Here is a 43,143-nt window from a genome sequence, read left to right on the forward strand (position 1 = left end):
CATCGGCAGTACTCAGCATTGCACCATCAATGCACCTGCAGAACAAGCCAATCTGGTAGTCAATTCCGATATCTGCATGGATGTGACAACACAACTCGATGGCTCATTAACGGAGCTAATTGCTCAGGGTATCGCTACCGTTAATCCGCCCATCACGCTGGCGACTAAATCTACTTTCTCCAGTCAGTCCGTCGCAGACTGCTTCAGCACGGCTGCTGACACCATCCACGACGCGTTTACTAATGAGGTATGGATCAAGCAGAATGGCACTTTTGTCAAAGTCAGCAATTAATTAGCAATTGATCAGCGTCAAATCAGCAAACGATATAGAAAGCTATCGGAATAAAGATAGCTTTCTATCCTAACCTTTTGCTGTAAGCTGCTACCTTTAGCCAATTCTCCTTAAGGTCCACAAAGGAGGATGTGTCAATGTTGAACGTGTTCCCAGCAATCCAGCGATGGTCACCCCTATCACACCGATCAGAATGCCGGCTAACCAAATCCAGGGGGTAAAAGTATAAGAAACATGCAAAGCATATTTGGCAATCACATGACCCAGCACGGTTGCGCCTGCAGAGGCAAATATCCCTACCAGGCCACCCAGTATGGCAAATTCAGCCGCCCAGGCACGAATCAGTTGCCTGCGTTTGGCACCCAGCGTGCGGAAAATCGCAGCCTCGTAAATGCGTTCATCTTGAGTAGCCGTAATGGCGGCATACAACACGATGAAACCAGCCAGCAAGGTAAATACGAATACGAATTCGATCGCGCTGGATACTTGCGCGATCATTTTCTGCACCTGTTCGATCACAGCCGCCACATCGATTACCAGCAAATTGGGGAAATTTCTGACCAACTCGTGCATGATACCGGTTTGTGAGGGTGGTAAGTAAAAACTGGTCACATAGTTAATCGGATAGGCTTCAAGCTGCCCAGGGCGCACCACCACAAAGAAATTGACCCGGAAGGTATCCCAGTCAACTTTGCGCAGACTGGTAATCGTTGCTGAAAACAGACTGCCAGCAATATCAAACGTTACCTGATCGCCCAGCTTGACTCCAATTGTTTCAGCAATTTCCTCCTCGATAGATAATTCATTCGCCAGCGCATCTTCACTCTGCCACCAACGCCCTGCCACAATCTCATTATCCGCTTGTAATTCATCCGCCCAGGATAAATTGAATTCACGGTTCAGCAACTGCTTCTTGCGTGTCTCAGTATCATCACTGATACGCACCGGTTGCTCATTGATAGCCACTAAACGGCCACGCACCATGGGATTCAAATCAGGTTGCCTCATGTCACGCTGGGCGAAAAACTCTGCCAGAGACTGCAACTGATCTGGCTGAATGTTAATCAGAAAACGGTTAGGCGTATTGGGTGGCAAGCTGGTCCGCCAATCTTTCAGTAAATCACCCTGAATCAGGGTAAGCACCAGCATGGCCATTAAACCTAACCCCAATGCAATTGCCTGCACCAGACTGGCGATCGTGCGCCGCCGGATATTGGCCAACCCATAACGCCAGGCATTGGCACCTTGCTGCCGCATGAGCAGCAATAGCTTGATCACCACCCAGCCAAGCAGTGCAAAAACCGCTACCGCTGCCAGAAATCCGAGCATCACCATAACGCCCAAACGTAGCTCACCCGCTTCCCATATGAATAAAAGAGATAATGCCAGCAGGCCAAACGCATAGCCCGCCAAACCATGGAGATTGGTCATGCCGCTATCGCGGCGTAACACCCGTAACGCCGGGACACGTCGTAAATTGAGCAGGGGGGGCAGGGAAAAGCCAAGCAGTAGCACCATTCCACTCAGCAACCCATGCACAGCAGGCAATCCACTTGGCAAAGGTAATGACGTTTCTACTATCCCTGCCAGCCAGCGCGATAAGAATTCTTGCGCGACAAAGCCCAGCAGGCAGCCGAGTCCACTGGCCAACAATCCCAAGGTGGCAAAGTGATATAGATAGAGACGTAATATCGTCGACTGGCTGGCTCCTAGGCAGCGCATGATTGCGCAGCCATCCAGATGGCGCTGGATAAAGCGGCGCACAGCCAGTGCCACGGCAGCGGCAGCGACCACCACACTCGCCAGCGCTGCCAGACTCAGAAATTTTTCTGCGCGCTCCAGCGCCGAACGAATTTCCGGGCGCGCATCGCGAATACCCTCGATGCGCTGGCCAGGAACAAGCTGTGTTTGTGCCCAGCTGCGAAATTCAGCAATCCGCTCTTCTTCCCCTGCAAGTAACAATTGATAAGTCACACGACTGCCCGGTTGAATCAGATCCGTTGCAGCCAGATCGGCTGCATTCATCAATAGTCTTGGTCCCAAATTGATAAAACCGACAGAGTAATCGGGTTCACGGGTAACCAATGCAGCGACAGTCATTTGCGTGGCGCCCACTGCCAGTTCCTCGCCAGGCATGATATCGAGTCCAGCCATCAATTTCTCATCGATCCATACCGTACCGGGGGAAGGAATACCCTGCGCTCCACGCGTTACCGGTTCCGTGATCGTTTCACTGGCATCATCAGCCAGACGTAATTCACCCCGCAGCGGATAACCAGGTGATACCGCTCTGATCTCAGCCAGTAGATTGTTTTCTTCCTTACTCGTCATACTCGGGAATTTGATCAAGGTAGCGGTCATTAACTCGAGTTGTTCAGCTTTATCCGCATAGTGTGCTGGCAAGGGACGATCGCCGATGATCAACAGATCGGCTCCCAGTAATCGGTTACTCTCTCTGGAAAGGGCAAGTTGCACCCGGTCAGCAAAAAAACCGACCGTGGTAATGCTGCTCACCGCAATCATCAGTGCCAGCACAAGAATGCGCAATTCACCCGCACGCCAGTCACGACGCAGCATACGTAAGGAGAGTCGAGAAAGATACATAAAGATCACTCCATCAAAAATTCTCTGCGTTATACCCAGGTTTTTTTTCCGGGCATCTCAGGAAGTCAGCATGCCAGATTGCTCGTTGATTTGAATTGGACCGCTTCCTGAAAATCGGTCGAGATAAAGGTAAATCACCGGTGTAATAAAAAGCGTAATCACTTGGGAAAATAATAAGCCACCGACTACTGCCAACCCCAACGGCTGCCGCAACTCCGCACCAGCGCCAAGACCCAAGGCAAGCGGCAGCGCACCCATCATGGCAGCCAGTGTCGTCATCATGATCGGGCGGAAACGCAGCAGGCAGGCAGTACGAATCGCTTGATAAGGTGGCAGTTGCTGCTCGCGCTGAGCGGCCAGCGCAAAATCGATCATCATGATGGCATTTTTTTTGACGATACCGATGAGCATTAAAATACCGATCATCGCAATGATGGAAAGCTCAATTTCGAATAACCACAAGATACCCAGTGCACCAGCGGCTGCAGAAGGAAGGCCGGAAAGAATGGTAATGGGATGAATGTAGCTTTCGTATAACGCCCCCAGTAATACGTAAATTACCAGCAATGCAGCCGCAATCAATGTCAGCTGGCTTGTTTGAGAAGACTGAAAAGCAGCCGCATCACCTGCAAACTGGGTCAAAATCGTGTCCGGCAGATTCATTTCCTGCTCAAATCGCTCGATCAGTTTAGCGGCATCCCCCAGCGCAGCGCCCGACGCAAGATTGAACGAGATCGTCAATGACTCAAGCTGTCCCACATGATTGATCGCCAGCGGCCCCATTTCACGCACTACTGTAGCCACACTCGATAACGGCACCAGCGCGCCATTTTTCGCACGCACATGAATATTGTCAAAAGCACTTTCATCAGTACGGTATTCCTCGTCAACTTGCAGAATAACCCGGTAACTGTCACTCGAAGTAAAAATGGTTGAAACCTGCCGCTCGCCAAAAGCGCTATAAAGTGCCGACCGGATCGCTGCGATTTCTACACCGAGTAAATTGGCTTTATCACGATCGAGCACGAGCCGCGCCTGCAGTCCTTTCAGTTTCAAGTCACTGGTCACATCCCGAAAAACCGTATGCTGCTGCATCCGTGACATCATGGCATCGGCAGTCACATAGAGATCCTCAGCGCGTACACTGCGCATCACGTACTGATAGCGGCTCTTGCTGGGCATACTGCCAAGCCTCAGATTTTGTGTGGGGACCATGAATATCTTAACACCCGGAATATCACGCACCGCCTGGCGCAGTATTTCCAGTGCTTTATTCATCGGGGGACGTTCACTATGCGGTTTAAGACCGATAAACATCCGGGCGTTATTGGCACCTTCTGTGAAAGTAATGCTGTTTTCGACAATGGGATTAGCTTCGATGATCTCGCTCGTTTGCTTTACCAGCCGGATCAAAGCTGAAAAAGAAATATCTTCTGCTGCTTCAATGGCAATCATGATGCGGCCCGTATCTTCTTCAGGAAAGAATCCTTTGGGCAGCACCATGAAAAGGATACCTGCAGCAAAAAAGGTGCTGATGGCAATAACCAACACGGTGCGCCGGTAACGCAAGGCCCAGTCGAGCAAATACGTGTAGGCTGCTAGTAAGCGATTGAATCCGCTTTCAAACCATTGTGTCAATTTCATGCTCCAACTTGCCGATGAATGCTGTGTCAAATAACGGCTTGCCATCATAGGAATGAGCGTCAGCGAAACAACCGCGGACATGAGCACTGCAATGCTGACGACCGCAGCAAATTCATGGAACAACATGCCGATCACACCCGGCATAAAAAAAAGTGGTATGAAAACTGCCACCAGTGAGATCGAGATCGATACAATGGTAAAGGTAATTTCTTTTGAGCCACGTAATGCAGCCTGCAACGGAGATAAACCCTGGTCGATATAGCGCACGATGTTCTCCAGCATCACAATGGCATCGTCTACCACCAATCCTACCGCAAGGGTAATGGCGAGCAATGAAATATTGTCGAGCGTATAGTCAAAAACGCGCATGAACGCCACCGTGCTCAGTAATGAGATAGGCAGTGATAGCGCCGGAATAAGCGTAACAGTGGGTTTACGCAAGAACAGAAACATGACCAGAATGACGAGCACCACTGTTAAACCGAACGTCATTTGCACATCAGAAATCGCATCCCGGATTGACTGGGAACGATCGAGATAAAACGCCAGTTGAACGGAAGCAGGTAATTGCGCGTTGATTGCAGGCAAGGCCGCCTTGACTGCATCAACAGTTGCCACGACATTTGCCCCGGGTTGTGCATAAACCAGCAGAATGATAGATGCTTGGCCATTTGTCCAGCTTGCGGTCTTGACTGACTCCACACTATCTTCAACCGTCGCTACCTCTGACAGTCTGACCGGATGACCGTTGGGCGTGGTAGCAATAATCAGTTCCGCAAAGGCATCAGCGTTAGCAAGCTGGCGATTGGCCTGAATGATTAGTGTTTGCCGGGGTCCGTCCAGCGTTCCTACGGGTGAATTGTCATTGGCTGTCCGCAATGCAGCTGCAATATCATCCACCGTTAAGTTACGTGCCGCTAACGCAAGTGGATTGACTTGCACTCGGACGGCATACTTTTTCTGACCATTGACACGTACTTCACCTATACCCGGCAACGTGGACAAGGTTGGCACAATCAGCTTATCAGCAAAGTTATTTAACTCCGGAAATGGTATCGTGTCAGATGCCAGCGAAAGGATTGTAATTGAAGTATCGGCTGGATTAACTTTCCGATAGGAAGGCATCGCTGTCATTTCGACCGGCAATGATTGTTGTGCCCGCAACAATGCCGCTTGCACATCCACAGCAGCACTATCCATATCACGATCCTGATTAAACTCCAGCGTGACGATGGTATTTCCTTGTGTACTGGTTGAGTTGATGACTGACAAACCAGCAATCGCTGAAAATTGACGCTCCAGCGGGGTGGCTACTGCCGATGCCATGGTATCTGGGCTCGCGCCCGGCAGTAAGGCATTAACAGTAATGGTCGGCGTATCAAAGCGAGGTAATGCTGCAATCGGAACACTGCCATAGGCAAGAAGGCCTGCAATAACGGCGGACAATGACAATAATATTGTCATCACAGGACGGCGTATACACAGTTCGGCCAGATTCATCATTCATTGCCTAAAGGAATTGAGAACTTCTCTTCTGCGAGCCAGATTTCAACCTGGCCTGAGTGGAATTGGACATTTGCCCGCAAGTATTTTCTGCGTTTACTCTACTACCGGCACGAAGATGCTGAGCGCCTTCAATCACCACGCACTGACCCAATTCTATTCCTTCTACCACAGCGATGCCCTCCTGGATCAACCTGACATTGACCGGCTGCGGCATCGCTTTATGATGTTCCTCAACCACAAAAAGAAATTGACCATCTGGTCCGGATTGCAGGGCCTGGACGGGAACAGTCAATACATCAGGCAATATAGTGGATATCAATGTGACGCTGGCAAACATGCCGGGCCAGAATTTCCCATCGGCATTAGCAAATTCTGCCTTCACCTGGATCGTGCCACTGGCAGTATCAACTGCACTATCGATGAAGACCACACGTCCTTCACGTTCTTGCTGATCGGCTAAGTTAAGCTGGGCACTCACTCTCACTTCCCCCTTGGCAAGGGCCTGCTTCAAGCTATCCAGTTCGCGCTCAGGCAGCACAAAGCTGATATAAATCGGGTCAATCTGCGTGATACTCACCAGCATGGTGGCTTCAGGTCGTACCAGACTGCCCGGATAAACCTGGATCGCACCGGTACGACCCGCAATCGGCGCAATAATCTCCCCATAGTCACGGGCAACACGATCTGCCTGGACTGCAGCCTGATCGAAACTCAGTTGATTCTGCAGCAAATCAACTTGATTTTCTGCCACATCGAGCGCTGCCTGAGAGATAAATTTTTTGTAAAATAATTCACGCTGACGATTGAACTGACGCTGCGCATTCTGTAATTCGACGCGTGTTTTAGCGAGCTGGGCAATCGATTTGGCCAGATTGGCTTCTTGCGCACGTGTATCCAGGGTGAACAAACGCTCGCCTTTCTTCACGAACTGGCCTTCCTTGATATGCACTGCTTTAATCGTAGCGGCGACCTGCGGGCGTACCTCAACTGTTTGCACGGCAGAGACTGTGCCTTTAGTTTTAAATTTAACTGGAACATCATGTTGCGCTACGGCAGCAGTCACTACAGGAATTGCATTGACCTCAGTTCGGGAGCGAGTTGCAGCAGGATCGGGCGTACGCAACAACCAGAAACCAGCTATCAGCCCAACAAGCACAAAACTGAAGACCAGCTTCAACCGTTTTCTGCCGGCCGCCGCTTTGGGAGAAATCGTCACTTCCAATGCCTTATTCCATCATTGCGCTATTAAAAAAGAATGAAATAGCCCGTCAGTCAACTATCCTGCCACTGGCCATGCGTATTCGCCGAGAGCAGCGGTTGGACAATGCCTCATCGTGGGTCACGAGCAGCAATGTTGTCCCTCGTTCACGATTCAACTCAAACATGAGCTCAATGATTTGGGCACCGGTAGCAAAATCGAGATTACCGGTCGGCTCATCAGCAAATAACATTTTGGGCTGAGTGACAAAAGCACGTGCAATCGCAACCCGTTGCTGCTCGCCCCCCGAAAGTTGCCTGGGATAGTGTTTTAACCGCATCCCTAGTCCGACGCGTTCAAGCAACGCCTGGGCAGATCGCCTGGCATCGTTTACGCCAGCAAGCTCCAATGGCAGCATCACATTCTCGATTGCCGTCAATGCGGGCAATAATTGAAATGATTGAAACATAAAACCAAGCAGTCTGCTACGTAAAGCTGCCCGCTCATCCTCATCCAACAGGAAAATATCCTCACCGTCCAAATAAACATGGCCACTGGTCGGAACATCCAGCCCTGCCAGCAGTCCTAGTAAGGTAGATTTGCCTGAACCAGAAGCACCTACGATAGCGATTGATTCACCTGCATTTACTTCCAGGTTGATATCCTGCAAAATCGTTAGTTGATTATCGCCAGTATTAACTTGTTTGGTCAGGGCGTTTGCTCGTACGATATGGTATGCCTGTTGCACGGCACGGTTAGTCATCATGAAAAATTTTTTAATCATTCTTTTTTTACTACTATTCAATATTGCTTCCTTACTGGCCGGACCTGTTTACGGGATGACAGTAATGATTCTTGGAGATAGTTTATCAACCGGTTACGGCTTGCCAGCAGAAGCTGGTTGGGTGAATCTGCTCAAGCAGCGGCTGCAAGCACTCTCCCCTCACTATCAAGTTATCAACGTCAGTATCAGCGGTGAAACAACTCTGGGTGGACGTAACCGTATCGAACAGGCACTTAAAACACATCAGCCGGATATCGTCATCATTGGACTGGGTGGCAACGATGGATTACGCGGCGCATCCATTCAATCCATCCACGATAACCTGGAAGCCATCATTCAAGCTTGTCAACGAAACAATGTCACGCCTTTGCTGGCTGGCATGCAATTACCGCCCAATTATGGCATAGCCTACACCCAAAAGTTCCGCAATATTTATCCCCAGCTCGCTGAACGCTATCAATTAAAACTGATCCCTTTTCTGCTAGCTGGATTTGGTGACAAGCGCGAATTTTTCCTGGCAGACGGTATTCATCCTGATATCCAAGCGCAAAAATTGATTACTGAAAATGTTTGGGAAGTGTTATATCCCGTACTGCAATCAAGCTACTCTTCCGCGCAGAAAAAAATACCAGCAGAACCTGCTGTCAATAACTGATCATAACAGAGGATGATTGCCATCCTCTGTCGGTATTGTGTCCTCATCCAGCCTGTGCAGGAAAACTGTCAGATCATCGCTCAGCGGCGCCTCCAGATGAATGTACTTACCTGTAGCTGGATGGATCAGATCGAAACTGCTCGCATGCAGAAACATACGTTTTAGGCTAAATCCCTGTTCGCCTTTCATCAACTGTTTATTCAGCGCAAAGTCACCGTATTTATTATCTCCTGCGATCGGAAACCCTAAATGCGCCAAATGAACCCGGATTTGATGAGTGCGACCGGTTTTCAATTCTGCTTCCAGCAAACTAAAATTTTGCCAATTTTTTTTCAAAATAAACACGGTATGGGAAGATAACTCTTTCCTATCCTCCCTTTTCCCTGAAACAACCGTCACACGCCGCTCGCCATCAGCAGTCACATATTTGTTAAGCGATAATTTCACGCTTTGCTTGGTGTTGCACCATTTACCCCTGACCAAAACACAATAGCGCTTCTGCACGCTTCCTTCTCGAATCTGCCGATGCACCTCGACCAGGGCGCTACGTTTTTTAGCAAGCAGCAACACGCCGGAGGTTTCCCGATCCAGGCGGTGCACCAGCTCCAGAAACTTCCAGTTCGGATAGCATATGCGTAATTGCTCAATCACACCATGACTTATGCCACTTCCACCATGCACGGCGATACCGGATGGCTTATTGATTGCCAGCAACCATTCATCTTCAAACAACACTTCGAAAGTGATAGGATGAGGCTTCGCCATCTTTCTAATATCTTGCACAGAGCAGCTCTGGGATATTCTGATCGGCGGAATACGTACTTTATCATTCTGCTGCAAACGGTAATCCGCATTGATACGCTTACTGTTGACGCGCACCTGACCGCTACGTAGAAGTTGATAGATATGGCTTTTAGGCACCCCTTTAAAACGCTTGAAGAAAAAATTGTCGATGCGCTGTCCATCGCTTTTTTCATCGATATTTTCTACACTGATCATATCTGGCATAATATTTTTGCCTAGCGTTTTAATTTTACCTATACTTTTCAATTGGAATTCCCATATATACCCACATATACTACACATCTCGTGTAGCCGATTACATGATGAACATGATTCCACTGGGTAATTATTAGCTCACTTGATAGTTTTGAAGTGTTGAAAAAATCAGCACTGATTTGGTTAATGTCGCTCACCACTCAAAGTAGCGATAGTAATAGATTTGCGCGCTCAAAGCACATATGAATTTTAGTTTCTGGTTTCGTAGTGCCCGTTGACGGGATAAACTTTGTCGAAACCCTGTATTAATTTAATTTCGTTCCTGTGTTCACTGAATGGAATACAGGAACCAAGATACAAGCTGGAAATTGGCCAATCTTCAAGGATAGGAAAAATTAAAAAGGTCTGAATAAGTGAATAAGAGAGACAAAGTGGGAAGTGTATGGCCCATTGGATCGGAGAAAACGAGCGAAGCGAGTTTCGTTAAAATGAGCAAAGCCAGTTTTCTTAAAACAAGCCAAACAAATTTTGGCACAACCCCGTATCAGCGAGTAGGTACATCAAAAGACAACACCCTGCAATGCGGCAATGCGCCATACCACGATAGCCACTCCACCCAGACTTTTCTTAATACCATGACCCAATTATCTGAACAATGAATTCTATTATGCATAAACGATAGGAAGCTACGCTGACGATATGCAGCGATCTGCCCGTGAATTGAGCGCGGGAGGCATAAAATGAAACGCATGTTATTCAATGCAACACAGCCAGAAGAGCTGCGTGTTGCGATTGTGGATGGACAAAAACTGATTGATCTCGATATTGAGACAGTTGGTAAAGAACAACGTAAAAGTAATATCTATAAAGCAGTTATTACCCGATTAGAACCCGGACTGGAAGCCGCCTTTGTTGATTATGGCGGAGATCGTCACGGTTTTTTGCCCTATAAGGAAATTGCTCCCACCTGCTTCGGCGAGAATGCAGACTTTCCGAGTCATCGTATACAAGGTTTACTCCGGGAAGGCCAGGAGTTAATCGTTCAGGTCGATAAAGACGAGCGCGGCACTAAAGGTGCCGCATTAACTACCTATATCTCCCTGGCAGGACGTTATCTCGTGTTGATGCCCAACAATCCGAATAGTGGCGGAATTTCCCGTCGTATCAGCGCAGAAGAACGGACAGAGCTGCGTGATGTTATCTCACACCTGCAGATCCCGCCTGGTATGAGCATTATTGCACGCACTGCCGGAATTGGCCGCAATGAAGAAGAATTACAGTGGGATTTAAACTATCTGACACAACTTTGGCGCGCGATTGAAGAAGCTGCCAAGAATCAAAGCGGTGTCTTTTTGATATATCAGGAAAGCAGTCTGGTCATCCGTGCCATTCGCGATTATTTCCATCACGAGATTGGTGAAATTCTGATCGATAATCCTGAGATTTATGAACAAGCATGCCAATTTATGGCTCACGTCATGCCAGATAACGTTGACCGGCTCAAACTGTATCAGGATGATGTACCATTATTTTCCCGTTTCCAAATCGAACATCAGATAGAAACAGCCTACTCTCGACAAGTCTCTCTGCCTTCAGGCGGGGCAATCGTTATCGACCATACCGAAGCGCTTGTATCCATTGACGTCAATTCGGCCCGTGCCATTCGCGGCACTGATATTGAAAATACTGCGCTCAATACTAATCTAGAAGCTGCGGACGAAGTTGCCCGGCAACTCCGTTTACGAGATCTAGGCGGGCTGGTTGTTATTGATTTCATTGACATGGAAATCGCTCGCAATCAGCGGGAAGTAGAATCGCGTTTACATGAAGCACTGCATCTTGATCGCGCACGCGTTCAGGTAGGAAAAATCTCACGTTTTGGCCTATTGGAGTTATCGCGGCAACGCCTGCGCCCCTCTCTGGGAGAAAGCAACTATATCACCTGCCCACGTTGTCATGGAACAGGACATATACGCGGTACCGATTCATCTGCCCTGCATATTCTCAGAATTATCCAGGAAGAAGCCATGAAAGAACATACCAGTGCACTGCATGTGCAACTGCCTGTCGATGTAGCTACTTTCCTGCTAAACGAAAAACGTTCTGATATTCATAATATCGAAGCGCGCCTAAAAGTTAGTATTATCCTTATTCCCAATATCTATCTGGAAACGCCAAATTACAAAATTAGCCGGCTGCGCCATGAGGATATCAAATCAACTGAAATGCAGGCAAGTTATGAGATGGTGGAAAAAGTTGCGGAGGAAATTATGCTCCCCTCGACAACCCAGGAAGCCAAACCAACACGTCCCCAGGCAGCAGTCAAAGGAATCACGCCTATGCAACCTGCCCCCGTACGTGAAGAAAAACCTCGCGAACAAGCCTCATTTCTGGATAAATTCTTCGGCTGGTTCAGACCAACCAATCATGAACACACGCAAGAAGAACATATAGCAGGCAATCATAAAGAAAGATCCCAACGTCACGAGCGAGGTCGGGGACGGCGTGATCGCAGCCGAAGCGGGCGCAGTAAAGAAATGTTGGCGCATGAACAACGCAAACGTCATGATCTTAATGAACCGTTACATGAGTCACTCCATGAAATAACTGGCGCTCTGCTTCAGGAACAAATTACCCCTGGGCACAATGGAGAACATGTCCAGAAAAACCGTGACAGCCAATCTGCTCGAAGAAAACAGGCTCGTCCATCGCGTGAAGAAAAAATACTCCTCACTGAAACAGAATTACCAACAGAAGAAGTGATTCCGGCAATTGAAGCACCTCATGCACAAGTAGAAGAGCGGGTACGTTCCCGCCGGCGGCGTGGCGGACGTCAACGTGACCGCACAGAACGCTCTCGTGCTAATAGCGTGACTGAAACTGAAGATATCGCCTCCTTCGTACAAGCTGAGCCTGAATCCCATTTTTATGCGCAAGCAGAAACTCAGAAACTTCTGACTTTTAAGGCAGAAAATACAGCATCAGAGATGAGCGAAGCCAGTCAACAAACTGAATCAGCAGATCATGCGCCTGATCTTTTACCAGCATCCTCTACTGCCCCGTTTGACTTATCATTAGAACGCGCCCCGGCTCCAGCAGAACATGAACCACCTGCCTCCTCGCCCACTCCACCTCAACCATCTGAACCACGCGCGGTTATCGAATTACCGGATTTAACCAAAAGTGGCTTAGTCATGATCGAGACTGCTCCAGATAAAGTTTCTGAAATAGTAGAAGAATTCAATCCTCCCAGGAGACCACGACACAGGCCAGTGGCTTTAAAAACGATTGAATCTGAGCCTATGATACAGATAGAGACCAAAGATTAATTTATTGTAGAAGAAAGGGATGAGCAATAATCCCTTTCTTTCAAAGAAATCAGAACACGTTGTCAAAGGGTGGTAATGTAATCATCTCGAACTTTCACCGAACTTTCACATGAGTGGTAACAAATTTGACTGTCTAATGAATCCAATTTCTGTTGTCATTTTAGAATCGGTGATTACGTGTCGGTTTTGTGGCCATAAAGAAGCAGAAACAATGACAACAACTGCATGCCGGTGGTTTTACGACTGCAAGGTTTGTGGCGCGTTGCTCCAGCCGAAGCCAGGTGACTGCTGTGTATTCTGTTCATACGGCTCTGTGCCGTGCCCGTCGATTCAAGAAGAGAAACATTCATGCTGCTTCTCGCGATCAGACTAACTTGCGTATCGCTCTGGCGCCATCACCTTGAGGTAGGAAAGCAGCATTTCTTCCAGAAATAGTCTGGCGTTAAGCGGATGGCGCGATAATTGCTGGGTGGTGATCAAGTTGCGCCAGAATCGGGCAAGCTGTACCGGATCAACCGTTGCCACAAGTTTCTTTATGATTTTTTCCTGCTGCAGATGGTAGCGAATTTTTCCTGTCATGCGATAACTCATCAGATCATAGCACCACTTTTGCAGCCAGCTGACAATATCCGGCAAATCCAGCTTATGTAGCTTACCAGCCAGAGAAATAGGATCAAAGCTATCCGGCAAGCTGACTTGCCGGATAAAATCGGTGTACAAGGCAAAATAATCATCACGGCTGAACACTACTGCCTGCAATGGTGAGGCGCTTGCCAAAGCCAGGCACAGATCGGGATGTTTAACTCCCTGCTGCGTTAGCCAGTTGCGCACAGCAGCAACATCAGGGACAGGTAGGGTAATTTGCCGGCAACGACTGCGAACCGTTGGCAGCAGCTCCTGTGATCGATGCGCCACCAGTATGAACAGAACATTGGGTGGCGGTTCTTCAAGTTTTTTTAACAACGCATTGGCTGCTGCTATATTCATAGCTTCTGCCGGATGAATCAGAACCACCTTGATGCTATCCTGATGACCAGAAAGATAGACAAAATCATCCAGCGTCCGCACCTGTTCGATAGTAATGTACTGACTGGGCTTCTTCCGGGATCTGGCAGTGTCTGTATCCTGATTGTCTGTGCTGCTGCGCCCAGGATTCGCTTCGCCCGATGGCTCGATACATGCTGCTGGCACCATTAAGTAAAAATTAGGATGTATTTCCTGTTCGAACCATCTGCAGCTTGTACACAGTCCACACGCTGCCTGTTCTGCCGTTACCCGCTGACACAATAAAGACTTGGCAAGATAACGTGCAAAAGCAAGTTTGCCTATTCCTTTTCTGCCTTTCAGCAGCAAAGCATGTGTATTCGAAGCAGCCGTGCTTCTGATTTGTTGCCAGATGGCATGTTGCCAAGGGTAGAGTTCGTTCATTTCCTGATACGCTATGATGCTCAATTAAACAATACTTCCTGCACGATGCATTCCAATGCAGCTGCTACAACATGCAACGGCTGGCTTGCATCGATCAAATGAATTCTTTCGGGAAATTGCTGAGCCCGCTGTAAATAGGCTGCACGTACCTGCCGAAAAAACTCATCCTGCTCCTGCTCAAAACGGTCGGCTGCTTTAACCAATTGGACACGCTGTCTAGCCGTTTCTATGGGCACATCGAAATACAGCGTCAGGTCAGGCTGGAATGAACCCTGTACCCATTGTTCCAGTATCTGCAATTTATCAGAAGAAACGCCTCTGCCACCGCCCTGATAAGCAAAACTCGCATCGGTGAAGCGATCCGAAATGACCCAATCCCCTCTATTGAGTGAAGGCAAGATGATTTTATCCAAATGCTCCCGTCGTGCAGCAAACATCAACAATGTTTCCGTTTCGGCATGCATGCGCTGACGAGGATCCAACAACAAAGCACGCAGCTGTTCCCCAAAAGCAGTACCGCCCGGCTCACGCGTTGTCACGACATCGATTCCCTTGCTGTTCAAAAAATTCTCCAGCCAGGTCAAATGGGTGCTTTTGCCTGCACCGTCAATCCCTTCCAAAGTGATAAATTTTCCCTGTTGCATGCGTGACCCTGCTTAACTATCATTCATGAATAAACGCAACTGAACTAGCTTTGCATTATTATATCTGCCCACCCGCTTAAATATCGCCACCAGAATAAAACGAGTATATGAAGATCAATGCTGCCGGCTACCTTGAGAATGCGCGTTTCATTCCTTCACCTAACTATGATGAGCGTCCGCCAACATGCGCCATCAGTCTACTGGTAATCCACAATATCAGCCTGCCGCCGGATGAGTTTGGCGGCAATGGTGTGATCGAGTTATTCACCAACCAGCTTGATCCAGCAACGCATGCCTACTATCAACCATTGCGCGGTCTCAAAGTTTCCGCCCATTTTTTCATCCGCCGTAACGGAGAAATCATCCAGTTTGTCCCTTGCACGCTGCGCGCCTGGCATGCTGGTATCTCCTGCTGGCAAGGCAGAAACCGTTGCAATGATTACTCCATCGGAATCGAACTTGAAGGCAGCGATATGCTGCCCTTTGAACTCATCCAGTACGACAAGCTCATTGCGCTTACATCAGCTTTACTCACAGCCTATCCTATTCGCGATATTGTAGGGCACGCTGATATTGCTCCCAACCGCAAAACAGACCCGGGCCCTTATTTCGATTGGAAACGCTATCGCCAGGGATTCTCTAGCGATGATATTCGCCAGAACGCTCAGGTTGATAGGTGACTTCCACGATGCGTACGCGTAATACCCCCCCGCCTGGCTTTGGCCACTCGATTTCATCCCCTTGAGAAAGACCAAGCAGCGCACTACCAACAGGTGCAAGGATTGAAATCTTGCTTCCGCTAGCGTCGATGTCTCTAGGATAGACCAATGTTAATTCAAATTCTTCAGACGAAGATTCCACTCTAAACCTTACCGTCGAATTCATGGTCACCACGGTAGGTGGAACATCCATAGGATCGACTACTTCTGCTCGCATCAGTTCAGCCTCTAATTCATCCTTACCCGGAAAAGCATTGCTGGGTAATGAATCAACAAGCCTCTCCAGTCTCTCCGCATCGAGCGTTGAGATGATAATTTTTGGTCTGGTTTTCATTTTCACTCTCTTAAATTTTGATCAATACAGCTTATCCCAACAATGAAAGAAGATAGGGGGGAAGAAGCGCAAAACAAGCGTATCCCCCTATCGGAACATGCAGCAGATTTCTGATAAAACGGCGTTTTATCGAAACTTTGTTTTAACGAAACTTCCTTTTCACAGATTTTCAGTACGATAATTGGCAATCAGTCTAAATTCACTGCCCGGTTGTATCGTGACGCTATCCGTTGCTGCATTGGTGGTTTCAACGCACAGCAGGCGCAAATAATCGTCATCCTGCAAATCGCCCATCTCTGCTGAGATTTTTGCCCATGGATTCCACACTACTGCCGTCTGACTGCCTTGGGAAGTGATTCGAATCTGGCGTTTCAAGGCGGCATCATAAATCACAAGATCATTCAACACATCCAAATAAATACGATCTACTTCCGCATTGACAGTCACAGCGCCTGATTGTGTTTTCTGCTGCCCCCCGTCGACTTTGTCGATGTATCGCCTCCCCTCCAGTCCCGAAATACGAATTTGATGAATATCGCCCACACTGAAATAGGTATGGAAAGCTTGCGTGATGATCAATGCCTGATCGCCGGTATTGCGCGTTACCAGCGCCAGATTCAGCGTCTCACCCACAGTAATTTCCAGTCGCAGGATAAAGGCATGCGGCCACATGGCCCGTGTCTCTGGCGTGTCCGTCAACCCTAATACTACTTGGATATCACCATTGGCAGCCACGGCCGTTTCGATCACATCCCACATGCGGTTACGCACAAAACCATGTGCCGGACGATCTTTTCCTTCGGGATCAGGACCAAACCATGGCCAGCAAATCGGCACCCCTCCTTTGATCGCCTTTCCTGCCTGATAATAGGCTTTCTCGCTGAGAAACAGCAGATCATCCGTTTTACCCGCAGAGCAAAAAGAAAGTACCTGACCTGCGTAGACCGAAATCAGTGCATGAGCTTTGGCATGATTGACGCGAATAAATGGAAAACCACCTTGCCCTTCAATAAACTCAACTCGACCGGCAATGCCATGATCTCTGCTTAATTGTTCAATACTCATTTTTTACCTTATTTTTTGTCGCGATAAGGTTGGAATGATAAACTCAAATCAAGATAAATCATAACCATTCAAAATTCTGCTGTAGGGAGGGAGGGTTTAAATAAGCAATGGATGGGAATATAGTACAAGATTCAACAAACAAAATGTCACTGCAACTGCACTATTAACCGCTTATGCGAGTCCACTCTACGTTTAAGGAGCCACTTACATGACCCATACCCTGTTCAACTCGCTCAAAACATTGCAACTTCCTGATGGCAAAACCATCCAGTTTTATTCCTTGCCGGCACTGGAAGAAGCCGGTCTTGGCAAGATTTCACGATTACCTGTCTCAATCCGTATTGTATTGGAATCGGTATTGCGCAATTACGATGATAAAAAGATTACCGAAACCCATGTCCGGCAGCTGGCTGGCTGGCAACCGAATGTCACCCGCACACATGAAATTCCTTTCGTGGTCGCACGCATCGTCTTACAAGACTTTACTGGCGTGCCACTGCTGGTCGACCTGGCTGCCATGCGCAGCGCTGCAGAAAGGCTAGGCAAAGATCCCAGGCGCATTGAGCCTCTGGTGCCAGTTGATCTGGTGGTCGACCATTCGGTGCAAGTCGATTACTATGGTGATAAGGATGCACTAATGCGTAACATGGAAATGGAGTTTCACCGCAATAAAGAGCGCTATCAGTTCATCAAGTGGGGGATGCAGGCATTCGATACTTTCAAGGTCGTTCCGCCCGGCATTGGCATCGTGCATCAAGTCAATCTGGAATACCTGGCGCGCGGTGTCCACCAAAAAAATGACCTGATTTATCCCGACACGTTGGTCGGGACTGATTCTCACACCACCATGATCAACAGTATCGGTGTGGTAGGTTGGGGTGTAGGTGGAATTGAAGCGGAAGCAGGCATGCTGGGGCAACCAGTTTATTTCCTCACTCCCGATGTAGTCGGCGTCAACCTGACCGGCCAATTGCGCGAAGGTGTGACCGCCACCGATCTGGTCTTGACCGTCACTGAAATGCTGCGTAAAGCGAAAGTAGTCGGTAAATTCGTGGAATTTTTTGGTGAAGGTGCTGCCTCGCTCAGCTTGCCCGATCGCGCCACCATCGCCAACATGGCACCTGAATATGGCGCCACCATGGGGTTTTTCCCGGTCGACGACGCCACCCTCCAGTATTTCAGAAACACTGGCCGCACCCCTGAGGAAATCAATGCGTTTACAGCGTATTTCAAAGCGCAGGAACTCTATGGCATGCCGCGCAAGGGAGACATTGACTACAGCCAGGAACTGCAACTCGATCTGAGCACAATCGTACCTTCACTGGCTGGACCAAAGCGCCCGCAGGACCGCATCGCACTTAACGATCTCAAATCAACCTTTACTGAGCTGTTCAGCAAACCCGTGGCTGAAAATGGCTATGGCAAGTCAGCGGAAGAGCTTATGCGCGCTTATACCACCCGCGATGTCAGTTGCCCAAATAACGAGGTATGTGTCACTAGTCCGATCGAGGTATGTGTCACTAATCCGATCAATCAGGATACAGCCAACCTACCGCCTGGTTCTGACAGAAACGTGGTCGAACTGGTCAACAATCGCCCTACCCAGAATACTGTCAAAATCATGCCTTCTACTGGCTTGAGCAAACCAGTTGAACTGCGTCATGGCGATGTCCTGATCGCTGCGATCACGTCTTGTACTAATACGTCCAATCCGACAGTATTGCTCGCTGCCGGATTACTTGCTAAAAAAGCGGTTGAAAAAGGCCTGAGTGTCAAACATCACATCAAGACTTCCCTTGCGCCGGGATCGCGCGTGGTGACGGAATACCTGACCGCAGCCGGGCTGCTGCCCTACCTGGAGCAGCTCGGTTTCAGTCTGGCAGGCTACGGCTGCACTACCTGCATCGGCAACTCTGGCCCACTGCCAGAGCTCATCGAAGAATGTGTCGTCAAGGAAGACCTCATCTGTTCAGCCGTTCTGTCTGGCAACCGGAATTTCGAGGCGAGAATACACGCCAATATCCGCGCCAACTTTCTGGCTTCTCCACCGCTGGTGGTGGCTTATGCCATCGCTGGCACCGCGTTGAAAGATCTCACCACCGAGCCCCTCGGTTTGGGTAAGGACAATCAGCCGGTCTGGTTGCGCGATATCTGGCCAAGCAGCACGGAAATCGAATCGCTGATGAAATTCGCTACCCAGGCGGATACCTTCCGCCGGCTCTATAGCGATTTCACCCAGGATCATCCGCTCTGGAACAATATCACTTCAGTCAGCGGCAAACTGTATAACTGGCCTGATTCCACCTATATCGCCGAACCGCCTTTCTTCCAGGATTTTTCACTGCAACCGGCACCTGCCAGCAAACCTGGCGGTATCCGCGGCGCACGGGCTTTAGCGGTCTTCGGCGACTCGGTCACGACCGATCACATCAGTCCAGCTGGCTCTATCAAGGAAACCTCGCCCACAGGCAAATATCTGCTTGCCAACCAGGTCAGTAAAACCGATTTCAACAGCTATGGTTCCCGCCGCGGTAACCATCAAGTCATGATGCGCGGCACCTTTGCCAATGTACGCATCAAAAACCTAATGATTCCGGGCAGTGAAGGTGGTATAACATTGTTCCGTAGCAATGGTGCTGCTGATGGCGAACAAATGCCGATTTACGATGCTGCCATGAAGTATAGCGCTCAGAATATTCCCACCATCGTTTTTGCCGGCAAAGAATATGGCACCGGTTCAAGCCGGGACTGGGCAGCCAAGGGCACTCAATTGCTGGGCGTCAAGGCTGTCATCGCAGAAAGCTACGAACGTATCCACCGCAGCAACCTGGTCGGCATGGGCGTGCTGCCATTGCAGTTCAAAGGCAACGATAACGTACAATCCCTCGACATCAAAGGCAATGAGCAATTCGATATTCTTGGTATTGACACCATCCATCCTCAACAGGAAGTGATGCTTGTCATTCATGGCAAAAATGGTCAGCATCGTGAAATTCCGCTACTGTGCCGCATCGATACCGCAATCGAAGTTGATTATTACCGGCATGGCGGCATTCTGCCCTATGTACTCAGAAAGTTGATGAACAGCTAAAAAGCACTTTCTCAGGAGTGTGTTTGTAAATACTCCTGAGAATTCTAATTTGCCCGTTTGCTATCATGCCTCCCAGACATGCACTTCGGGTGTAATCCCTGCCTCACGTGCGGCCTTGCAAAACTCCCGGTTGAAAGTATGCATGACAACGGTAGAGCCACATACTGCCAAGTGCAAAGCATCAGCAAAATCAGCGCCGCATTGATACCAACTCAAGGCGCGGCTGACCGCAAGCGAATTTTCCACTTCGGTATTCTCGGTTTGCAATAGTAATTGGAGAAATTCATGAATCTGTTCACGGGAAAATTTATAGACGCAACGCAGCACCCACTCGGTTTCGAGTAACACTGTACGTGAAATCCAGGCATGGCGTGTTCTGAGCAGGCTTTCGACAATTTCTGCTTGCGCTGGATGGTCATTGACAACTAGCCGCACCAGCATATTGGTATCAAAAGCAATCATCGGCTACGTTGCTCCAATTGATTCCAATCTACAGTAGAACCGGTTTGCTGGCAAAGCTCTTCCGTTGAGATTGGAGGACCGTCATATTTTAAAAATCCTCGCAGATCCTCTAGGCGAAGTTTTTTTACTGCCGGTTTAGATTTCAGCAGTATACCGGATTCAGTCATTTCGATAATTAGCTGTTGCCCAGTTCCCCAATGCAACTTATCCCGCACTTCTTTAGGTATCACAATCTGCCCTTCCCTTGATAGGGTAATAGTGGCGGTTGTCATGACGCTCCTCCAGTAAGACAATAATAAGACTCATTATTGAGCGATTTGATTTACAGTGCAAGTACTCTGACTAATCTTTGCCCCCCTTTTACAATAGGCTGACCTATGAAATGATTTCATTGATATAAAAATAGAAAGTGCTAAATTGCCATTGGCTGCTCGGACAACAGACATCATTGAGAGTCGCCAAGAAGTGTATCCGTTGACTGTTTCTCGGCAATCTGCAAAGCACGCCGCAATTGCCAGGCAAAAGATGAACGGCTGAAAGCCCAGAATGGCGCAAGAGGCAAACCAGCTTCTCTTAAAGAATACGCTGCATACTGATGGCAAGTATGAAAAGCATGGTAAGAACGTTCTGCAGGATAAAATAAAGATGAGCCGGAAACAGCTACAGGTCTCTGTTCCGTCACTGTATTGTCAAGATGATGGCGCAACCGGTGATAACCTTCTTCGCTCACATAAAAAATGAAAAGATCAGAGGGAGGTTGTTGTGTGCGCTCCGCCCATACCTGATCATACCAACCGATCTCGACGACCCCCTCTGTCGGCCAGAAGAGTGCCCGCATGACACCCATCAGCCCCCTCTTTCCTTCCAGATACCAGGCACGCTCAGCATACCCCCACTCTTCAAAGCGCTGCTGGTAAAACGTAGTCCGTGAATGGCTGAGGAAAGCAGAAGAACGAGGAGGTTGCTGCGCATCATGCTGTGCATTACGCTCTGACAGTTCATCACCTTGGGGAAAAGCGATCATCGCATGCCATGAATCAAGTGAAACATAAATGGTTCGCACGACGGCATCTGGCGACGGCGGCCACAAATCTCCGACTGGCGAAGCACAACCCGAAAGCAGTCCATTCATAGCAAAGTACCATGCCATGACCCGACCTGCGCGCTTAATCGAAGTGGCCGCAAATACCTGAAAATGGGTATAAAAGAATAAATAATCTTTCACTTAAAACTGCAATGTGCTCAAAACCTAATTCAAATTTCAAAGTGGTAGAAATGCTCAAGGAGTAAGATTATAGCCAGCCATTATAGCCATCGCCTAAATAATTTCATTGCATCTGATGAACCAAGGCATTAAAGTATGGATCAAGTAGTCATCTTGAAGCGACCATCAATCAACCTGAGAATTGGCAGACAGAAAATGAACATACTCATTACTGGCGCAACAGGATTCATAGGCCGGCACCTGCTACAGCGCCTAAAACAAGACCATCACACGATCAAAGTACTCAGCCGCAATGGCGCGCGCGCAAGCCAGATGCTGGGTGTACCGGCCTTTGACTGGAACTATGCCATAGAGGAGGCGCCACCTGAAGCACTGGAAAATACCCAGATTATCATCCACCTGATGGGAGAAAATCTAGGCAGCGGCCGCTGGACTGGCAAACGTAAGCGTGAAATTTATGAATCACGCATTATCAGCGCCCGCAAACTGGTGGCAGCGGCTCCTGCTAATCTAGAATGCTTTGTTTGTGCATCGGCTATCGGCATCTACCCAGGTGAAGGCGATGAGGTATATGATGAATCCTATGTAGTGCCAGCCCAAGTAAATTTCATGCAGACCATCTGCCGCGACTGGGAGATGGAAGCCGCGAAAATCGAAAGCAAGGGTGTGCGCCGGGTCAGCATCCGGACGGGAGTGGTGTTAGGCGATGGCGGCATGCTGGACAAGCTTCTGCCAATATTCAAGTTAGGGCTGGGCGGACCTGTCGGTCATGGTCGCCAGTGGCTGCCATGGGTGCATATTGATGACCTGGTTTCGGTATACCAGACCGCAGTATTGGATTCGCGCTATCAGGGCCCGGTAAATACGGTTGCACCCGGCCCGGTACGATACCGTGAATTCGCCACTGCTCTGGGCAAGGCGCTGCACCGGCCAGCATTCTTCCCTACCCCGGCTTTTATCTTGAAACTGGCATTGGGTGAAGCTGCAGCGTTGGCGCTAAACAGCTATCACATCATGCCCACAAAATTAATCCAGGAATATCAATTTAAATTCAAATTTGCGGATTTGCCAGCGGCGTTGGAAGATTTATTCATAGAAAGGTAAATACCAAGCACATCTCAGTAATGACACCGCTGCCCGTTTTCTGGTTCCGGTGCGACCTGTGGCTGGAAGACAATACGGAACTCTTTCAGGCCTTAGCATGCGGACGGCCTGTTCTGCCCATTTTCATTTTTAACCTATTTATTCTGGATAGCCTGCCTCATGACGATGCCCGTGTCACGTTCACTTACGATATCTTATGAATAATTCGAACCCGTCTGCAAACGCAGATTAGCAGTTCACTTGCGCTCTATCATGGAACGTCGCTTGATGTATTTGATCGCATCTTGCGGTCATACCCTGTTGCCGCGTATACCAACCATGATTATGAACCTGTTCTATTTGAGAAAAATGAGATTACTAGGGATGAAGGCGGCCCCTATGCGATTTACACGCCTTATATGCATAAATGGAAAGCCATACAGCATCATACAGCGCTTATAATTATCCCAGCGAAACCAAATTGATGAATATGATCAGGCAATCACATTTGCCTGATCTATCGCTGGCTGACATTGGTTTTAAGTGGTCAACTATCGCCATACTCCCCTACCGACTCGACAACGAGTTACTGCAGCAGTATGAGCGAGACAGAAATTTCCCTGCCATAGCAGGCGCTTCACGGCTGGTCCTCATCTACGCTTTGGTACGGTAAGCATTCGCAAAATTTTCCAGGTAGCGCAGCCAATTGTGAAGCCTTCTGCAATGAGTTGATCTGGCGTGAGTTTTTCAGCCAGATTCTGTGGCATTTTCCCATACCCGGAATAAAAGTTTTAAATCAACGCATGCGTCAACTCAATGCAAGCGGTTTATGCACAACCGCATGCGCATGATCACAGCCAGCTTTTTATGCAAACATCTGTTAATCGACTGGCGCTGGAGTGAAGCTTATTTTGCAGAAAAGTTATTGGATTATGAAATGGCAAGCAATGTCGGCGATTGGCAGTGGATAGCAGGATGTGGCGCTACTGCCGCCCCCTATTTCCGAATCTTCAGTCCCGTCACTCAAATCAAAAAATTTGATAAAAATTTTGACTATATCCACCATTGGATAAAGGATTTGCATGCCTCTGCTTATCCTAGACCAATCGTCGATCATGTCTTCGCACGCGAGCGCTGTCTGAAAATTTACCGGCAGGCCATTGATTGACGAGGACTCAAAATTAAGTCCAAGAATACATCTCAAAGCGCACCTTTATCATGAATGAGGTAAGCACTTTCAACCGGCACGACCCACACCACACCATCATGCGGTAGACCTGTTTGGCATTCCCGCACGATGAGGTCCACGATGATATCTACCAGATGATCATTCACTAACGCCATCACCAGAATCTTGTCGGTGAAATCGGTTAATTCTTCACGCACTGTTTGATGCTGCTGGCTGATGGCCGTGGAAAACCCCTCACCTTTGCATACCACTAAACTGAAAAATTCAGGTATGTCATGCAAGGCATTACGTAATTGACTTAGACGCGATGGACGAATAATGGCGCGAATTTCTTTCATAATAAACTCTCCTCATGCTTCCAGGGGTTTTTCATCAAACCAGCGATACAACGTGGGGAGGACCACTAAAGTCAATAAAGTAGAAGTAATCAGTCCCCCGATCACCACAATGGCCAAAGGCCGTTGTACTTCTGAACCAGGACCAGTAGCAAACAAAAATGGCACCAAACCAAGCATCGCCACAGTTGCTGTCATCAGTACTGGACGGAACCGCTGCTCACAACCACGCACAACGGCTTCCGCTACACTGACACCTTCTTCACGCAGTTTACGAATATAGGAAATCAATACTACACCATTCAATACCGCAATCCCCCATAACGCAATAAAGCCTACTGAGGCAGGCACCGACAGGTATTCACCGGTGAGAAACAACCCAATTACTCCCCCTATCGATGCAAAGGGCAGAACAAGAATAATGAGCCCCGCTAGCTTGATTGAATTGAACAACAAGAATAACAGGAAAAATATAGCGGCAATGGTCAGCGGCACAATCACCGAGAGTGTGTCCATGGCACGCTCCATATTCTCAAATTGCCCTCCCCATTCGAAATAATAACCAGGTGGAAGCTTGATTTCCTTGGCAACGCGTTGTTGTATTTCCTCAACAAATCCTCCGAGATCCCGTTCATGTACATTGGAGCCAACCACTACCCGTCTCTTGGCAAATTCTCGCGAAATTTGCGCAGGCCCATCGACAACATTGATTTCAGCTACAGCATGAAGCGGTATTAATGCACCGCCCTCTGCCATTGTCCCACTAAGACCTGTTGTCGTGGTGGTTGGGGTGCGCAATAACAGATCATAGATCGCATCGACATTGTTACGAAAATGCTCTGGATAACGCAGCACCAAGGAAAAACGTCGTTCACCTTCGAATACATTGGTGATTACCTTACCGCCAATCGCTGTTTCAATCAGTTCATTCACATCGGCAACGTTCAGCCCATGACGTGCAATGGCACGTCGGTCAATATCGATTGTAAGTGACTGCTGACCAGATAAGCGCTCAATTCGCAGATCACGCGCACCCCGCACAGACCTTATAATACGCGCCACCTGCTCGGACAACTCTCGCAATTTATCCAGGTCATCGCCAAAAATCTTGACTGCGACTTGTGACCGTACCCCCGTCACCATTTCATCCACCCTCTGGGCAATGGGTTGAGAAAGCACTATATGCACACCAGGCAAAATTGCGAGTGCCTTACGAATATCTTCTTCGACTTCTTCCTGGGTACGACCAGATTCCGGATCAATGTTCACAATAGGATCAGACTCATTGGGACTGGCAGGATCAGCGGGCGATTCACCGCGCCCAATCTTCGCCACCACACTTTTTACACCAGGGATCGCAGCAATCATTTTCATGGCTTCTGTTTCTATTTTTAAGGATTCATCAAGCGAAATAGAAGGCACCCGAATGATCACGGGCGTAATCGAACCTTCTTTCATGATAGGAATGAACGATTTACCCAGGAGGGGAAACAAGACAAATGACAACCCCAATAAACCTACTGCAACCATGATCGTCTTTTTTTCACTGGCCAAGGCCGCATTCAATAAATAGCGGTAACCCGATTTGAGATAGGCAATAATTTTCGTATCATGATCAGCGCCGCCTTTTAATATGTAGGAACACAATACCGGCGATAACGTTAATGACACAACTAGCGATATTGCCAATGCAATTGCGATAGTATAGGCAAGCGGACTGAATGTCTTTCCTTCCATTCCCTCCAATGTCATCAGGGGAAGGAACACGAGAATGATAATAGAAATCCCGAAAATCACAGGCGTACCCACCTCGGCAACTGCATCAACAATCGTGCGCAAATGCGATTCGCGTGTGCCACTGGCATGACCCAAACGGTGAAAAACATTTTCCACCACCACTACCGTCGAATCAACCATCAAGCCAATCGCGATCGCCAGTCCTCCCAGCGACATCAAATTGGCAGAGATACCTTGTTGATTCATTACCATAAAAGTGACAAGCGGTGTGATAATGAGTGTTGCCACTACGATCAAACTGGAACGAACATCGCCCAGAAATATGAACAATATGATGATGACGAGCACAATACCTTCGATCAGCACCTTGGTCACGGTCCATATTGCCGCATCGACCAGATCTGTCCGATCATAAAAAGGAACAATCTGCAGACCATTGGGCAGTAGTCCTCGTTCATTGATATCAGTAACTTTTGCTTTTACTCGTTCGACGATCTCCTTAGCATTGCCCCCCCTGATCATCATGACAATACCTGAGACGACTTCAGTATAGCCACCTTTGATATTGGCACCCGCCCTTACCTCCGCACCAAATTTGACTTCGGCCACATCACGCACAAATACCGGCACGCCTTTAATCTCTTTCAGCACGATATCTTCAATATCCTGCAAAGTATCAATGAGGCCAACGCCACGGATTAGATATTGCTCGGATTGCAGGGTCAGGATATTACCGCTCGCATTCGCGTTATTGTTAGCAATGGCGGCATCAACCTGGGCGAGCGTCAAATCATAATGACGCAACTGATCAGGGTTAACCAGCACATGATATTGCTTGGCAAACCCCCCTTGCGAATTGATTTCCGCGACACCTGGAATTGAACGCAACATGGGCCGGACTACCCAATCCTGAATGGTGCGTCTTTCAGTCAATTCCTCCACGGTCAGTTGCCGTTGCCCATCTCCAGGATGTTCAAGTGTGTATTGATAAACTTCGCCCAATCCAGTCGATACGGGCCCGAGTACCGGGGTTACTCCCGGCGGCATCCTGTCTGCTACACCGATCATTCGCTCCATGACAAGTTGGCGCGCAAAATAAACATCCGTCTCATCAGTGAACACCAGCGTTATGATGGATAAGCCACTTTTATTTAATGAGCGCATTTCAACCAGACCGGGCAGGCCGGTCATGGCAATTTCCATCGGAACGGTGACAATTCGCTCCATTTCTTCCGGACTGCGGCCGATCGCTTCGGTAGCAACTTGCACTTGTATATTAGTGACATCAGGAAAAGCATCAATAGATAGCTTTTGAGCCGCTTGGAAACCTGCGCCCACTAAAATAAGCGAAATAACCGCCACGACGAGGCGCTGCTTGAGCATTGCACGTACGATTGAAGCGAGCATGATTATTCCAGTTCAGCGAGCTTACGCTCATTATCAAGATGAAAAGCGCCTTCCAGTACGATATTCCGCTCATCAGTCAATCCACTGAGCACTGGTCTCATATTATTGATTTCCTGCGCCAGCTCGACTGGCACTCGCAAGAAACGATTATCGCCCTGATCAACAAACACATAATCGATGTTGGAATCCCGCACCACGGCACTTTCAGGTACTACCAGACTTTTATGCGGATTCTCGGTGATATGCATTTTAGCCAGCATGGCAGGCTTAAGCTTACGCTTTGGATTTTCCACTTCCGTGCGCACCATAACCGTGCGGGTCAATGGATTCACAGTATCAGCAACAAAAATGATGACGCCATCAAAATTGATATCTCCCAATGCTGGCACCTTAATCTCCACATGCTGCCCTTGCATCACATGGCGTGCAATATGCTCCGGCACGTCCCCTGTCGCCCAGACTGTCGATAAATCAGCTACCGTAAATAACTTATCTGCAGGTTGTACCACTTCACCGATCGAGACATTACGTTCCACAACGGTGCCAGGCATAGAAACAGTAATGGGTACAGAGGGAAGTATTTGCCCCCGCTTCAGTAAATCATCCAATGCCTTTTCGTCTACTCCCAATAAGCGTAATTGATCTTTCGCCGCACTGTATTCGGCGCGCGACACCTGTAGCTCAGATTCGCGGCGTTGCAATTCAGCCGCACCGATCACATCGGCAGCAAAGAGCTGTTGCGCACGTGCAGCTGCCCTTTTAGCAAGCTGCATCACTGAATTCGCACGTAAATATGCCAATTGTGCTTGTGTCAGTTCTGGTCCGGCTATCCGCGCCAGCACGGTCCCTGTTTTTACTTCATCACCAAGCTTGGCAGAGACCTCAACGATACGGCCAGTGACGTTTGCACCTACCCGAACTAGCTTATGCTCATCTATTTCGATTTGACTCGGCACTTTTATTTTATCGGCCACATCAATGATCTCTGGTTTTCCGATTTTGATGCGCTGCATCATTTCCGGTTTGAGAATGATGCTATTTGGATCCGTTGCTTTTGCTTGCGTAGCTTCTTCAGCCTGAGGTGCTGAAGAATTATTCTGCTCACATGCCGTTAAAAACAACGCAATAAGCACTGCCACACGGGCAATTAACACTTGAACATTCATGCGAAGATTTACTCCTTGGGATAATGCGCGCGTAGCCGGTCAATTTCGGCAGCTGCTGACTGTAACTCAAAATAGGCTTGCAGTAACTCCGCGCGCGCGCCACGTAATACACGCTGCGTATCGAGCACCTCGATAAAACCGCGCTCACCCAAACGAAAAGCGGCTTCTGCCACACGTAATGCAGATTCAGCTTCCTGAATGATGCCTCCTTCATACATCTCTACTCTGCGTTTTGCAATCTGCATAGCCTGCCAGGCAGACTCAAGTAGCCGATTAACTTCATAGCGCCGATATTCCAAGGTTTCACGCACACGCGCAGAATCAAATATGGCGCTATCAATTTCACCACGGCGCCGGTAAAACAAAGGAACTCTAACGCTTAGTCCGGCAGTATTCGAAGTAAATTGTCTATCCTGGTAATTGCTATACAAAATATTCACCGAAGGTAAAACAGAAGCACGCTCCTGGTCAATACGGAGGCGCGCACGATCTTGCTCAGCTTGTAAACGTAAGATATCAGGATTAGTTATTACAATCTGCTCATGCAGTTCCTCGAGCGTGGGCAAATCGACCGGATCATTAAGAAAAGCAACAATTTCAAAATCAGGCGGCAACGCACCTGCAGTAAGCTGGAAAAGCGTAACACGTGCGCGCTCTGCGCTTAACAGCGCTGCTTCCTTTCTGCTTGCCGCAGTCATCACTTCAGTATCGGCCCGAATCAACTCAAACCGTGCAGATTCACCTACGTCGACACTTAACTTGATGCGCCGTCGTATCTCTTCCATCAAATCGAAAATGCTCGATTCCATTGCCGCTAGCTCCCTACGCAACAGCAGTTCATAAGCGCGTACACGCAATTGCGCTGCCAAATCTGCACGTACCTGATCGAGATTAGCGCGACTAGCCTCGACTCCAGCTTCTGCTGATCCGATTCGGGCACTGCGAAGGAAGGGATTTTCTAAGGGCTGACTTACTGTTACTTGCCTTTGCATTGATGATGGACCGGTCAGTTCAAAGGGAAGTCGAGGTGTGTCTGGACCGGCAGTAAAAGTAACTTCGGGATTAGGAAAAGCAGATGCGCTTACCACACCTGCTTCAGCAATATTGACTTGTGAGCGTGCTGCAAGAACCAGTCCATTAGCTTCCAACCCCAATCGCTGTATCTCTTCAATCGAGAGCTTAATTACTGCTTCTTTAGCCCAAGCTACAGAATTAAAAAAAAATAATAAGCAGAGCAAAATATAAAATTTCTGCATAAGAAAAAACTCTAGGCAATTAGCAATCTTTTAGTGAAGTTATATTAGTGCACTTCTCATCCGCACATGCACTATAGGTCATTAACTATGTATTTGTCCAAGATTAATGGATACAGGTATATCTCCGAGCAACAAGCATATACCTGTTGTACTGATCAGAAATGAATCAATCGGCGAACAATTATACAGAGCAAAAAATGAATACAAGCTGAACAAGCCAGAAAAATATTGAATAACGGAAATGCTATTTAATCAATTTTTGTCTTCCCGGGCACTTGCATCATCGCGCTGAATTAACATGAACACTACCATGATACTTACTTTACCCAGAGCATGAATTTTCCAACATACTGACCGATGCAATTTCTGCACAGGAAACATAGACGCAATCATCTCATCCATATCTTATAATTTCTACTCCGCCTATTGATTACTTTATCCCTCGCTTAGAACATCTGATTAACGGAAATTTTTATCCATAACCTATTAACTCATCACATATGATTTATGAAGCTACATCTCCTCATTCCAGGTTTGTTTTGGCCTGAAACTAACAGAACTGAAATTTATAGCGACTTATCTCTACCTTCTCTGGAAAAGATTCTGGCAAAAAGCCACGCTACCGAGTACTACCCGCAAGCAGTAGAAGAATGGCTATGCCAGGCTTTTAGTGTTCCTAAACAGCAAGACTGGCCGGTCGCACCTATCATGTTACATATTGACGGAACCGATGAAGATCGCGCTCAAAACGAGTACTGGCTACGCGCTGATCCGGTTCATCTGCGTATTGAAAACAATCATATTCTGCTGGCTGATAGCCAGGTTTTCACGATTTCCTTAAAGGAATCGTTACAATTTGCCGAAACTCTCAATCAGTATTTCAACAAAAACGACATATTTTTTTACCGCTCCAACCAGATCGCTGGTATATCCGTCTCGCCAAGGTTCCTGGCTTGCAAACCCGGTTACTTAGTGAAATAGCTGGTAAAAACATCAATAATTTGCTGCCAGTTGGCGAAGATAGCCCAATATGGCATAGCATTTTTAACGAGATACAAATGCTGTTGCATGAACATCAGCTTAACCAGGAAAGAGCAGCGCGCGGCGAATTAGCGATCAATAGTATCTGGTTCTGGGGAGGAGGCGTGATGCCACGGATCATGCGTTCTGCTTACAATCAAGTATGGAGTGATAATACATTTGCCCATGCTCTGGCAGTTGCAAGCGGCGTAACACACTGCTCTCTTCCGCAAGGAGCAATGGTATGGCAGCAAGCAGTAGAATCGGATAATCATTTAGTAATACTCGATACTTTGCAGGGAAAAACACTGTACAGGAATATCTATGAATGGCGTAAATGTTTGTACGCGTTGGAACATGACTGGTTTACGCCCTTACTCGAAGCAGTGAAACAAGGAAAAATCACTCAATTGACGATCACTGCTTTAAATGACCATGATATGAAAAATTTTGTCATGACACAGCGCAGTTCTTGGAAATTTTGGGTAAGAACCAAACCTTTATCAAGTTATGCAAAATGATCGAGTTCAATTTCTGCTACTCATTTCTAGTTTTTCAGCAATCATAGAAAATGAACGCACAACTTTCTTCCAGATTCAATCGCGTCAAGCCCTATCTCACAGCAAGCATCGCCGTTGCTGCGACAGGATTGCTTATAGCCGCAAATTATTTGATGATTGGACTAGAACCGCAGATTATTCATATCCTGTGGATCATTCTGACGGCAACGATATTTACCATGATCATTCAAATCACGCGCGTAGAAAAAGCTTTTGCGAAACATCTGGCTTTATTTGTTGCCAATAAGGAAAGACTTGCTAATGAAATCAAGTACCGGATCTGGGCCGAGAAAACTTCCTCTGAAAATAAAACCAGATTACAAATCATTGATGAAAACCTTCCAGTCATGCTTGCCTACTTTAATGCTGAGCAGCAATGCTGTTACCATAATCGGGCGTACCGTTTATGGTTTGGATTGAATGCGGAGCAAATCGACAATCGATTCGCACGAGAATTTTTGAATGAGCATTTCCACCATGGACTCAAGTGCAATATTGATACTATTTTAGCTGGCGAGATAATACAGAACAAACGATCACAAAGATTGGCCAATGGTTCAACATGCCTCATTCTTGAACAATTTGTGCCACATTTTGATTCTAAAGGGAAAGTCATCGGCTTTTATACATTGTATACGCCCCGTATTCTAAAAGAGAACGAATCAGATAATACACAAGAGCAAACAAAATCAAAAAATGCTCTGATCCAAGACAGCAGCAACCATCATGGATCTGCTAAGGAAAATGAAAGTACGCATTTTTCTACAGTATCAATAGATTCAGCTGCCCGGCTTATTCAAGCCATTGAGCAAGGTAAATTCCACTTATATTGTCAAAGTATCATCTCGACAAAGACAGCTGCAGATTCATGCAGAGGCTATGAGATTCTAATCAGAATGGCTGAGGAGGAAAATAATCTTATTCCCCCTGGCGCATTTATATCCTTTGTCGAGAAATATCATCTGATGCCACGGCTGGATCGCTGGGTGGTCAGTTATATGACAACGTGGCTGGGCAGGCACAATATGAATTCCGATATGCTATTCTGCATCAATCTGGCCCAGGATACGTTGAGTGATCCGCAATTTATTGATTTTGTACAGGAGCAGTTGCAGCAATCGAATGTTCCTGCGCAAACATTATGCTTCGAAATCGAAGAATCAGATGCAAAATCTAACCTCACCGAGGTTACAATCTTTTCACAGAAAGTCAGACAAATAGGTTGCAAAGTTTCCTTGTCTGGTTTTAGTCATGAGCGCACCTCATTTAACTTGCTCAAAAGCATTCAAACCGATTTCCTGAAAATAGATGGAAGTTTATTCTGTAATAGCTTGAATAATCCGGCAGATCTGGCCAAAGTAAAGGAAATTAACCAGATAGCGCATCTGATGAAGATCCGAACCATTGCAGAGTCTGTTGAATCAACAGAGATTATCGGAGAATTACATGAAATGGGCGTTGATTTCGCTCAGGGATTTGGTATTGCACCACCGCAATTACTTAAAGATCTTGAGTAAGCACACAGTTCAAGTCTGAAAAAGTATTGCTATGGCTGCAGCAATAGCAATATCCCCTCGCTCTTATCCCCTATTACGCATAACATTCCTGAAAAGCTCTGTTGATAAAACCGTTGCTCACACTAGATAAACTACTGCGATTTATGATCTGGCATACTGAGCAGGAATTCGCAAAAGGGCTGGCAGTATAACAAGCGTGCAAATCAGGGTAAAAGTTAGACCAACGGTAAGTAATGCCCCCATGCTAGCGGTACCTTTGTGCGATGAAAACATAAGGCTGGCAAAATCGACCAAAGCAGTTAAGGCGCTATAAAAAATAGCACGTGCAGTGCTGGTATGAATCAGAATTTCACTCTCCAACTTGTTATCCAAGCTTCGGTGCACCATATGCAAACTGCTATCGATACCAAGCCCGAGCAAAAGCGGCAAAGCAATGATATTGGCAAAATTGAATGGTATGTCTAGCAAGACAGTGAACACTCCAGTAAATACACTGGAGAGTAAAAGTGGAATCAACACGAGTATGGTGTACTTTATGCTGCGCAATAATATCAGGAGCGCGACTATAATTCCGATCAGCGCTAGTGAAAAAGCCTGAATAAAGGCATCCACCACCGCCTCACCTGCTTCCAAACTTACCACCGGCATGCCAGTAGCCTGAGGTGCTACTTCTTGTATTGATCTGACGAAACGGCGCAATGCTTCATCATCACCGAGATCCTCTGCCGGATAAACTGCAACCCGGTATTCTCCTGCCTGACTACGCCAGCGGCTACTGAGCGTTTCGGGCAACTCCTGCTCGCTAAAGGGTAGCGCTTCAATCGAATTGCGTAAACGCTGCATCGCAGGAGGTAGTGTGGAAAGCAGGCCCTCTTCTAATGAATGCAGTAATTCCTCCTGCTCGCCGAAATTTGCCTTATCCAGCTGGGTAAACAACGTGGCGAGCGATGTCTTGAGAGTAAGCGCAGGCGTGGCTAAGGAGGAATCAGGATACTCTTTAATATACTGATCGAGCGCTATACTCAAATCATCCAGAGCCTGACGTTGCTGAGCTATCATTTGTTTATCTGTCGATGGTTCCGGCATCGATAGGATAAGTGGTCCGATTATCAGCGCCATTTCCTCGATCGCTGACAGCTTCTCTTCTTGCTCCGTGGGGACAAAGTCAAGCATGGTAACGATCTTGCTTACTCCAGGAAGCTCAGCTAAATGCTCTTTGAGTTGCCGCGTCTCGTCATAATCTTTAGTTAATACGATGGCGTGCCAAGGTGAATGCTCAGGTGATGCCAATAATTCCCGGAAAGTCTGCACTGCTTTTCCCTTCGGGTCTTGCATATTGAGCAGATTGTAGTCAAACCTTACCTGTGGCAAGAGTGCTATCGCAATAAGCAATAACACAAAAATAGCAGCATACGTTAATTTGCGCCACTTCAATGAAAACTCAAGCACTTTACCCAGAGGCTTCTTCATGCTAGCTTCAGTGACAGGCCGATTTGATAAATATCGTAGTAGGGCGGGACCTAAGATAAAGGTCACCAGCAAGCTGATCAGCATGCCAGTGCCGGAGATGATTCCCAACTCTGCCACCCCGCTGTAATTGGTAGGTATAAAGGCATAGAAACCAAGAGCATTGGCAATAGTACACGCAGCCAGTGCGCTCCCGGCTTCACCACCAGCCTTATACATGGCGTCAGTCGTTAATAGCCCCCCTTCCAGTACTTCGCGATATCGCAATAGAAAGTGGATAGCAAAATCTGCGCCAAGACCAATGTATAGCACCGCAAAAGCAATAGAGATAACATTCAATTGACCGATGGCAGCAGTGGCAAAGGCCGCTGTGAGCAGTAAGCCTAACGTTAGGCAAAGCAATACGGCGAGGGCCAACTGGAAAGTGCGCATTGCAAAATAAAGCACTATTCCCACCAGCACAAAGGTGATGATCCCGGCATACTCCATGCCGCTCAGCGAGCTCCGGAGCTCATCATCAGCTAGCGCCACATCCCCGGTAATACGAAGCTGAATTGAACCATCATCCGTTAAACCAATATCTTTCGCTGCCGCATGGACCGCTGTTATGGCCTGTTCACCTGGAAACAACTGGGTGTAGTCTGGCTTCGGCTTTACCATGATCATCTCTTGGTAACTACTTTTCTGCGGTTCGCCGCGAAAAAGTGCCTGCCATGACAGCGCCCGTGGTTTACTCGCAAGCTGCGCATCCAGCGTTTCGCTCACCCCCTTTAACACCGGCTCTAACTCCAAACTGCGGCCTTTGCTTAATTCTTTTACTGCTCCAGTAAGTACCGAGGCAAAAGTATGGAGGGTAGGATTTTCAGCTATGCGCGCAATTAATGGTTGTGCCGCTGCCAAACGATCAGTGATGCGTTCAAGTTCAGGAATGCTTTCGTAAAGTAGGCCATTGTGCTCAAAAAAGGTATCAACGTTTGGCGCATAAACATCAATAAAATTCTTGGTATCTTTTTTTAAGCGTGCTGCGAGCTGATCAGCGGCAGTATATGCCTGCTCAGGTGTGGGCGCATCCAGCACTAGCAGCAGGATATCCATCTCCTGGGGGAATGTTTTATGGTAATGGATGCTATTAACACGGAACGGGAGATGCTCAGAGAGCATATCTGTGGTATCAGTATTCATCTCGAGGTTGCGCGAGATGTATACCACGCTTGCCACGGTAATCAGGAGTGCCGCCAGCAGAATCCAAGGCGCATAGTAATAAGAGGTGCTGGCGCAGTAAGCAAATGCACGATAGATCCGACTATGTGAAGCTTCCATTATTTCAATTATCCTTCCGGAAACAAGCTGGAATAATCAATCTCTAACCTGCTTTAATCACTGCGGATCTAATTCCCCGTCCCTGGGGGTGAAGACTGGTTAAAACCAGCAGATTGAAGCATGTTGTCAATATCCTGCAGCTTGCAGCAGGTTGCGTTATTTCCTTGAAGTGCTTGTTCGATTTTTTCAATAAATGACACATTATTCTTGTTAATCTGCTCTGCAACGCAGATTGCTTTCATTAACCCTTGACTGGCACGACGCGCTGGCAGAATAGCATGTTGCTTAACATTCTGAACCACTACAAAACGCATGCTGGGCCAGCTCATTGCTTCGCACATCGCTTTTGCATCCGATCCGCTATGCTGGTTGGTTCTTTGCATAGGGTTTAGTGAATTGAGATGGTATCAGCTTAGCAAAGAAGAGCTTCACCATCTCGCGTTGCCACAGCTGCTTATGCACAACAGTCTCGCCATACATAGAGTAAGCCTACAGGTTCTGAATCTACTGTCCAGCTTGCTTATATTCTTCCCATTGCTCGGGCGTAAGCGTTTTCATGGATAATGCATGTACCTCTTGCTTCATTTTGTCCTGCAGTGCTCGGTAAACGAGCTGATGCTGCTGGACCATGCTTTTCCCCCGGAATTGCTCGCTCACAATGACGGCGCTAAAATGACGCCCATCTTCCCCTTCTACCTGAATCCATTCACATGGTAAAGATGCTGCAATACATTGCTTGATATGATCTGAGGTAATCATTTTTGATCCTTTAGAAAATAAAAACATTATTGATTTCGATGTTGCTAAACTACGGAAATGAATGATAGGAACCGAACACGATACCGCTCTAATGGCGAATTTTATAGCCACTCTTTAATATCCACAATGTCAACCATGACACCCCAGCAGCGCACGATATCACAACTGACAAGCTATAGTAGGGTGAAATATCCGACGTTCCCAGAAAACCATAGCGAAATCCATCAACGATATAAAAGAAAGGGTTCAAATGAGATAAATGCTGCCAAATAGAGGGAAGTGAATAAATCGAATAAAACACCCCTGATAAAAAAGTCAGTGGCAAAATAATGAAATTCTGGAAAGCAGCAAGTTGATCAAATTTCTCTGACCAGATGCCGGCAATTATCCCCAGCGTGCTAAGCAGCATACTTCCTGCCATTGCGAACAATAACACCCATAAAGGAAATTGTACTGGCACTTCGTACAGGATCATTGTTACAGCGTAAACACCGAGACCTACTAGCAAACCACGTACGACCGATGCCCATACATAGGCTAAGAAAATCTCCAGATAAGACAAAGGTGACAACAGGATAAATACCAGGTTGCCGGATATTTTCGACTGGATCAGACTGGAAGATGAATTAGCAAAAGCATTCTGCATAACACTCATCATAACTAATCCTGGAATCAAGAAAGAAGTATACGCAATGCCCTGAAAAACCTGTATGCGTGTTTCCAGTACATGTGAAAAAATCAGTAAATAAAGTAAACTGGACAAGATTGGAGCCAGTATAGTCTGAAAACTTACTTTCCAGAACCTCAGCAACTCTTTATAAAATAATGTGTAAAAACCAATCATGATGCCTCCACAGCACCCATGATTTTCACAAAAACTTCTTCCAGATCCGGCTGCTGTAATTGCATTTCTAATACCTGTATCTTTTCTGTCCGCAAGATCGCAAGCAATGTTTCAATTTGGAAGTAATCTCTTATTTTGAAAATGTGCAAGCCATCATGACTACTTCTCGACCATCCCTGTAAAACAGGTGGTAATATTGCGCAAGAAAGCCGGAACTGAACGGAGAAACCTTGCACATTATTGATAAGATTACGAATACTGTCCAGCGCAACAATTTTACCTTGCTTCAGCATGGCGACTCGGTTACATAATGCTTCTGCCTCTTCCAGATAATGAGTGGTCAAAACGATTGTGTGACCATCTTGATTTAACTGTTTAATAAATAGCCATAGCGCTTGCCGGAGCTCCACGTCGACGCCGGCCGTAGGCTCATCCAGAATGATCACTGGAGGTTTGTGCACCAAAGCCTGAGCTACTAACACACGCCGTTTCATCCCGCCGGATAATGCACGCATATTGGTATGAGCCTTGTCAGCAAGATCCAGACGATGCAGGATTTCATCAATCCAGTCATCATTTCTTCTAATACCGTAATAGCCAGATTGAATGACAAGCGCCTCTCTTACCGTAAAAAATGGATCAAACACCAGTTCCTGAGGGACTACGCCAAGTTTCTTGCGTGCATCGCTATAGTCAGCCACCACGTCATATCCCATAATTCTGGCGTGACCACTGGTTGCTAGTGTCAATCCAGCAAGAATACTGATAAGCGTCGTTTTACCTGCGCCATTAGGACCCAGCAAAGCAAAAAACTCACCAGGGTTAATGGAAAGATTAATATTTTCCAGAGCTGATAGCACGCCATAGCGCTTACTAAGCTGGTGGATTTCAATTGCTGCGACCATACAGGAACTAACTTTGATGAATGAGCGTGATCAGATAACGCAAAGGAAGAATAACTTATCTCGCAATACTTGTACCCAACAACGGGATGAAGTCGGCCACGCCATATAACTGGATAAGACTACTTAAATTCGCTGGCAGATTGACAAAATAAAGTTGTTGATTGCGGGCATGAGCCTGGCGCAGCCATTCAAATAACATGCTGATAACGGATGAATCAACTTCAGTGACTTCTGCCAGATCGACTACCATAACATCTTCATCCAGCAAAGCAGTTCCCTGTCGAGTAATTTCAACCACGTTATCGACGATAACTGCGCCACGCACGTAAATGCTTCTACCTTCACGCTGGATTGTCATTGCTTAGAAAAAATTATCAGGAAATGCACTCGTCTATTGCCCTTCTAATGACTTATTCTTCTTGACCAGGGTCGCAATCAAACCATCTACTCCTGTTTTTCTAATTTCACTATTAAAAGAACTGCGATAGTTTGTCACCAGACTGACTCCAGCAACAGTCACATCATATACTTTCCAACCTTTGTCAGTTTTTTCCATGGTGTAATCAATCGGAACCGGTTCTCTGCCCCGTCCCTGAATGACACGTGTTTTGACCGTGGTATTCCTGGCATCAGGTTGAGGTGTGGCTGGTGTTACTTCGATCACTTCGTCACGATAACTGGTCAGGGCATTGGAGTAGGTTCTGACTAGCAAGGTTTGAAATTCACTCACTAGCACTTTCTGTTGTTGAGGCTCAGCTTTAGACCAGTTCTTTCCCATTGCCAGCCGGGTCATCCGAATGAAATTAAAATGTGGAAGTATTTTAGTTTCTATTAAATCAAGAACACGATCTTTGCTTCCCTTTTTAATGCCATCATCCTGCTTAAGAATAGTGATGACTTCATCGACTGTGCTTCTCACTAGTTGATCGGGAGCAGTCTCTTTTGCCACTGCAGGAAAAACCAACCAAAAAGTAGCGAGTAATATCATAATTTTATGAATAAATACTTTCATGTTTACCTCACCAGAATTTTCCACTCATCAAAAATCTTTAATCTTCAGCAGCCTTATCGAAGAGAAAACGTCCAACCATCTCCTCCAGCACCATGGCTGAATTGGTTTTCATGATCTTGTCGCCTTCTGTCAACATTTCTTCATCTCCTCCGGCTGACAAACCGATATATTGCTCCCCCAGCAAGCCAGATGTCAGTATGCTCGCAAAGGTATCCTTAGGAAATCGGTAATAAGAATTGATGCCCATTGTCACAACCGCATCATAAGTCTCCAAGCTAAATTGAATATCTGTGACACGCCCCACTACGACACCAGCACTTTTAACAGGCGCTCTGATTTTAAGACCACCAATATTCTCAAAATTTCCTATCAAAGTATAACTTTCACCCGTGTTGTAGCTGGTTAAATTGCCAACCTTTAAGCCGAGTATCAATAATGCCCCCATTCCAGCCATGACGAACAATCCGACCCAGAAATCTATTATTGTTCGTTGCATCAATCCACTCCCCTGAACATAAAAGAAGTTAAAACAAAATCCAATCCCAAAATTGCCAGTGCAGAAGTTACGACCGTCCGGGTCGTCGCACCAGACACCCCTTCGGCTGTTGGAGGAGCATCAAATCCTTCAAAAACTGCTATCGCTGTAACTGCCACCCCGAAGAAACAGCTTTTGATTACACCATTAACGATGTCATAACGAAAATCAACCGCATTTTGCATTGACGACCAAAACGCACCTTCGTCAACGCCAATAAAAACAACCGCCACTAAATACCCTCCGAATACGCCCATCACGGAAAACAAGGCTGCTAGCAATGGCATGGAAATAACTCCTGCCCAAAAGCGTGGCGCAACGACGCGTGCAATCGGATCAACCGCCATCATTCCCATCGCAGCCAGTTGTTCCGTTGCTTTCATCAAACCGATTTCAGCAGTGATCGCAGAGCCTGCACGGCTAGCAAACAGCAGCGCCGACATCACCGGTCCCAGCTCCCGCACGAGAGACAATGCAACCAGCGTACCAACCGCTGATTCAGAACCATACTTCTGTAATGTCTCATATCCCTGTAATCCCAGCACCATTCCAACGAACAGCCCAGACACCAGAATAATGATGAGTGACAAGACGCCGACAAAATAAACTTCACGTATCACCAGACCAAAGCGTAGAAAACTGGCCGCCGATTTCAGTAGCACCAAGATAAAAAAACGAGCGGCGCAACCTAAACGCCAAATACCATCAATGATCCGATGTCCAACGGCCTGAATACTGGTAATAATGCGTTTAGGCAAGATGTCTCTCCAGTTTCAAGTCTTTTGGATACGCTTCTGCAGGATAATGAAAAGGCACAGGCCCATCTTCCTCACCATGAACAAATTGGTGCACAAACGGTGTTACTGACTCCCTCACTTCCCCCGGTGTGCCTTGTGCGGCGATGACGCCATCCGCAAGAAAATAAACATAATCCACAATTTTTAAGGATTCCTGCACATCATGTGTAACTACAATTGAAGTCATACCCAACGCATCGGTCAAGCGGCGGATCAAACTGCCAATAACGCTTAACGAAATCGGATCCAGACCAGTAAAAGGCTCATCGTACATAATCAACATCGGATCAAGCGCAATCGAGCGCGCCAAGGCAACACGCCGTGCCATGCCACCGGAAAGCTCTGACGGCATCAGATGGTAGGCGCCACGTAAACCCACTGCATGCAACTTCATCAACACCAAATCACGAATCATGGATTCTGGCAGATTAGTATGCTCGCGCATCTGAAAGGCGACATTGTCGAACACAGACAAATCCGTAAACAAAGCGCCAAACTGAAACAACATACCCATTTTTCTACGTAACCTGAACAGATCATTCCTACCGAGCTTGTGTACTACCTGGTCAGCGACTTTGACATAACCTGCAGTTGGTTTGATTTCCCCACCAATCAAGCGTAGCAAGGTGGTCTTACCAGATCCGCTTCCTCCCATGATAGCGATGACCTTGCCACGAGACATGGTCATATTGACACTTTTCAGAATGGGACGAGTACTATAGGAAAAGGCAAGATCTTTGATTTCGATCAGCGGTTCAGACATCACTTACAACAAACTATGGATTGGTATATTTAAGCAGAATGCTGAATTTTAATCCAGATTCCTCATGAAGATGACTCTTCTTTTCATTATTTATAAAAAATCAGTGATTCAACGCTATTTTTTCCAAAGTGCCAGAGGTAAACTCTGAGATCGTATTTTATTGCGGGCACCAATATCTACAAGCCAATGATTCTTTCAATCGCCTATAATGGTTTCTTGAAAGAATAATATTGGAAATGCCATAGCCCAGATCATCACATCAATGAATACAATAATATTGATTCATTCTGTTGAAGCAGCGATCGCCATAAATACCGAATAATTTCAAAATTGATACTTCAAGTAAACTCACAACTCCATCCATGGCGCTGAGCCGCCCTATCTATGGAAATAGTCGCATCCAGTCAAATCAGAATCAATCAGACATCGAGTCCAAGTGCTCAAGTAGTAGAATAACAGTCTTCTCAATAAGACACTAGCCAGTTCATTATAAAGTAATGCGATATCCAAAGCCGTTCATGAAAATATCAGTCTTCCCACTTGCTATTTTCATTTGTCTCCACCTGTCTACCTGCTCAGCCGACACGGTCTATCGCTCGAAAGATGCACAAGGCAGAGTCATCTATTCAGATGTTCCTACCCCTAATGCCAAACCAATCAAACTGCCTAAACCTACCCAGCGATCCTTGCATCAGGTTACCAAAGTGCTGGATGGCGATACCATAGTGTTAAAAAATGGGGAACGCGTGAGATTACTTGGTATCAATGCACCTGAAATCGAAAGCCGTCATCGCGATGGCGAAGCTGGCGGCATGGTCGCTAAAGAATGGCTACAAAAAAAACTTCAAGGCCGGAACGTATACCTGGAATATGATCAAGAAAAACAAGATCACTACGAACGATTGCTTGCTCACCTCTACCTGCCAAACGGTGAACACCTTAATCTTATGCTAGTGGAAAAAGGATTGGCCGTGGTTAATTTGCTGCCCCCTAATCTCCGCCACGCTGACGCAATGATCAGAGCGCAGCAGCGGGCTGAAAGACAAAAATTGGGCATTTGGTCGTTACCTGACTATCGTCCTCGACCACTCACCCAGATATCCCAAAAATCACGCGGCTGGCAGCGTTTCCTGGGAAAATTTACTTCCTTGAAGCGGAACAAACGTTATAGTCGTCTGATTTTTAACAGCAAGATTGATATTCGGATCGATAATGATCACCTTGCTTTATTTCCAGAACTGAAAACCTACCTTCACAAACCGCTGGAAATCCGTGGGTGGGTATCACGGAGAAATGATCACCGTTCGATCCTGATTCGCCATCCCAGTGCACTTGTTTTGCGCTAACTACCGCCTCATAACATGAATATACTTCTCGTGAGTCAAAAATTGGTTTAAGTTAGTGCAGTATAGCCATGAATATATTAGAATTTTGATATGTCATCACGTTACCGGCTCACTGCACAAGAAATTGCCGATTTAGAATCAGCGCA

The 43,143-nt window shown here is 47.1% G+C and carries 40 protein-coding genes and 1 pseudogene; 15 read left to right on the forward strand and 26 right to left on the reverse strand.

All coding sequences use genetic code 11. The features are described 5' to 3' along the window. Positions 1-292, forward strand: a pseudogene (locus tag J5I83_RS12085) (hypothetical protein); the annotation flags it as partial. A gap of 96 nt (positions 293-388) precedes the next feature. Here the strand turns inward: J5I83_RS12085 and J5I83_RS12090 are convergent. From J5I83_RS12090 to J5I83_RS12105, 4 genes are read right to left on the reverse strand one after another with little or no spacing between them, the layout of a single operon-like run. Beyond that, positions 389-2,896 carry an ABC transporter permease gene (locus J5I83_RS12090; protein ID WP_304056414.1) on the reverse strand — a complete coding sequence of 836 codons (2,508 nt, stop codon included), beginning with the start codon at positions 2,894-2,896 and terminating at the stop codon, positions 389-391. Between the two features lie 57 nt (positions 2,897-2,953). Beyond that, the gene (locus tag J5I83_RS12095) at positions 2,954-6,040 is read right to left on the reverse strand and encodes an efflux RND transporter permease subunit (RefSeq protein WP_304056416.1); all 3,087 of its coding nucleotides are present in this window, start codon (positions 6,038-6,040) and stop codon (positions 2,954-2,956) included. Positions 6,041-6,050: 10 nt separating this feature from the next. After that, the gene (locus tag J5I83_RS12100) at positions 6,051-7,262 is read right to left on the reverse strand and encodes an efflux RND transporter periplasmic adaptor subunit (RefSeq protein ID WP_304056488.1); all 1,212 of its coding nucleotides are present in this window, start codon (positions 7,260-7,262) and stop codon (positions 6,051-6,053) included. A 52-nt stretch (positions 7,263-7,314) separates the two neighbouring features. Continuing rightward, entirely contained in the window at positions 7,315-8,010 is a 696-nt protein-coding gene (locus J5I83_RS12105) for an ABC transporter ATP-binding protein (protein WP_304056418.1), read from the reverse strand. On the opposite strand from J5I83_RS12105, the gene J5I83_RS12110 reads away from it, so the two are divergent. Then, on the forward strand, positions 8,009-8,683 hold the full coding sequence (locus J5I83_RS12110; protein ID WP_304056420.1) for an arylesterase: 675 nt from the start codon (positions 8,009-8,011) through the stop codon (positions 8,681-8,683). The two genes, J5I83_RS12105 and J5I83_RS12110, sit on opposite strands and share 2 nt — an antisense overlap. Here J5I83_RS12110 and J5I83_RS12115 read toward each other — a convergent pair whose 3' ends face one another. Beyond that, positions 8,684-9,691: an RluA family pseudouridine synthase gene (locus tag J5I83_RS12115; protein WP_304056421.1), complete on the reverse strand. Its 1,008-nt coding sequence runs from the start codon at positions 9,689-9,691 to the stop codon at positions 8,684-8,686. Positions 9,692-10,095: 404 nt separating this feature from the next. Between J5I83_RS12115 and J5I83_RS12120 the strand changes: the two genes are divergently transcribed. The 3 genes from J5I83_RS12120 to J5I83_RS12130 all read left to right on the forward strand — a co-directional run bounded on the left by J5I83_RS12120 (position 10,096) and on the right by J5I83_RS12130 (position 13,384). Then, the gene (locus tag J5I83_RS12120; protein WP_304056423.1) at positions 10,096-10,341 is read left to right on the forward strand and encodes a hypothetical protein; all 246 of its coding nucleotides are present in this window, start codon (positions 10,096-10,098) and stop codon (positions 10,339-10,341) included. 81 nt (positions 10,342-10,422) lie between these two features. Beyond that, positions 10,423-13,011, forward strand: coding sequence for an Rne/Rng family ribonuclease (locus J5I83_RS12125; protein ID WP_304056424.1), 2,589 nt, complete (start codon positions 10,423-10,425; stop codon positions 13,009-13,011). Positions 13,012-13,156: 145 nt separating this feature from the next. Then, positions 13,157-13,384: a GDCCVxC domain-containing (seleno)protein gene (locus tag J5I83_RS12130; RefSeq protein ID WP_304056491.1), complete on the forward strand. Its 228-nt coding sequence runs from the start codon at positions 13,157-13,159 to the stop codon at positions 13,382-13,384. Here the strand turns inward: J5I83_RS12130 and holB are convergent. Both holB and tmk read right to left on the reverse strand, forming a co-directional pair. After that, a complete protein-coding gene (gene holB / locus J5I83_RS12135; RefSeq protein ID WP_304056426.1) occupies positions 13,381-14,463 on the reverse strand; it encodes a DNA polymerase III subunit delta' in 1,083 nt (360 codons plus the stop codon). The two genes, J5I83_RS12130 and holB, sit on opposite strands and share 4 nt — an antisense overlap. Further along, positions 14,460-15,083 carry a dTMP kinase gene (tmk, locus tag J5I83_RS12140; protein ID WP_304056428.1) on the reverse strand — a complete coding sequence of 208 codons (624 nt, stop codon included), beginning with the start codon at positions 15,081-15,083 and terminating at the stop codon, positions 14,460-14,462. Before tmk ends, holB begins: the two co-directional genes overlap by 4 nt. Before the next feature lie 107 nt (positions 15,084-15,190). On the opposite strand from tmk, the gene ampD reads away from it, so the two are divergent. Further along, on the forward strand, positions 15,191-15,763 hold the full coding sequence (gene ampD / locus J5I83_RS12145) for a 1,6-anhydro-N-acetylmuramyl-L-alanine amidase AmpD (RefSeq protein WP_304056430.1): 573 nt from the start codon (positions 15,191-15,193) through the stop codon (positions 15,761-15,763). Here the strand turns inward: ampD and rnk are convergent. Continuing rightward, the gene (gene rnk, locus J5I83_RS12150) at positions 15,723-16,136 is read right to left on the reverse strand and encodes a nucleoside diphosphate kinase regulator (RefSeq protein ID WP_304056432.1); all 414 of its coding nucleotides are present in this window, start codon (positions 16,134-16,136) and stop codon (positions 15,723-15,725) included. The two genes, ampD and rnk, sit on opposite strands and share 41 nt — an antisense overlap. Before the next feature lie 159 nt (positions 16,137-16,295). Continuing rightward, positions 16,296-17,201 carry a D-hexose-6-phosphate mutarotase gene (locus J5I83_RS12155; protein WP_304056434.1) on the reverse strand — a complete coding sequence of 302 codons (906 nt, stop codon included), beginning with the start codon at positions 17,199-17,201 and terminating at the stop codon, positions 16,296-16,298. A 208-nt stretch (positions 17,202-17,409) separates the two neighbouring features. Here J5I83_RS12155 and J5I83_RS12160 point away from each other — a divergent pair, with 208 nt between their 5' ends. Then, a complete protein-coding gene (locus J5I83_RS12160) occupies positions 17,410-20,292 on the forward strand; it encodes an aconitate hydratase (protein WP_304056436.1) in 2,883 nt (960 codons plus the stop codon). 63 nt (positions 20,293-20,355) lie between these two features. Here J5I83_RS12160 and J5I83_RS12165 read toward each other — a convergent pair whose 3' ends face one another. From J5I83_RS12165 to J5I83_RS12175, 3 genes are all read right to left on the reverse strand, one after another. Beyond that, entirely contained in the window at positions 20,356-20,754 is a 399-nt protein-coding gene (locus J5I83_RS12165) for a type II toxin-antitoxin system VapC family toxin (RefSeq protein WP_304056438.1), read from the reverse strand. Further along, positions 20,751-21,026: an AbrB/MazE/SpoVT family DNA-binding domain-containing protein gene (locus tag J5I83_RS12170; protein WP_304056440.1), complete on the reverse strand. Its 276-nt coding sequence runs from the start codon at positions 21,024-21,026 to the stop codon at positions 20,751-20,753. The genes J5I83_RS12165 and J5I83_RS12170 overlap by 4 nt, the downstream gene beginning before the upstream one ends. Before the next feature lie 173 nt (positions 21,027-21,199). Further along, complete coding sequence (locus tag J5I83_RS12175) at positions 21,200-21,979, reverse strand: DUF2459 domain-containing protein (protein ID WP_304056442.1); 780 nt, start codon at positions 21,977-21,979, stop codon at positions 21,200-21,202. A 195-nt stretch (positions 21,980-22,174) separates the two neighbouring features. On the opposite strand from J5I83_RS12175, the gene J5I83_RS12180 reads away from it, so the two are divergent. From J5I83_RS12180 to J5I83_RS12195, 4 genes are all read left to right on the forward strand, one after another. Continuing rightward, positions 22,175-23,083 (forward strand): TIGR01777 family oxidoreductase, encoded by a 909-nt coding sequence (locus tag J5I83_RS12180; RefSeq protein WP_304056443.1) that lies wholly within the window; start codon positions 22,175-22,177, stop codon positions 23,081-23,083. 20 nt (positions 23,084-23,103) lie between these two features. Continuing rightward, the gene (locus J5I83_RS12185) at positions 23,104-23,283 is read left to right on the forward strand and encodes a deoxyribodipyrimidine photo-lyase (RefSeq protein ID WP_304056445.1); all 180 of its coding nucleotides are present in this window, start codon (positions 23,104-23,106) and stop codon (positions 23,281-23,283) included. A gap of 269 nt (positions 23,284-23,552) precedes the next feature. Next, complete coding sequence (locus J5I83_RS12190; protein ID WP_304056446.1) at positions 23,553-23,735, forward strand: hypothetical protein; 183 nt, start codon at positions 23,553-23,555, stop codon at positions 23,733-23,735. 168 nt (positions 23,736-23,903) lie between these two features. Then, positions 23,904-24,230 carry an FAD-binding domain-containing protein gene (locus J5I83_RS12195; RefSeq protein WP_304056447.1) on the forward strand — a complete coding sequence of 109 codons (327 nt, stop codon included), beginning with the start codon at positions 23,904-23,906 and terminating at the stop codon, positions 24,228-24,230. 32 nt (positions 24,231-24,262) lie between these two features. Here the strand turns inward: J5I83_RS12195 and J5I83_RS12200 are convergent, their stop codons facing one another. From J5I83_RS12200 to J5I83_RS12215, 4 genes are read right to left on the reverse strand one after another with little or no spacing between them, the layout of a single operon-like run. After that, positions 24,263-24,589: a P-II family nitrogen regulator gene (locus J5I83_RS12200; RefSeq protein WP_304056448.1), complete on the reverse strand. Its 327-nt coding sequence runs from the start codon at positions 24,587-24,589 to the stop codon at positions 24,263-24,265. Between the two features lie 12 nt (positions 24,590-24,601). Beyond that, positions 24,602-27,730 carry an efflux RND transporter permease subunit gene (locus tag J5I83_RS12205; protein WP_304056450.1) on the reverse strand — a complete coding sequence of 1,043 codons (3,129 nt, stop codon included), beginning with the start codon at positions 27,728-27,730 and terminating at the stop codon, positions 24,602-24,604. A gap of 2 nt (positions 27,731-27,732) precedes the next feature. After that, positions 27,733-28,896 carry an efflux RND transporter periplasmic adaptor subunit gene (locus tag J5I83_RS12210; protein WP_304056452.1) on the reverse strand — a complete coding sequence of 388 codons (1,164 nt, stop codon included), beginning with the start codon at positions 28,894-28,896 and terminating at the stop codon, positions 27,733-27,735. A gap of 8 nt (positions 28,897-28,904) precedes the next feature. Beyond that, the gene (locus tag J5I83_RS12215; protein WP_304056453.1) at positions 28,905-30,152 is read right to left on the reverse strand and encodes a TolC family protein; all 1,248 of its coding nucleotides are present in this window, start codon (positions 30,150-30,152) and stop codon (positions 28,905-28,907) included. Between the two features lie 507 nt (positions 30,153-30,659). Here J5I83_RS12215 and J5I83_RS12220 point away from each other — a divergent pair. The 3 genes from J5I83_RS12220 to J5I83_RS12230 all read left to right on the forward strand — a co-directional run bounded on the left by J5I83_RS12220 (position 30,660) and on the right by J5I83_RS12230 (position 33,249). Further along, on the forward strand, positions 30,660-31,133 hold the full coding sequence (locus J5I83_RS12220) for a hypothetical protein (RefSeq protein ID WP_304056455.1): 474 nt from the start codon (positions 30,660-30,662) through the stop codon (positions 31,131-31,133). Continuing rightward, positions 31,106-31,693 (forward strand): hypothetical protein, encoded by a 588-nt coding sequence (locus J5I83_RS12225; protein ID WP_304056458.1) that lies wholly within the window; start codon positions 31,106-31,108, stop codon positions 31,691-31,693. The genes J5I83_RS12220 and J5I83_RS12225 overlap by 28 nt, the downstream gene beginning before the upstream one ends. 218 nt (positions 31,694-31,911) lie before the next feature. Continuing rightward, positions 31,912-33,249, forward strand: a complete 1,338-nt coding sequence (locus J5I83_RS12230) for an EAL domain-containing protein (protein ID WP_304056492.1) — start codon at positions 31,912-31,914, stop codon at positions 33,247-33,249. Between the two features lie 141 nt (positions 33,250-33,390). On the opposite strand, the gene J5I83_RS12235 is transcribed toward J5I83_RS12230, so the two are convergent. From J5I83_RS12235 to J5I83_RS12280, 10 genes are all read right to left on the reverse strand, one after another. Then, complete coding sequence (locus J5I83_RS12235) at positions 33,391-36,036, reverse strand: MMPL family transporter (protein WP_304056460.1); 2,646 nt, start codon at positions 36,034-36,036, stop codon at positions 33,391-33,393. Between the two features lie 68 nt (positions 36,037-36,104). Further along, positions 36,105-36,419 carry a hypothetical protein gene (locus J5I83_RS12240; RefSeq protein WP_304056463.1) on the reverse strand — a complete coding sequence of 105 codons (315 nt, stop codon included), beginning with the start codon at positions 36,417-36,419 and terminating at the stop codon, positions 36,105-36,107. Positions 36,420-36,540: 121 nt separating this feature from the next. Next, entirely contained in the window at positions 36,541-36,795 is a 255-nt protein-coding gene (locus tag J5I83_RS12245; RefSeq protein WP_304056464.1) for a BolA family protein, read from the reverse strand. Positions 36,796-36,883: 88 nt separating this feature from the next. After that, positions 36,884-37,639 (reverse strand): ABC transporter permease, encoded by a 756-nt coding sequence (locus tag J5I83_RS12250; RefSeq protein ID WP_304056468.1) that lies wholly within the window; start codon positions 37,637-37,639, stop codon positions 36,884-36,886. After that, the gene (locus J5I83_RS12255; protein ID WP_304056471.1) at positions 37,636-38,544 is read right to left on the reverse strand and encodes an ABC transporter ATP-binding protein; all 909 of its coding nucleotides are present in this window, start codon (positions 38,542-38,544) and stop codon (positions 37,636-37,638) included. The genes J5I83_RS12250 and J5I83_RS12255 overlap by 4 nt, the downstream gene beginning before the upstream one ends. A 55-nt stretch (positions 38,545-38,599) precedes the next feature. After that, the gene (locus J5I83_RS12260) at positions 38,600-38,902 is read right to left on the reverse strand and encodes a lipid asymmetry maintenance protein MlaB (protein WP_304056474.1); all 303 of its coding nucleotides are present in this window, start codon (positions 38,900-38,902) and stop codon (positions 38,600-38,602) included. A 33-nt stretch (positions 38,903-38,935) separates the two neighbouring features. Beyond that, on the reverse strand, positions 38,936-39,556 hold the full coding sequence (locus J5I83_RS12265) for a phospholipid-binding protein MlaC (protein WP_304056476.1): 621 nt from the start codon (positions 39,554-39,556) through the stop codon (positions 38,936-38,938). A 37-nt stretch (positions 39,557-39,593) separates the two neighbouring features. Continuing rightward, positions 39,594-40,052 carry an outer membrane lipid asymmetry maintenance protein MlaD gene (gene mlaD, locus J5I83_RS12270; protein WP_304056478.1) on the reverse strand — a complete coding sequence of 153 codons (459 nt, stop codon included), beginning with the start codon at positions 40,050-40,052 and terminating at the stop codon, positions 39,594-39,596. Further along, positions 40,052-40,849: a lipid asymmetry maintenance ABC transporter permease subunit MlaE gene (mlaE, locus tag J5I83_RS12275; RefSeq protein WP_304056480.1), complete on the reverse strand. Its 798-nt coding sequence runs from the start codon at positions 40,847-40,849 to the stop codon at positions 40,052-40,054. The genes mlaD and mlaE overlap by 1 nt, the downstream gene beginning before the upstream one ends. Then, positions 40,842-41,651 carry an ABC transporter ATP-binding protein gene (locus tag J5I83_RS12280; RefSeq protein ID WP_304056483.1) on the reverse strand — a complete coding sequence of 270 codons (810 nt, stop codon included), beginning with the start codon at positions 41,649-41,651 and terminating at the stop codon, positions 40,842-40,844. The genes mlaE and J5I83_RS12280 overlap by 8 nt, the downstream gene beginning before the upstream one ends. Before the next feature lie 518 nt (positions 41,652-42,169). On the opposite strand from J5I83_RS12280, the gene J5I83_RS12285 reads away from it, so the two are divergent. Next, positions 42,170-42,997 (forward strand): thermonuclease family protein, encoded by an 828-nt coding sequence (locus J5I83_RS12285; protein WP_304056486.1) that lies wholly within the window; start codon positions 42,170-42,172, stop codon positions 42,995-42,997. Positions 42,998-43,143: the final 146 nt, after the last annotated feature.

It is taken from the genome of Nitrosomonas communis (assembly GCF_024102715.1).
In the GTDB taxonomy this organism is placed as follows: Bacteria; Pseudomonadota; Gammaproteobacteria; order Burkholderiales; family Nitrosomonadaceae; genus Nitrosomonas; species Nitrosomonas communis_B.

What these genes read in the sequence shown, in the direction of transcription:
- J5I83_RS12195 (WP_304056447.1), top strand. Translation starts at nt 23,904, where the DNA reads ATGCGCATGATCACAGCCAGCTTTTTATGCAAACATCTGTTAATCGAC.
- J5I83_RS12255 (WP_304056471.1), bottom strand. Translation starts at nt 38,544, where the DNA reads ATGGTCGCAGCAATTGAAATCCACCAGCTTAGTAAGCGCTATGGCGTG.
- J5I83_RS12210 (WP_304056452.1), bottom strand. Translation starts at nt 28,896, where the DNA reads ATGAATGTTCAAGTGTTAATTGCCCGTGTGGCAGTGCTTATTGCGTTG.
- J5I83_RS12285 (WP_304056486.1), top strand. Translation starts at nt 42,170, where the DNA reads ATGAAAATATCAGTCTTCCCACTTGCTATTTTCATTTGTCTCCACCTG.
- J5I83_RS12170 (WP_304056440.1), bottom strand. Translation starts at nt 21,026, where the DNA reads ATGACAACCGCCACTATTACCCTATCAAGGGAAGGGCAGATTGTGATA.
- J5I83_RS12180 (WP_304056443.1), top strand. Translation starts at nt 22,175, where the DNA reads ATGAACATACTCATTACTGGCGCAACAGGATTCATAGGCCGGCACCTG.
- J5I83_RS12155 (WP_304056434.1), bottom strand. Translation starts at nt 17,201, where the DNA reads ATGAGTATTGAACAATTAAGCAGAGATCATGGCATTGCCGGTCGAGTT.
- J5I83_RS12230 (WP_304056492.1), top strand. Translation starts at nt 31,912, where the DNA reads ATGATCATTCAAATCACGCGCGTAGAAAAAGCTTTTGCGAAACATCTG.
- J5I83_RS12160 (WP_304056436.1), top strand. Translation starts at nt 17,410, where the DNA reads ATGACCCATACCCTGTTCAACTCGCTCAAAACATTGCAACTTCCTGAT.
- J5I83_RS12250 (WP_304056468.1), bottom strand. Translation starts at nt 37,639, where the DNA reads ATGATTGGTTTTTACACATTATTTTATAAAGAGTTGCTGAGGTTCTGG.
- J5I83_RS12115 (WP_304056421.1), bottom strand. Translation starts at nt 9,691, where the DNA reads ATGCCAGATATGATCAGTGTAGAAAATATCGATGAAAAAAGCGATGGA.
- J5I83_RS12200 (WP_304056448.1), bottom strand. Translation starts at nt 24,589, where the DNA reads ATGAAAGAAATTCGCGCCATTATTCGTCCATCGCGTCTAAGTCAATTA.
- J5I83_RS12190 (WP_304056446.1), top strand. Translation starts at nt 23,553, where the DNA reads ATGATCAGGCAATCACATTTGCCTGATCTATCGCTGGCTGACATTGGT.
- J5I83_RS12185 (WP_304056445.1), top strand. Translation starts at nt 23,104, where the DNA reads ATGACACCGCTGCCCGTTTTCTGGTTCCGGTGCGACCTGTGGCTGGAA.
- J5I83_RS12215 (WP_304056453.1), bottom strand. Translation starts at nt 30,152, where the DNA reads ATGCAGAAATTTTATATTTTGCTCTGCTTATTATTTTTTTTTAATTCT.
- J5I83_RS12280 (WP_304056483.1), bottom strand. Translation starts at nt 41,651, where the DNA reads ATGTCTGAACCGCTGATCGAAATCAAAGATCTTGCCTTTTCCTATAGT.
- J5I83_RS12265 (WP_304056476.1), bottom strand. Translation starts at nt 39,556, where the DNA reads ATGAAAGTATTTATTCATAAAATTATGATATTACTCGCTACTTTTTGG.
- J5I83_RS12205 (WP_304056450.1), bottom strand. Translation starts at nt 27,730, where the DNA reads ATGCTCGCTTCAATCGTACGTGCAATGCTCAAGCAGCGCCTCGTCGTG.
- J5I83_RS12110 (WP_304056420.1), top strand. Translation starts at nt 8,009, where the DNA reads ATGAAAAATTTTTTAATCATTCTTTTTTTACTACTATTCAATATTGCT.
- J5I83_RS12235 (WP_304056460.1), bottom strand. Translation starts at nt 36,036, where the DNA reads ATGGAAGCTTCACATAGTCGGATCTATCGTGCATTTGCTTACTGCGCC.
- J5I83_RS12165 (WP_304056438.1), bottom strand. Translation starts at nt 20,754, where the DNA reads ATGATTGCTTTTGATACCAATATGCTGGTGCGGCTAGTTGTCAATGAC.
- J5I83_RS12095 (WP_304056416.1), bottom strand. Translation starts at nt 6,040, where the DNA reads ATGAATCTGGCCGAACTGTGTATACGCCGTCCTGTGATGACAATATTA.
- mlaD (WP_304056478.1), bottom strand. Translation starts at nt 40,052, where the DNA reads ATGCAACGAACAATAATAGATTTCTGGGTCGGATTGTTCGTCATGGCT.
- rnk (WP_304056432.1), bottom strand. Translation starts at nt 16,136, where the DNA reads ATGAAAACCAGACCAAAAATTATCATCTCAACGCTCGATGCGGAGAGA.
- J5I83_RS12090 (WP_304056414.1), bottom strand. Translation starts at nt 2,896, where the DNA reads ATGTATCTTTCTCGACTCTCCTTACGTATGCTGCGTCGTGACTGGCGT.
- J5I83_RS12220 (WP_304056455.1), top strand. Translation starts at nt 30,660, where the DNA reads ATGAAGCTACATCTCCTCATTCCAGGTTTGTTTTGGCCTGAAACTAAC.
- ampD (WP_304056430.1), top strand. Translation starts at nt 15,191, where the DNA reads ATGAAGATCAATGCTGCCGGCTACCTTGAGAATGCGCGTTTCATTCCT.
- J5I83_RS12245 (WP_304056464.1), bottom strand. Translation starts at nt 36,795, where the DNA reads ATGATTACCTCAGATCATATCAAGCAATGTATTGCAGCATCTTTACCA.
- J5I83_RS12125 (WP_304056424.1), top strand. Translation starts at nt 10,423, where the DNA reads ATGAAACGCATGTTATTCAATGCAACACAGCCAGAAGAGCTGCGTGTT.
- tmk (WP_304056428.1), bottom strand. Translation starts at nt 15,083, where the DNA reads ATGCAACAGGGAAAATTTATCACTTTGGAAGGGATTGACGGTGCAGGC.
- J5I83_RS12240 (WP_304056463.1), bottom strand. Translation starts at nt 36,419, where the DNA reads ATGCAAAGAACCAACCAGCATAGCGGATCGGATGCAAAAGCGATGTGC.
- J5I83_RS12105 (WP_304056418.1), bottom strand. Translation starts at nt 8,010, where the DNA reads ATGATGACTAACCGTGCCGTGCAACAGGCATACCATATCGTACGAGCA.
- J5I83_RS12260 (WP_304056474.1), bottom strand. Translation starts at nt 38,902, where the DNA reads ATGACAATCCAGCGTGAAGGTAGAAGCATTTACGTGCGTGGCGCAGTT.